Raw genomic sequence first — 55,479 nt, 5'->3', positions numbered from 1 at the left:
GCGGCGCGCGCGCCGCGCTTGCGCTCGCGGCCGATCCGGGGCGGTTCCTGTCCACCGTGCAGATCGGCATCACGCTGATCGGTATCCTTGCCGGCGCCTATTCGGGCGCCAGCCTCGGCGGGCCGGTGGGCGAGCGGCTGGCGTTGCTCGGCGTGCCGGCGCGGCTGGCCGGGGAAGCCGGGTTCGTCGTCGTGATCGCGCTCACCACATACATCTCGCTCATCATCGGCGAACTGGTGCCCAAGCAGTTCGCGCTGCGCCGGCCGGAGGCGATCGCCTCGATCGTCGCCCTGCCGATGCGCTGGATCGCGCTGGCGACGGCGCCGGTCGGCTGGCTGCTCGACCAGTCCAGCGCGCTGATCTTCCGCCTGCTGCGGCTGGACCGCGAATCGGAACAGCATGTGACGGCCGAGGAGCTGCACCTGATCGTGGCCGAGGCCTCCAGCGCGGGCGTGATCGAGGAGAGCGAACGCGCGATCATCTCTGGCGTGGTGCGGCTGGCGGACCGGCCGGTGCGCGAGGTGATGACGCCGCGCACCGACATCGAGTGGATCGACTGCGGCGCCAGCCCCGAGGCGATCACCGCGCAACTGGCCGAGATGCCGCACAGCCGGATGCCGGTGGCGGACGGCTCGGTCGACGAGATCGTCGGCATCGTGCAGGCGCGCGACGTGGTGGCCGCGCTGATTGCCGGCCAGCCGCTGGACCTGCGCGCGCTGATGCGCGGCGCGCCGGTGGTGCCGGACCAGATGGACGCGATGGACGCATTGCAGACGCTGCGCGACGCCGAGGTGCCGGTGGCGCTGGTGCACGACGAATACGGCCACTTCGAGGGCATCGTGACCCCGGCCGACCTGCTCGCCGCAATCGCGGGCGCCTTCGCCTCCGATCAGGACGAGGGCACCGATCCGCCGCTGGTGCAGCGGGCTGACGGCAGCTGGCTCGTCTCCGGCTCGCTGCCCGCCGACGTGCTGGCCGAGCGGCTTGGCGTGGCGCTGTCCGAAGACCGCGACTTCGCCACCACCGCCGGCTTCGCGCTTTCGGTACTGCGCCACCTGCCGACCGTCGGCGAGCATTTCGACAGCGGCGACTGGCGCTTCGAGATCGTCGACATGGACGGCCGCAAGATCGACAAGCTGCTGGCGACGCGGCGGGCCTGAACGGCACCGCCTGCTCCGGTGCCACCCGTGGCCGAGGCATCGCTTCCCGAACCGTTCGTCGCTCACCGTTCGTCGCCCACCGTCCGTTGCGCGGGATGCTGCCGCTGCTGGCGATCGGCTTGGGGTTCATCGCGCCGGGGCTGTCGCTGGCGGGGGTGATCGACCAGACAGATTTCGATACGGATCCCGGCCGCAGGCTGGACGTGCTGGCCACGGTGACCGGCATGGCGCCGTCCACCGTGGCCGCCGCGATCGGTCGGGTCTGCGTGCTGCTGTCCGGTGGTTCAGGCGCAATGGGCCGGCGTTGTCTGTTCGAGCGTGGGCCGGTGATGCGGATCGACGCGGCGGGCATCCGGTGGAAACTGCGGTCGGACGAAATGCCTCCATGGGATCAGGCGCGCAATCCGCGCGTGCGGTCCGTGCAGCGGCAGTGGTTCGTCGGCTTCGACCCCACGGACCGGCCAGCTTCCACCCGACCACGCTGGGCGGGCGGCTGGCCGGGCCGTGCTGGGTGCCGGGTCAGACGACGTGAGCCTGAGCGTCATCATCGCCGCCGACCGCGGCTTCGATGAGATAGCGGCAGCGGTCTTCGCGTTTCACGAGGCGTCCCGAACGGCAGGCGCAGGCGGGCGTAACCGGCGGATGCAGACCTCTCTTTTTGGGGATGGGCCCGCGACGGGATGTTTCGATATCGCCGATCCTGCTTCCGCCGCCGCTATGAATCAATCCAGCCGCGCCCCCTGTATCGAGCGAAGTTAAGGCATGGCGTATCACGCGTGCGGCCTGCCCTCGACTTCGCTCGGGGTATGAAAAAGAACCCCGGATCCCCGGTCGAACGCCGAGGAGGGTCCGGCGAAACATCGACCGGGCTGACCTAGGTGGCGTGCAAGGCTCCCCTCTCGAAGAGAACTGTCGACGCCTTCGATCCACCACTACGACAGGTTCGCTGGCTTCCCGGGGAAGTCGTCGAGAGCCGCCCGTATGCCGCCTGGCCCTACGTGCCGAGCCGATCGCCGGCGTCGATCGGACGGGACAGTTCCTCGCGCGCCGCCTCCAGCGCGAGCACGCGGGTGCGGGCGTGATGGATGTGGTCCACGTCGGCCGGCTCGCGCGTGGCGCCACCATCCTTGTCCGCTTCCTGTCCGGCGAGCAGGATCACCGCCCGGCGATATTCCGCCCGTGCCGTGGCCAGCGCCGCCTCGAGGCCGTCGGCCAGTCGTCGTGTGTCCGTCATTTCCCGATATTCCCTGTGATCGAACGATACGGTCGATGCCGCAGGGTGTCGCAAACGAGCTATCGCGCCGCGCGATCCCTCACCGGGATGCGATATGATGATCGGGCGGCGCGGGCCGTCCGCGCCGCCCGCGCCCCAAAGGTTCAGCCGCCCAGCTTGCCGAACTTCGCCTCGAACCCGGCGGTGTCACCCTTGGCGAGGTGCCTGGCCTGATCGACCCACTGATCCTTGAGGATGCGGCCCCTGAAGGTGCCCATGCCCGCGTCCACCGTCGCCACCTGAGCCTCGTCCAGCGCGGCGAGCTGATCGTAGCGGTGGATGCCCAGCGTGTTGAGCTGCGCCTGCGCCTTCGGCCCCAGCCCCTTGATCTGGGTGAGCGGATCGGCCGGGCCGGTCGCCTCCGGCAGTGCCGGGTGCGAATCGACGCCGAGGAACTGATCGACCACATCCTCGATCGCCGCCGCCGCGCCATCGACCGCGCCATGCCCCTCCGCATCGCTGCCCAGCGGCGTCGTGTCGGTGGTGCTGCCCGTGTCGCGCCGGCGGAACAGGAACAGGAAGGCGGCCGCCACCACGAGCGTGATGAAGACGATGAGCAGGATCTGGGTCTGGGTCACGAGGTGTCTCTTTGTTGGCCGCGGGGCGGCGGTGTATCAGGGGGCGAACGCCGTTCGGGCACGTGTCGTTCCGGGGGCGGCCTAACCCTCGCGCGCCACTTCGCGCCAGCCGATGTCGCGGCGGCAGAAGCCGGTGGGAAAATCGATCGCATCGACCGCGCGATAGGCCGCGGCCTGCGCCTCGGCGACGCTGCCGCCTTGCGCGGTCACGTTCAGCACGCGGCCGCCGCCGGCCACCAGCGCGCCCTCGCGCAGCGTGGTGCCGGCGTGGAACACCTTGGCGCCCGTCGCCTCGGCCGGCGCGATGCCAGCGATCGCGCCGCCCTTCTCGGGCGTGCCGGGGTAGCCGCGCGCCGCCATCACCACTGTCAGCGCGGTGCGGTCGGCCAGCACCGGCGCGGGCACCTCGGCCAGCCGCCGTTCGGCGACGGCCAGCAGCAGCGCCACCAGATCGCCCTCGTAGCGCAGCATCAGCACCTGCGTTTCGGGGTCGCCGAAGCGCGCGTTATACTCGATCAGCTGGGGGCCGTCCGCCGTCAGCATCAGCCCGGCGTAGAGCACGCCGGCATAGGGCGTGCCCGCCGCCGCCATCGCCCGCACGGTGGGCTCCACGATCTCGGCCATCGCCCGCGCGGTGAGTTCGGGCGTCAGGATGGTGGCCGGGCTGTAGGCGCCCATGCCGCCGGTGTTCGGCCCGCTATCGCCCTCGCCCACGCGTTTGTGATCCTGCGCGGAGCCGAACGGCACCACCGTCTCGCCGTCGCTGAGCGCGAAGAAGCTCGCCTCCTCGCCCTCCAGGAATTCCTCGATCACCACTTCCGCGCCCGCCCCGCCGAAGCCGCCGTCGAACATGTCGGCCAGCGCCGCCGTCGCCTCGATGTCGGTCGTGGCGATCACCACGCCCTTGCCGGCCGCCAGCCCGTCCGCCTTGATGACCACGGGCAGTCCGAAGCGGCCCAGCGCCGCCTCGGCGCTCGCGCGATCGGTGAAGCGGGCGTAGGCGGCGGTGGGGATATTCTCGCGCGCGCACAGATCCTTGGTGAAGCCCTTCGATCCTTCGAGCTGTGCGGCGGCGGCGGTGGGGCCGAACACCGGGATGCCGGCCTGCGCCAGCCGGTCCGCCACGCCGTCCACCAGCGGCTGTTCCGGCCCGACGACGACCAGCCCCACGGCCTTGTCGCGCGCGAAGGCCACGATCGCGTCGATGTCGGCCAGGTTCAGCGCGACGCATTCGGCGCATTCGGCGATACCCGGATTGCCCGGCGCGGCGTAGAGCCGGCCCAGCGTGGGCGATTGCGCGAGCCGCCACGCCAGCGCATGTTCGCGCCCGCCAGACCCCAGCAGCAGGACATTCATGAGTTCACCAGCCTCCCTCGACGCCCGCCTGTTAGCCGAGGCCGCCCCCGGCGACAACGCGCCCGCGCTTTCCGTGTCGGAGCTTTCGGGGGCGCTGAAACGCAGCGTCGAGGATGCGTTCGGCCATGTCCGCGTGCGCGGCGAGATTTCCGGGTTCAAGCGCGTCGCTTCCGGGCACTGCTACCTGACGCTGAAAGACGACCGCGCCGTCATCGACGGGGTGATCTGGAAGGGAAACGCCGGCACGCTCGCCTTCCGCCCGGAGGACGGCGTGGAGGTGATCGCCACCGGCAAGCTGACCACCTATCCCGGCCGGTCGAAGTATCAGATCGTGATCGACCGGATGGAGATCGCCGGGGCGGGCGCGCTGATGGCGCTGCTCGACCAGCGGCGCCGCGCGCTTGCGGCCGAGGGGTTGTTCGATGCGGACGCCAAGCGCGCGCTGCCGTTCCTGCCGCGCGTGATCGGGGTCGTCACCTCGCCCACCGGGGCGGTGATCCGCGACATTCTCCACCGCCTTGCCGATCGCTGCCCGACGCACGTGCTGCTGTGGCCGGTGATCGTGCAGGGCGAGGGCGCGGCGGCGCAGATCGCGGCAGCCGTGCGCGGGTTCGATGCGCTGCCGGCCGATGGTCCGATCCCGCGCCCCGATCTGGTGATCGTGGCGCGCGGCGGCGGCTCGATCGAGGATCTGTGGGCGTTCAACGAGGAGGCGGTGGTGCGCGCCGTCGCCGCCTGCACGATCCCGACGATCTCGGCGGTGGGCCACGAGACGGACACCACCCTGTGCGATTTCGCCGCCGACCGGCGCGCGCCCACCCCCACCGCCGCCGCCGAGATGGCGGTGCCAGTGCGCGCCGAACTGCGCGCCACCCTGCGCGAGCTGGGCGCACGCACCGCCCGCTGCGCCAACCGCTACCGCGACCATGCCGCCGAGCGCCTGGCCGCCACCGCGCGCCGCCTGCCCGCGCCGGACCGGCTGCTGGGCACGCAACGCCAGCGTCTCGACGATCTGGGCGAGCGGCTGCCGCGCGCGCTCTCCCGCCGGCTGGCGCTGGCGCGCGGCGAGCTGGCGCACGCCGCCGGGGCGCTGCGCCCGCGCCTGCTGGGCGACCGGATCGGGCAGGCCGGGCAGCGGCTGGCGGCGGCGCGCTTCCGCCCCGTGCTGATCGAACGATCGCTGGCGGACCGGCGCGCCTTGCTGGCCGATCAGCGCGAGCGGTTGCCGCGCGCCTTCTCGCAGGGGCTGGTGCAGGCGCGCGGCGAGCTGGCGCAGGCCGCCGCCGCGTTGCGCCCGCGCCTGCTGGCCGATCGCCTCGCGCGGGATCGCGCGGCGCTGGCACGCGACGCCGGCCGGCTACCCGAAGCCTTTGGCCGGCGGCTGACGCTGGCGCGGGGGGAACTGGCCCACGTCTCCGCCACGCTGCGCCCCCGCCTGCTGGCGGATCGCGCCGCCCGCAGCGCCACGGCGCTCGGCGCGGTGCGGCTGCGCCCCGCGCTGGTGGAGCGGCCGCTGGCCGAGGCGCGCACCGCGCTCGACCGGCTGTGGCGGCTGGCCGAGAGCCTCGCCCCGGACAAGCCGCTCCAGCGCGGCTATGCCTGGGTGGAGCGGCGGCAGGGCGGGGTGGTCGCCACGGCGGCGGCGGCGAAGGCGGCCGGCGCGCTGGTGCTGCACTTCGCCGACGGCAAGGTGGCCGCGCGCGTTGAGCGGGGCGGCACGACCGCCTATGTTGCCCCCAAGCCCGAGCAGCCGACGCTGCTCTGAAACCGGAAAGGACCAAGGCGATGCTGATGTCGCAGGCCGGCCGCCCCGCGCGGCTGCATTACATGGCGAACAACTTCCGCGTGCTGACGCCGGGCGACCATGTCGTCTGCGCGGTGAGCGGGGAGAAGGTGCCGCTCGACCATCTGCGCTACTGGAGCGTGGCGCGGCAGGAGGGCTATGCCTCGGCCGAGATCGCGGTGAAGGCGGAACTGAAGGGTTGAGCATCGCGGCGTGGGCGGGCCGGCACGGGGCGGCGGTACCTGCCGGCCGGACCATCGCTGGCGTGCCCATCGGCGCGGCGGCGGATGTGCCCCGCCGCCCGCCCGCAACGGCGGCAACCGCTCCGTCCCGGCGAAACAGCCGGACACGGCCTGTCTGCCGGTCGTTCGGGGCGGGCCGCTTCTCCCTCCTGACGATGCCGCTCCTGCTGCTGGCGCTGCCGGGATGCGTCGCCGCGGCGCCGCCGCCGGCTGCCGTACCGCCGCCGATCGGGTTTCAGAGGCCCTCGGTGCCACCCCCGGCGATCGGCTTCGTTCGTAAAGGCCTGGCGCAACAGGGCGGACTGTTGCGCTGGCGCCTCGCCCCGGGCGACCCCGCCACGATCCGGCTGACGCTGGATGGCCGGCCGGTGCCCGTCGCGCCGGACGGCGCGTTCCTGCTCGCCTTCGGCCGTGATGCCGCGCCGCTGGCGACGCTGGAGGCGAGCGCGCCCGGCCGGCCGCCCGTGCAGGAAACGATCGCGGTCCAGCCGCGCGCATGGAAGATCCAGTCTCTGCCCACCCTCTCGCGCGGCACCACGCCGAATGCCGCCTTCCTCGCCCGCCGCGAACCCGAACTGGCGCGGATCGCCGCCGCACGTGCCGCAGGCTCGGCCAGCGAGGGGTGGCGGCAGCGGTTCGTGTGGCCGGCCACGGGGCGGATCAGCGGCGTGTTCGGCTCGCAGCGCATCTATGCCGGGGAGCCGGGGGCGTTCCACGGCGGGGTGGATGTCGCCCGCCCCACCGGCGCGCCGGTGGTGGCCCCTGCCGACGGCGTGGTGGTGCTGGCGGCCGAGGCGCCGTTCACGCTGGAGGGCAACCTGTTGATGATCGATCATGGAATGGGGCTGGTGAGCGCCTTCCTCCATCTCTCCCGCATCGACGTGAAGCCGGGCGATCGTGTGGCGCAGGGCCAGCCGATCGGCGCGGTGGGCGCCACTGGCCGCGCCACTGGCCCGCACCTGCACTGGGGCATGACATGGGGCGACGTGCGGATCGACCCTGCGCTGCTGGCGGGGGCTATGCCGGGATAGAGGCGGGCGCCCCCCGGGACATGAAGTGTTATGCCCGCCGGGCACATCGGTCGTCGCCATGCCATCGAGACCATCACGGCAATACCTCGTTGATCGCCAACGGGATCGGATCAGCGGGGACATCGAAGATGGGGTGAGGTGTCGATTGCGCGAGATCACCCTTCCGGCGATCAACAGTTCCTCAACGAAGTGAGAGAAACTGGAGCGGGCGAAGGGATTCGAACCCTCGACCCCAACCTTGGCAAGGTTGTGCTCTACCCCTGAGCTACGCCCGCTCTGGCGCTACCGGGTAGCGATGCTTCCCGGTGAGGCGCGGCTAATAGCGTGGGGGTCGGGGGGCTGCAAGCGGTAAAATCGGAGGGTGACGAATTCATCCTGCGGGGCTTCGCCTCCAGGCTGTCGGGCGCTATTTTCCCGGCGCGGCGGCGGGTGTCGGCCCGGTCGCGCGGCAACGGTCGGAGCAGTATTTCACCTGATCCCAGTCGCGCGCCCACTTCTTGCGCCACGCGAACGGGCGGTGGCAGCTGACGCAGATCTTTTCCGGCAGGTGGGGCTTGCGATGGGCCACGGCGCCCGGCCTAGACGGCCTCGGCCTGATCGCGCGCCGACCCGGCCACGCGCAGGCGGAAGCCGGTGACGAACGGTTCGCTCACCAGCCGCAGGATCGCCGCCGCCACGTCTTCCGGCTGTTGCAGCGTCGCGGCATCCTCGCCGGGGTAGGCGCGCGCGCGCATCGCCGTGGCGGTGGCGCCGGGATCGACGATGGCGACACGCACCTTGCTGATCGCCTTCATCTCGTCAGCATAGCTCAGCAGCAGCGATTCGAGCGCCGCCTTGGAGGCGCCATAGGCCCCCCAATAGGCGCGCGGGCGCTGGCCGACCGAGGAGGTAAGGCCCACCACCCGCGCATCGTCGCTGGCGCGCAGCATCGGGTCGAACGCGGCGAGCATCGCCTGCTGCGCCGTGACGTTCAGGGTGAACAGCTTGGCGAATTCCTTGCCGTCGATCGCGGGAACGGGCGTGAGCGTGCCGAGCATCGCGGCGTTCAGCACCAGCAGGTCCAGCGCCTTCCAGCGGCCGGCGATGGCGGTGGCCAGGCGGGCGATGCTGTCGTTCTCGGCCAGATCGAGCGGGGCGATGGTGGCGGTGCCGCCGGCGGCGTGGATGCGATCCTCCACCTCCTCCAGCCCGCCCGCCGTGCGCGCGGTGAGCACGACATGCGCGCCAGCCTGCCCCAGCGCCAGCGCGGTGGCCGCGCCGATGCCGCGCGATGCGCCCGTCACGAGGGCGAGGCGGCCTTCCAGCGGTCGATTCGCCATCAGACGACCACGCGCTCGTCGAGCATGGAAAGCTGGTCGGCGGGCGCCACCTCCTCCTGATCGGTCAGGTGGGTGGGATAGTCGCCGGTGAAGCAGGCATCGCAATGCTGCGGCTGCATCTCGTTGCGGCCCTCCCTGGCGCCCAGCGCGCGGTACAGGCCGTCCACCGAGATGAAGGCGAGACTGTCGGCACCGATGTAGGTCGCCATCTCGGCCACCGTCATCTGCGCGGCGAGCAGCTTGGCGCGCTCCGGCGTATCGACGCCGTAGTAGCAGCTGTGCCGCGTCGGCGGGCTGGCGATGCGCAGGTGGACCTCGGCCGCGCCGGCATCGCGCAACATCTGCAGGATCTTCACGCTGGTGGTGCCGCGCACGATCGAATCGTCGATCAGCACCACGCGCTGCCCGTCGATCAATGCGCGGTTGGCATTGTGCTTCAGCTTCACGCCCAGATGGCGCACCTGATCGCCCGGCTGGATGAAGGTGCGGCCGACATAGTGGGAGCGGATGATCCCCAGCTCGAACGGGATGCCGCTGGCCTGCGCATAGCCGATCGCGGCCGGCGTGCCCGAATCGGGCACCGGCACGACGAGATCGGCCTCGACCGGATTCTCAAGCGCCAGCTCCGCGCCGATCGCCTTGCGGACCGAATAGACCGAGGTGCCGCCCGCGATCGAATCGGGCCGCGAGAAATAGACGTGCTCGAAGATGCACGGGCGCGGCCGCACCGGCGCGAACGGCCGGATCGAGCGGATGCCCTTCTCCGACAGAATCACCAGCTCGCCCGGCTCGATCTCGCGCAGGAAGGTGGCGCCCACCACGTCGAGCGCGACCGTCTCCGAGGCGAAGATATAGGCGTCGCCTACCCGGCCCATCACAAGCGGGCGGATGCCGAGCGGATCGCGGCAGGCGATCATCCCCTCGGGGGTGAGGCACACCAGCGAATAGGCGCCCTCCACCCGCTTCAGCGCATCGATGAAGCGGTCGAGCAAAGTGCGATAGCTGCTGGTCGCGACGAGGTGGATGATCGTCTCGGTATCCGAGGTGGACTGGAAGATCGAGCCGCGCCGTACCAGCTCGTGCCGCAGCTTCATCGCGTTCGAGATGTTGCCGTTGTGCGCGACGGCGAACCCGCCCGACGACAGCTCGGCGAACAGGGGCTGCACGTTGCGCAACGCCGTCTCGCCGCTGGTGGAATAGCGCACGTGGCCGCAGGCGACGCGGCCGGGCAGCGCGCGGATGATCTCATCGCGGTCGAAATTGCCGGCGACGTGGCCCATCGCCCGGTGGGTGTGGAACTGGCGGCCGTCCCAGCTGGTGATCCCGGCCGCTTCCTGTCCGCGATGCTGGAGCGCGTGGAGGCCGAGCGCGACCATCGCGGCGGCGGTATCGGCGCCCCAGATGCCGAACACGCCGCACTCCTCGCGCAGCTTGTCATCGTCGAATGGGTGTGTCGTGAGCATCGCGAAATCCCGCCGCGGTGTCTGAATGGAGGGGCATATAGGGGGGTGCCCCGGGTTTGTCGCCCCTTTGTAACGTCCGTCGGGAGCCGGCGGGCGGGCCATGCGTTTGCGTGCCGGAACGAGACCCCGAGAGGAGGCAGGCGATGGCGAAGGATCACGGCCCGCAGATCAAGGACGACGCGCTCTACGAGGAACTGCGCAAGCAGGGCGAGCCCAAGGAGAAAGCGGCGCGCATCGCCAATGCCAGGGCGGCCGGCACGCTCGACCACAAGGGCACCACGCTGGAGGACCGCAGCAAGGCCGAGCTTTACGACGAGGCCAGGGAGATCGGCATCGAGGGCCGGTCGACGATGGACAAGGCGGAGCTCGCCAAGGCGATTCGCAAGCATTGAGCGACCACCACGGCAGATGCCGGTGAAACGACGAAACAGGAGACGATCATGGCGAAACCTCCCCCCAGCGGCCCCCATTCCGATATCAGCGGCGTCAATCGCGACGCCCGGGTAAACAGCCCGACGCGGGACCCGCAGGGCAATGATGCGAGCGATCTCGACGAGGCGGACGAGCAGTCCAAGGGGCAGCCCGACGAGGACAGCGTGCCTTCCAGGGGGAGCTGATCGCATACCCGGTTGATCGGGCGGGCATCGCGGCCTAACCCCGGCGCATGGATCAGGATCGCGAGAACGGCACCGCCCTCCAGCCGAAATTCGATGCCGCCGGGCTGATAACCGGCGTCGTCACCGATGCCGCAACCGGCGAGTTGCTGATGGTGGCGCATCTGGATGCCGAAGCGCTGGAACGAACGATCGCGACGGGCGAGGCGCACTTCTGGTCCCGCTCGCGCGGGTCGCTGTGGAAGAAGGGCGAAACCTCCGGCAACATCCTGCGCGTGGTGGAGCTGCGGATCGACTGCGACCAGGATGCGCTGTGGATCCGCGCCACGCCCGCCGGCCCGGCGTGCCATACCGGCGCGCGCAGCTGCTTCTATCGGCGGGTCGAGGACGGAAAGCTCGTCGACGAAAGGTAAGGCCGGCGTTGACGTTGACGTGAACGTCAACTAGCATCGTCACCATGCCCAAATCGCTCGGTCACGCCGCGATCCACACGCCCGACGCGCAGGATCGCGATCGTTTCTCCATTTCCGATCTGTCCGCCGAGTTCGGCGTCAGTGCCCGCGCGCTGCGCTTCTACGAGGACGAGGGGCTGATCGCGCCGGAACGCGTCGGCCTTTGCCGCATCTATTCCCGGCGGGATCGGGCGCGGCTGGCGTGGATCCTGCGCGGCAAGCGGGTGGGCTTCAGCCTTGCCGACATCCGTGAGATGATCGACCTCTACGACGTGGGCGACCAGCGCCGTACCCAGCGCCATGTGACCATCGAGCGATGCCGCGCGCGAATGGACTTCCTCGCCCGCCAGCGGGTCGACATCGATGCCGCTCTGGCGGAACTGGGCGGCTTCGTCGGCCTGCTCGAACAGGCCGAGCGACAGGCTGCGCCGGTCCCGGCGGGAGACGCCTGATGCCCGTCTATCACGCGCCCGTTCGCGACACGCGCTACATTCTCGACGAGGTGCTGGGGCTGGCGGGCCATGCGAACCTCGCCGGTTTCGCCAACGCCACGCCCGACGTGATCGAGGCGGTGCTGACCGAGGGCGCGCGTTTCTGCGAGGAGCAGTTGTTCCCGCTCAACCAGCCGGGCGACCGCGAGGGCTGCACCCGCCACGCCGATGGATCGGTGACGACGCCGGCCGGCTTCAAAGCGGCCTACGATGCCTTCGTCACAGGCGGCTGGCCGACGCTGGCTGCGGGCGAGGCGCATGGCGGGCAGGGGATGCCGGCCGTCGTCTCCACCGCGTTCGAGGAGTATCTCATCAGCGCCAACATGGGCTTCGCCATGTATCCGGGGCTGACCCACGGGGCGATCGCGGCGATCGTCGCCAAGGGGTCGGCCGAACAGCAGGCGCTGTACCTGCCGAAGATGGTGTCGGGCGAATGGTCCGGCACGATGAACCTCACCGAGCCGCACTGCGGCACCGACCTGGGCCTGATCCGCACCCGCGCCGAACCGAACGGCGACGGCACCCATGCGATCACCGGCACCAAGATCTTCATCTCGTCGGGCGAGCATGACCTCACCGCCAACATCGTCCACCTCGTATTGGCCAAGATCGCGGGCGCGCCGGACAATGTGAAGGGCATCTCGCTGTTCATCGTGCCCAAGTTCCTGCCCGATGCCGATGGCGCGCCGGGGGAGCGCAACGCCGTCTCCTGTGGGTCGATCGAGGAGAAGATGGGCATCCACGCCAATTCCACCTGCGTGATGAACTACGACGGCGCCACCGGCTTCCTCGTGGGGGAGGAGAACAAGGGGCTGGCGGCGATGTTCATCATGATGAACACGGCCCGGCTGGGCGTGGGCCTGCAGGGGCTGGGCGTGGGCGAGGTCGCGTACCAGAACGCCGTCGCCTATGCGAAGGACCGGCGGCAGGGCCGCGCGCTGACCGGCCCGGCCGACCCGGACGAGAAAGCCGACACGCTGTTCGTCCACCCCGATGTGCGACGGATGCTGATGGAGGGCAAGGCGCAGCTTGAGGGCGCGCGTGCGCTCTGCCTGTGGGCGGCGCTGCAATCCGATCTATCGGTCCATGCCGAAACCCCGGAGGAACGACAGGCGGCGGACGATCTCGTCTCCCTGCTGACGCCGGTGGTGAAAGGCCACGTCACCGACATCGGCTATCGCGTGGCGACCGATGCGCAGCAGGTGTACGGCGGCCACGGTTACATCCGCGAATGGGGGATGGAGCAATATGTCCGCGATGCGCGGATCGCCCAGATCTACGAGGGCACCAACGGCGTGCAGGCGATGGATCTGGTCGGCCGCAAGCTGGGGTTGCACGGCGGGCGCGCGGCGATGGCGCTGTTCGGCCTGATCGCGGGGGAGATCGCGGCGGGTAAGGACGATCCGGCGGTGGCGGCGGCGACGGGCGATCTGCCCGCCCGGCTGGAAAAGGCATTGGGCGAGTTGCAGGCGGCGGCGATGTGGTTGATGAAGCGCGGCATGGCCAACCCCGACGATGCCGGCGCCGCCGCCTACCCCATGATGACGCTCACCGGTGTCGTCGCGCTCGGCTGGATGTGGCTGAAGATGGCGCGCGCCAGCACGGCGGCGATCGCGGCGGGGGCGGGGGATCGCGCGTTCCACGAGGCCAAGCAGGTCACCGCCCGCTTCTATGGCGAGCGCATCCTGCCCGATGCCGGCGCGCTGCGACGCAAGATCGAGGGCGGCTCTGACAGCCTGATGGCGCTGCCGGTGGAGGCATTCTGAAACAGTTGGCAATGATGATGGCTGGCCTGATGGCGGCGCCGGCCCTGGCCGCGCCGCCCGTCGAGGCCGTGCGCGCGGTGCAGGCGGCGGCCGGCCTCGCCCCGCTCGACGCCGGGGCGATCCGCTTCACCGCGATCCAGCCCGCCGGGCGCGGCGCGACGGTGTACGAGGCGACGCGGAACGGCGGCGGTGCGCGCAGGACGATCATCGACCTTACCAGCGAGGCGCCGGGCCGGTGGGCCGTGATCGCGCGCGAGACGAAGCCGGTGGCGGGCGAGACGCTCGATTATCTCGCCGGGCGGATCGACGCGGCGCTGGCCGCCCCGCCGGAAGCCGCGCCGTGCGACGACGGCACCGATTATTATGCAGAACATGGCGGCAGCGGCATCGAGGGATGCGCCACCGACCACCCCAACGCCGCGATCGCCCGTGCGCTGGGGCTGGCCGAGCCGGTGGCGCCCTGACGGAACCGGCCCGCGTGCCCGGCCCACGTGAATGGACGGTCGGCGATTTCACCCTGCGCGACGGGCGCATAGTCCTGCGCAAGACGGGCAATTCCGCCGCGATCGACCGGCGGCTGATCGCCGAAGTCGCGACATGGCTCGCCTGCCATCTCGCCGTGCGGCTGTTCGGCACGCTGCGCCATGCCGGGCGACGGCGTGCGGCAATCCGTTTCCTGCCCGATCGCCCGCATCCGCGCTATATGGTGCGCGCCGCCGCCATCTGGGCGGGATTGAGGTTGGTGGAGGACGACGCGACGGCCGATGCCGCCTTCTTCTTCGAGGATGCCACCGTCTCGCCCCCGGCGCACAGCGATTGCCCGCGCCGGCTGAACTTCGCCTGCACCGATATCTCCAAGAGCCATGTCGCCGCCGTGTTCGAGGCCACCTTCGGTTATCCGCTGGCGGTGGACCCGGCGACGTGGCGCGGCCCGGCGGTGGAGAAGGCCGAGGCCAACGGCACGCACGACGGCCGCATCGTGGAATGTCCGCGTCCGCCGCAGCCCGGGCGGGCCTATCAGCGCCTGATCGACACGATCGACACAGATGGCCATGCGATCGACCTGCGGACGCACTGCATCGGGGGCATGCCGGTGATCGTTTGGATCAAGCGCCGCGCGGCCGACGCGCGCTTCCTGCCACCCAATCTGTCGGCGGAAAGCCGCTCGCCGGAGGAGGTCTTCTCCCCCGACGAACGCGCCGCCATCGCCCGGTTCTGCGCGGCGATGGGGGCGGACTGGTGCGGGCTGGATATTTTGCGGGACCGCGACGGGCGGATCTACGTGGTGGACGTGAACAAGACCGACGCAGGCCCGATCACCGCTTTGCCGTTCGCCCAGAAGCTGCGCGCCGTCGCGCTGCTCGCCCGCCACCTGACCGCGCTGGTGGCGGGCGATGCCCCTTATTCCGGCAGGAAATCCGGGACCGACAGGTAACGCTCGCCGGTATCGTAGTTGAAGCCCAGCACGCGCGGGGTGCCGCCCGTCTCCGCCAGTTTCTGCGCGATCGCCGACAGCGTGGCGCCGGACGAGATGCCGACCAGCATCCCCTCCTCGCGCGCGGCGCGGCGGGCGTAGTCCTTGGCGTCGGCCGGATCGACCTGGATCGTGCCGTCGAGCAGTTGCGTGTGCAGGTTGGCCGGGATGAAACCCGCGCCGATTCCCTGGATGGCGTGCGGCCCCGGCTGCCCGCCCGAGATGACGGGCGAGAGCGTCGGCTCCACCGCGAACACCTTCAGCCCCGGCCATTCGGCCTTCAGCACCTGCGCCACGCCGGTGATGTGCCCGCCCGTGCCGACGCCGGTGATGAGCAGGTCGATCGGCGCATCGGCGAAGTCGGCGAGGATCTCGCGCGCGGTGGTGCGGACGTGGATGTCGATGTTGGCCGGGTTCTCGAACTGCTGGGGAATCCATGCATCCGGGGTCCGCCCGGCCAGTTCGATCGCGCGCTCGATCGCGCCCTTCATGCCCTTTTCGCGGGGCGTAAGATCGAAGCTGGCGCCATAGGCCAGCATCAGCCGCCGCCGCTCGAGCGACATCGATTCGGGCATCACGAGGATGAGTTTGTAGCCCTTCACCGCCGCCACCAGCGCCAGCCCGATGCCCGTGTTGCCGCTGGTCGGCTCGATGATGGTGCCGCCGGGCTTCAGCTTGCCCGAGGCCTCCGCCTCCTCGATCATGGCCAGCGCGATGCGGTCCTTGATCGAGCCGCCGGGGTTCGAGCGTTCGGACTTGATCCACACCTCGGTCTGCGGAAACAGGCGGGCCGCGCGGATGTGCGGGGTGTCGCCGATCGTTTCGAGGATGCTCTGCGCCTTCATGTCGCTTTCTCCTGTCCGGGTGCGTCTTCGAGGGTTTTCGGGGGTGCGAAGGTGCGCGCGTTCTTCAGTTCGGGGAACCAGCGCGACCAGAGGATGGTGACGATGATCGCGCCGATGCCGCCGGCGACCACCGCCGGCACCGGGCCGATCGCGGCGGCGAGGAAGCCCGACTCGGCCTCGCCCAGCTCGTTCGACCCCGATACGAACAGCGTGGAGACGGCGCCGACCCGGCCGCGCATCTCGTTGGGGGTGTAAAGCTGGATCAGCGACTGGCGGACATAGACCGACAGCATGTCCGCCGCGCCCAGCACGACGAGACAGCCCAGCGACAGCGGCAGCCAGCGCGAGAAACCGAAGGCGATCGTGGCAAGGCCGAACACCGCCACCGCCCACAGCATCTTGATCCCCACGTCGCGCTGCAACGGCCGGCGGCTGAACCAGATGGCCATCACGATCGCGCCCACCGCCGGCGCCAGCCGCAGCAGGCCCAGCCCCGCCGGGCCGACGAACAAGATGTCGCGTGCGAAGATCGGCAGCATGGCGGTCGCCCCGCCCAGCAGCACCGCGAACAGATCGAGCGAGATCGCACCCAGCACCAGCCGGTTCTCGCGCACGTAGCGCAGCCCGTCGATCATCTGGCGGAACGGGTTGGCCGCGCGATCGAGGATGGTGCGCGGGATCGGCCCGATCATCATCAGCGACAGGAACGCGCAGAGGAACAGCCCGGTGCTGACCGCATAGGGCATGAAATGGCCGGTGGCGTAGAGGAAACCGCCCAGCGGCGGGCCGACGACCGATCCGCCCTGCCACGCGATCGAACTCATCGCGATGGCGGTGGGCAGCACCTCCTTGGGCACCAGGTTGGGCGCCAGCGCCTGCAACGCCGGCCCGGCGAAGGCGCGCGCCACGCCCAGCAGCGCGGCGACGCCGAACAGCGCGGGCAGCGTGGTGGTATCGTGCCACGCCATCCACGAGAGTGCGGCGGCGCACCCGCATTCCAGCAGCACGGCGGTGCGCGCGATCCAGCGCCGGTCGATCCGGTCCGCCGTCCAGCCGACCACCAGCGTGAGCAGGAGGAGCGGCAGGAATTGGGCGATGCCGATAAGCCCGAGCTGGAATGCCGCCTCTCGCGGGGGCATCGTGCGGCGGGCGATATCGTATACCTGCCAGCCGATGACGACGACCATCGCCATCTGCGCCACCGTGCTGGCGGCGCGCGCGATCCAGTAGGCGCGGAAATCGGGGAAGGAGAAGGGGGAGGGATTGTGCGCCATGACGCTCCGTCTAGGCCGGGTCGACATGGCGCGGCAATGCAGGCTTTTCTATCAGGCGCGTAGGAAATCCAGCAGGTCCTGCGACACGCGATCCTTGTCGGTGGCGAGCAGGCCGTGCGGGCTGCCGTCATACTCGATCAGCGTGGCCTGCGCGATTCCCCGCGCGGCGGCCCTGCCCGTCGCGTCGATCGGCACCGTCTTGTCGGCGGTGCCGTGCAGGATCAGCGTCGGCACGGTGAAGGCGGGCAGGTCGGGGCGGAAATCGGTACGGCCGAACGCATCGACACAGGCGATCGTCGGGCGAAGGCCGCCCTGCATCGCCATCATCAGGCTCCAGTCCAGTACCTCCTGGCTCACCGGGCTGCTGATCCAGCCGACGCCGTAGAAATCCTGCGCAAAGCCGGCGAGGAAGTGCGGGCGATCCTTGCGCAGGCCGTCCTTGATCTGTTCCAGCTGCGCACCCGGCACGCCGTTCGGGTTGCTGTCGTCCTGCAACACATAGGGCACGACCGAGGCGACCAGCCCGGCCTGCACCACGCCCTTGCCGCCGTGGCGGGACATGTAGCGCGCCACCTCGCCGCCGCCCATCGAGAAGCCGACCAGCGCGGCATCGGTGGCGCCGGTGGCGGCGATCACGGCGGCGAGGTCGTCGGCCAGCGTATCGTAGTCATAGCCGTCCCACGGCTGGCTCGACCGGCCGAAGCCGCGCCGGTCGTAAGCGATCACGCGATGCCCCGCTTCCACCAGCGCCAGCGCCTGATCGTCCCACGAGTCGGCGTTCAGCGGCCAGCCGTGCAGCAGGATCACCGGGCGGCCCGCGCCCCAATCCTTCACGTAGAGATCGGTGCCGTCGTCCGTCTTGATATAGGGCATGTGCCGCGCTCCATGGAATCTCCGTGGCTGAACGCCCGGGCGGCGCCGGGTTTCCCTGCCGCATTCGTGCGCGTCGCCATCTCCCACCGCAGGATGTCGTCGACGATCAGGCTCAGGACGGCGAGGCGACGTTCGCAAAGGTCGCCCGAGGCATGCATGCGGGCGAGCTGGGCCTTGCACAGCCGGTCGATCAGGTCGCGGGCTGCATCGTTGCACACCTCGCCCAGCACCGCCGCGCACACGCCGTTCACATAGTCGATGAACTCGGTTTCCGTCATCGTCCGTTCTTCCCCGCCGTGGCCCGTTGCTCGCGGGGCTTCGGCGCGGCCCCGTCTGCCGGGCGATCTCGCGGCGTTCAAGGCCCGGACCGTCGCTGCGGGAGAGAATCCGTTCCGTTCCGGTGATTTACCTTGCGCCTGAACGGCCGCACGACGATGCCGTGGGTGCAACGATCGCGAACGAGACATGAGGAGGATCGGCGGTGACGAGAGAAAGCAGCCTTGTCGCCCGGCTTTCGGGATACATGGACCTGACCGCAGCCGAGCGCGACGCGCTCGACTGGGCGGAACGACGCGAGGTGACGCTCAAGGCGTCCGAGGTGCTGCTGCGTGAGGGCAGCGAGAACGACATGCTGTTCATCGTCCAGAGCGGCTGGCTGTTCTCCTCGACGATGCTGCCCAACGGCAGCCGGCAGATCCTGCGTTTCCATTTTCCCGGCGACGTGATGGGCACGTCCGGCATCGCCTGGCTGCCGGCCGTCCACAGCCTCACGGCGGTATCGGACTGCGTGGTCGCGGAACTGACGCGCGCCAATTTCGCCCGGCTGTTCCGCGAGAAGCCCCGGCTGGCCGGGCTGTTCTACGCGGTGGCCGCCGCCGAGGGCGTGGCGCTGTGCGACCGGCTCACGTCGGTGGCGCGGCTCGATGCGATGCAGCGCGTGGGCACCTTGCTGCTCGATATCCTCGCCCGGCTGCGCGTCACCTCGATCGGGGTGGTGCGATCGTTCGACCTGCCGCTGACCCAGACCGACATCGGCGACGCCGTCGGCCTCACCAAGGTGCACGTCAATCGCGTGCTCGGCCGGCTGGAGGAGCAGGGGTATATCGAGCGGAACGGGCGCCGTGTCACGATCGCCAACGAGGACCGTCTTGTCGAACTCACCGGATTCGTCGATCGTTATGCCGTCGTCGAAACCAACTGGATCATCGAGGCGGACGATAGATCGGCAGCAACGATCCAGCCTTCCTCTGGTAACCTCGATCACAATAGCATCGCTTTTTCATGAGATATTAAGATGGAGCATGGACGCACCGCTCGCTTTTAAGCCACCGCCTGCCGATCGGAACGGTTGGAGGGGATGAATATGGCTGATCGTGTGGGCGTTGCCGTCGTCGGTCTTGGTGGTGCCGTGGCGACCACCGCCGCTGCGGGGATCGAGATGATCCGTGCCGGCTCGAACGACCTTCAGGGGCTGCCGCTGGCCGACCGCGCGGTGCGCGGAATGGTCGACTATCGCGATCTCCACTTCGGCGGCTGGGATCTGGGCGGCGACGATCTCGCCACCGCCGCGCGCCGCCACGGCGTGATCGGCGACCGCGAGCTGGACGACGGCGCGGCCGGCCTCTCGCAGATGATGCCCTGGCCGGCGGTCGGCTCGACCGATTTCTGCGTCAACATCGACGGCGCGAACAAGATCGTCGCCGGCAGCCATCGCGGTGCGGTGGAGCGCATCCAGGCCGACATGCGCCGCTTCCGCGAGGAGAAGTCGCTCGACCGGCTCGTCGTCGTCAACCTCGCCTCCACCGAGCGGCTGCCCGATGCGACGGCCCCCTCGCTCGCCACGCTGGAGGCGTTCGAGCGCGGGCTGGACGCGAACGATCCGGCGATCAGCCCGGCGATGCTCTATGCCTATGCCGCGATCGACGCGGACACGCCCTATGCCAACTTCACCCCCTCGGTCGCCGCCGACGTGGCGCCGCTCGCCGATTTCGCCGCGCGCCGCAACGTGGCCGTCGCGGGCAAGGACGGGAAGACCGGCCAGACCTTCATCAAGACGGTGATCGCGCCCGCCCTGCGCGATCGTGCGCTGCATGTGGACGGCTGGTTCTCCACCAACATCCTCGGCAATTCGGACGGGCTGGCGCTGGACGATCCGCAGTCGCTCGCCTCCAAGCTGGGCACCAAGACGAGCGTGCTGGACCAGATCCTCGGCTATCCGGTCGAGAACCACATCGTGATGATCCATTATTACAAGCCGCGCGGCGACAACAAGGAGGCGTGGGACAACATCGATCTCACCGGCTTCCTCGGCCAGAAGATGCAGCTGAAGCTGAACTTCCTGTGCAAGGATTCGGTGCTGGCGGCCCCGCTGGCGATCGAGATCGCCCGGTGCCTCGATCTGGCGCACCAGCGCGGCGACGGCGGCGTGCAGGAGCAGATGGGCGTGTTCTTCAAGCTGCCGCAGACCAGGGGCGGCGTGCCGGTGCACGGCTTCGGCGAGCAGCAGCTGATCCTCGACCGCTGGCTCGACGGCGACAAGTGACCCTGTCCGCCCCGGTGGGTGCGATGGCGGATGCGGGCGTGGCGGACCTGCCGGTTTCGCCCGAGTGGCTGCCGCTGCTGACCGAACTCGGTGACCTGAAGCGGACCTATTCGGCGAACGCCGCCGGTTCGATCGCCGAGCGGCTGTTCGCGCGTGGCTGGGGGGCGCTGGCCGCCGGGCAGGATGCGGGCGCGGTGATGCGCGCGATCGTGTCGACGGCGCTGGCGGCCGCCCGACTCGGCGACCTGGATCGGGAACGGCTGATGCTGCTAGGCCTGTCGGCGGACGCGGCGGCCACAGTGCTGGCGCGCGCGCTGGACGAGGTGGCCGGTCCGCTCGACCCGGCGCTGTGTGAAATGTTGCGCGCGGCGGTGGGCGAGGGCGCGCCCGATCCCGCACCGCTGCCCGGCTTCGTGGCGAAGCTGGCGCGACAGCCGAGGGCCGGGGTCACCTGTCCGGGTCGGCCGCGGCTGATGCTGCAGCCGGCGGAGAACCACGCCGAGCACAGCGTGGCGGTGGCGATCTATGCCGCGCTGCTCGCCCCCGGTTTCGCCGCCGATCCGGTTGCCGCCTTCCTCGCCGGCATAGCGCACCACCTCTACAGCGCCGACATGCCCGACTCCGGCTTCAGCGGCGAGATGCTGCTGGGCGACGAACTCGACGGCGTGATCGCCCGCTCGCGCGAGATGGCGCTGGCCGATCTTTCCCCGCCCGTCGCCGCGATGGCGCGCGCTGCGGTCGCCCTGATCGTGGACGACGCCACCCCCGAGGCGCGCGCGTTCCACGCCGCCGACGTGCTCGATCGCGTGCTGGAGACGGCGCAGCATCTGCGTGCCCGCGAGGCGACGATGGACGTGGTATTGCACGAGTATGAGCTGGTCCACGCCGGCCCGGTCAAGCCGTTCCACGACGCGGTGTTGCGCCGGGTGGGCCTGCTGTGAACGTGTGGCGCTCGCCCGTCAGCGGGGCCGCATTGGCCGCCGACACGCCATGGTCGCTCGATGACGGCCGGGGCGAGCGGTGGCCGGTGGTGGACGGCATCCCCTATCTCCGCATCGGCCGCGAGGCGTTGGTGGCCGATACCCTACGGCTGCTTGACGCCGGCGAAGCGGACGCCGCCACCGCGCTGCTGCTCGCCGATCAGGACGACTGGTGGACCGGCCCCGCCGCCGACCCCGCCGACCTCGCCCGGCTGGTGCGCGAGCGCGACACGCTGACCCTGCGCGAGGCGATGGCGCTGCTGCGGCTCGGCCCGGTGGCGGATTATTTCGCGCACCGCTGGGTGGATCCCACCTATCTGGCCGGGCTGGCGCTGATCGAGGCGCACTGGCAGGCGCCCGCCCGCGCGTTCGAGCTGGCGTGTGGCATCGGCCATTATCTGCGTGCGCTCACGGGCCGGGGCGTCGCCTGCATGGGCGGCGACGTGGTGTTCGCCAAATGCTGGCTCGCGCGGCACTGGGTCGCCCCGGCGGCCGATTACGTGGTGTTCGACGCCGGGGGCCACTGGCCGCTGGCGGACGACCGCTTCGATCTGGCGATGTGCCACGACGCCTTCTATTTCCTGCCCGAACAAGCGCATGTCGCCGCCTGCCTGCGCGTCACGCTGGCCGAGGGCGGCGTGCTGGCGATCAGCCACCTGCACAACGCGGATTATCGCGATGGCGCGAAGGGACCGGCGCGGTCGGCGACGGCGTGGCGCGCATTGTTCCCCGACGCGGTGGTCTATGACGAGCGCGCGCTGCTCGCCGCGATCCTGCATCCGCGCGCGCCGGCCGCGATCGGCTGGCGCGACGATCCGGCGATCGAGGCGTGGTCCCTGGTGGAGGGTGGCGGCGCGGCGCGGGTGCCCGAGAACGGCGTGGCGATGCCCCCGGCCGATGCGATGCTGCGGCCCAATCCGCTGCTCGATGCACCTGGCGGGGTCCGCTGGCCGTCCGACCGCTGGCGCGACGAATATGGCGCGGGCTGCCGCTGGGCGCTCGCCGACGAGGCGCTGCCATATCCGCCCGATCCGGTGCGCCTGCGCCGCCTCGTCGACCTGCCGGCGCGCTGGTGACGGCGGGCATGAAGGGGCGCTGGGGCATCGCGGGCTATGGCTGGGTGGCGCGCGACCATATGGCGCCGGGCATCCGCGCGGCGGGCGGCACCGTGTCCGCCGTCGCCGATCCCTCGCCCCACGCCCGCGCGCGGGCGGAGGCGGAAGGGATCGCCGCATTCGAGACGGTAGAGGCGATGCTGACGGCAGGCGCTTGCGACCTGCTCTACGTCGCCACCCCCAACGATGCGCATCTCGGCCCTGTCCGCGCCGCCGCCGCCGCCGGGGTGCCGGTGCTGTGCGAGAAGCCGCTGGCCGCGTCGCTCGCCGATGCCGAGGCGATCGGCGCGGCCGCCGCCGGGCTGCTGGCCGGCACCGCGTTCGACCAGCGCCACCACCCCGCCCACCGTGCGATGGCCGACGCGATCGGGAATGGCGCGATCGGCCGGCCGGTGGCGATCCGTATCGTCTATGCCTGCTGGGTCGGGCCGGACTGGTCGCCCGGCGAGGAAGCCCATGACAACTGGCGGGCGGACCCGGCGCGGGCCGGCGGCGGCGCGGTGATCGATCTGGCGCCCCACGGCCTCGATCTCGCGCAGATGCTGCTGGGCGAGCCGCTCGTGTCGCTGCACGTCGATCTGCAACGCCGCGTCCACGCCTATCCGGTGGAGGACGGCGGGATGCTCTCCGCGCGCACCACCTCGGGCGTGCTGCTGAACGCCCACGTCGCCTATAACTGCGCCGAAGCCCTGCCGCGCCGCCGGCTGGAGGTGCTGGGCGACACCGGGCTGCTCGTCGCCACCGACACGATGGGGCAGAGCGCGGGCGGCACGCTGGAGCGTCGCTGCGGGCGCACCGGCGCGCACGCGCCGATCGCCTTCGCCGCCGATGCCTCGCCGTTCGCTGCCCAGGCCGCCGCCTTCATGGCCGCCGCGCGCGGGCACGCGCATGACTTCGACCTTGCCCGCGACGTGGCGCTGATGCGGCTGCTCGACGGTGCCTATCGGGAGGCCCTGCGGTGGCTCTGAACTGGTTCGCCTGCGCCAACTGCGGTTTCTGGCAGCGCCACTTCGCGCCGCCCGACTGCCCGGTCTGCACCGACGTGCGCAACGACCTGCCCGAAGACGGCTGGCGCTTCCTGCCCGAAGCCGACGTGCGCGCAGGCCACGAGGGCGCGGCGCGCGAGGTGGCGCCCGGCCTGTGGGCGTTCACCACCACGCCTGCGCTGGGGCTGGCCGGCACCGGCTGGCTGATCGTGCGCGAGGGCGGCAACATCGCGTTCGAGGTGGCGCCTTACTACTCGGACGACATGCTGGCGACGATCGAGCGGCTGGGCGGCATCGCCTTCCTCTCGGCCAGCCACGCGCACGGCTATGGCGCGATGTTCCAGTTGCAGCGCGCGTTCGATCCGCCGGTCGTGGCGATCCAGCGCGGCGACCTGCAGCTGACCAAGGCGTTCCGCGTCACAGCGCCGTTCGACGACCGGCTCGACCTCGCGCCCGGTTACACGCTGCATCACGTCGGCGGGCATTACGAGGGGCAGGCCTGCCTGCACGATGCGCCCGGCCGCCGGCTGTTCTGCGGCGACATGTTCAAGATCGATCAGGACGCCGCCGGCCGCTCCACCACCATTTCCAGCCACAAGGCGTTTCACAAGGATATCCCGCTGACCCACGCCGAACTGCGCGGCTACCGCGACGCGATCGCCCCGCTCGATTTCACCGCCGTGCTGACCCCGTTCGAATATGCGCCGGAGGTGAGCCGGGACGTGGCGCTCGCCGCGCTGGACGAGGGGCTGTCGCGCGCGCCCGGCGTGCGGCGACTGGCGCTGCCGGGAACGTGGCCGGAGATGGGGGCATGAGCGGCGCGCGGATCGGCCTGCCCGATGGGCTGGGGGCGGCGGCGCACCGCTATCTCGATGCGTTCCCGGCCGGCGACGTGGTGGCGTTCCCGATCGACGGGCTGGACCGCGTCGGCCTGCCGGTGTGGGTGGTGGCGCTGTTCCCGGAAGATCCGGCGCTGGATGGCATCATGCCCTACGGCGTCGGCTACGGCGCAGATGCCGAGCAGGCGGTGCTGGGTGGCCTGGGCGAGATCGCCGAGATGGTGTGGCCCACGCTCACTTTGTCCGCGCGCGCCAAGACGAGGGGCAGCTACGACGATCTGGTGCGCGCGCTGGGAGCGGCGGCGGTCGCCGATCCGCTGACCCTGTGCCTGCCCGCTGGATCGCCGGTCGATCGCGCCACCGTGCTGGAATGGGTGGAGGCGCGGCGCTGGCGCGACGGCGCCGCCGTCCTCGTGCCGATCGACCTCGCGGCCTATTCCGCGCGGGAGCTGTCGCCCGGCTACCGGCCGTTCACGACGATCATTTCGAACGGGATGGGCGCGGGGCCGGACCTCGACTGGGCGATCGGCCACGGATTGTGCGAGATCTTGCAGCGCGACGGCAACGGCCTGCTGTTCCGCGCGCTCGATCGCGGCGTGGCGCTGGACGTGGCGGCGGTGCCGGCGCGGGCGCAGGCGATCCTCGATCGTTATGCGGCGGCCGGCATCCGCGTGCTGCCCAAGTTCGCCACCGACCAGTTCGGCCTGCCCAACCTCTATTGCGTCGGCGCGGACACGGGGCAGGAGCCGGCCGCGCCGATCATGGCGACCGCCTGCGGCGAGGCGTGCCACCCGGATGCGGGCGCGGCGCTGGAAAAGGCGCTGACCGAATATGCCGCCAGCCGCGCGCGCAAGGCCTTCGCCCACGGGCCGGCCGCGCTGGCCGCGAGCGTGGCGCCGGAGGGCTATGTCGCGCGCTTCATGGCGCAGGCCGGTGGCGCGGCGAAATCCAGCGATCCGCGTGCCTTCAAGACCATGCAGGACTGGACTCGCCGTTCCGCTGCCGAACTGCGCGGCTGGCTGGGCGACACGATGCTTTCCGAACGCTCGACCCGCGCCTTTGCCGACCTGCCGTCCGCCCCGGCCCCCGACGGCCACGCCCGCGCCGCTGCGGCGCGGGCCGCTGTGGAGGCGGCGGGGTTCGATATCCTCTATGTCGACATGTCTCCGCCCGACCGCGCCGTCACCGTGGTGAAGGTGATCGTGCCCGGTATGGAGGTGGAGACGATGAGCTACTACCGCATCGGCGCACGCGGCACGGAGAAGCTGCTCGCGCTCGATTCACCGCTGATCCGCTTCGGCGCGGCGACCGAGACGCTGCGCCCGGTGCGGCTCGATCCGGCCACGGCCGAGCGGCTGGGCCATCCGCTGTTCGACACGGCCGAGGCGGACCGCATCGTCGGCCCGCTCTACCCGCTGTACCGCGAGCCGGAGGCGCATCACGTCGCCTTCGCGGAAGGCCGCGCATGAGCCTGCGCTTCGCCTACAACACCAACGGCGCGGCCAACCACCGGCTGGACGACGCGCTGCGGCTGATCGCCGACAACGGTTACGATGGCGTGGCGCTGACGTTGGACCATCACCACCTCGATCCGTTCGCGGACGGGTGGGAGCGCGAGACGGCGCGGGTCCACGCGCTGCTCGACCGGCTGGGTCTGGGCAGCGTGATCGAAACCGGCGCGCGCTATCTGCTCGATCCCGCCGCCAAGCATGAGCCGACGCTGGTGCACCCGGCGGTGGAAGGGCGGGCGCGGCGGGTGGATTTCCTCTGCCGCGCGATCGACATCGCCGCATCGCTCGGGTCGGAAACGGTGTCGTTCTGGGCCGGCGTGCCGCAGCCCGCCGTCGATCGCGCGGTCGCGCTGCGCTGGCTGGACGACGGTCTCGCCCGCGTGCTCGACCATGCCGCGCGATGCGGGGTGGATGCCAGTTTCGAGCCGGAACCGGGGATGCTGATCGAGACGGTGGCCGATTACGACTGGCTCGTCGCGCGCCACCCCGGCCTGCGCCTCGCGCTCGATACCGGCCACTGCCTCGTCACGCAGGATATCGACCCGGCCGAGGCGGTGCGCCGCTACGCCGCCCGGCTGGGCACGGTGGCGATCGAGGACATGCGCCGGGGCGACCACACGCATCTGCCGTTCGGGCAGGGCGACATGGACATCCCCGCCGTGCTGGCCGCGCTGGAGGGGATCGGCTTTACCCGCCTCGTCTGCGTGGAGCTGAGCCGGGAAAGCCCGCGCGCGCATCAGGCCATCCCGGAATCGATCGCGTGGTTGAAGGGGCTGGCGGCATGAGGATCTGCTTCGTCTCGCGGCGCTTCTTCCCGGCGATCTCGGGCATGTCGATCTACGCGATCAACCTGCTGCGCCAGCTCGTCGCGGCCGGGCACGACGTGACGATGGTAAGCCAATATTATGGCGATCCCGCAAAACGCCGCGTCTATGGCGGCGGCCCGCCCCCGGCGGTGGACGGCGTGCGCGTGATCGGGCTGGAGGCATTGGGCGAGCAGGCCGGCGGCGATTTCGAGGCGGATGTGGGCGCCATGATCGCCACCATCGCCGCCGAACATGCCGCCAGGCCCTTCGATGTGCTCCACGCGCAATATGGCTACCCCACCGGCTGGGCCGCGCTGATCGCCGCGCGCCGGCTGGGTGTCCCTTGCGTCGTCTCGATCCAGGGCGGCGACGGGCACTGGGTCGGCTCCTGCTGCGAGACCCACCGTATCGCGATGATGCGCGTGCTGGACGGGGCGGACGCGCTGCTGATCGGCGGGCGCAGCTTTGCGGAGGAAGTGCGCGACCGGCTCGGCACGCCGCTCGATCGCTTCACCATCGTGCCGGGGGCGGTGGATACCGAACGCTTCACGCCCGGGCCAAAAGCGGAGACATGGCGGGGGCAAGGCGATCCGGTGCGCTTGTTCTACCACGGCCGCGTCGATCGCCGGAAGGGCGTGCTCGACATGCTGGCGGCGCTGCCTGCCGTATCGGGGAACTGGCGCTGCACCATCTCCGGCATCGGGCCTGACGTGGTGCCGGCGCAGGCGCTGGCGGCGGAACTGGGGCTGGGCGACCGCGTCACCTTCACCGGCTATGCCGATTACGACGCCGTCCCCGCGCTCTATCGCGATCACGACGTGTTCGTCTCGCCCACCTATGCCGAGGGATTCTCGAACACGATCCTCGAGGCGATGGCGAGCGGGCAGGCGGTGCTGTCGTGCCGGTCGGTCGGCGTGGTCGATTGCCTGCGCGACGACGACAACGGCCTGATGACCGAACCGGGCGACGTCCCCGCGCTCACCGCCGCGCTCGCCCGGCTGGTGAACGATGCGCCTCTCCGGGAACGCCTCGCGGCGACGGCGTTGGCGGAATGCCGGCGGGGGTACAGCTGGCATGCGGTGGGCGCGCAGATCATGGGCGTGTACGAGGCGGTCCGCGCGATGCCGCCGGGCGCGGCGGTGGACGAGGCGATCCCGATCGCCCCCTGCCGCTTCCGCAACGAGCCGCACCTGCTGTGAGCCATCTGCTCGCCATCTCGCCCCATCTGGACGACGCCGCCTTCTCGATCGGCGGCACGCTGGCGGCACACGTGCGGGCGGGTGGGCGCGTCACCGTGCTGACCTGCTTTACCGGCAACGTCGCACGGCCGACCGGGTTCGCGCTCGCCTGCCAGCGCGATAAGGGGCTGGCGGACGATGTGGACTATATGGCGCTGCGTCGCGCGGAGGACGAGGCCGCCTGCGCGGTGATCGGGGCCGAGGCCATCCACCTCCCGTTCCTCGAAGCGCCGCACCGTGGCTATGCCTGCGCGGTGGCCTTGTTCGGCGCGCGGCGGGGTGACGATGCGATCGTCGCGCCGCTGGCGGAGGCGCTGGCCGATGCCATCGCCCGCCTCGCGCCCGATCGCATCGCGGGGCCGCTGGCGATCGGCGGGCATGTCGATCACGTCGTCGTCCGCGAGGCGCTGGCGCGGGCGACCGACACGGCGCTGCTGTGGGAGGACTGGCCCTATGCCGATCGCCATGCCCTTTCCCCATCGGCCGAGCCGGCGCAGCGCACGGTGCTGGACGATGGCCTGCGTGCCGCCCGCCACGCCATGTGCGCGGCCTATGCCACGCAGATCGGTTTCCAGTTCGGCGATGCCGGCCGGCTGGCCGCGCGGCTGGCGGGGATCGGCGAGGAACGACTCTACGGGCAGGGCGTAATGTCGGTTCGCCCGGCCCGATGATGCGGACGGGGCGTTCATCGCATTTGCACGCACCGTGCGACCACCCCACCGGGTTTCCTTCGACGGAGCATGCAGCCTCATGACCCAGGTTTCCGTCGTCACGCTGGCGAAGGGCCGCAGCGACCATCTCGTCAATCTGGTGCGCGGGCTGATGCGGCAGACGCTGCCGCCCGCCGAGCTGATCGTCGCGGTGATGCAGGAGGCGCCCTATGATCTGCCGGACGCGCCGTTCCCGATCCGCCAGATGACGATTCCGGCCGAGGCGCTGCCGCTGGCCGCCGCGCGCAATGCCGCCGCGCGCGTGGCGACGGGCGAGGTGATCGTGTTCCTCGACATCGATTGCATCCCCGCGCCCGCCCTGCTGGCGGACTATGCCGGCTTCGCGACCGGGTTCGACGGGTTGCTGATGGGCGAGGTGCTGTACCTGCCCGGCGGCGCGACCGGGGGCGACTGGGATTACGACCGCTTCGCCGCCGTGGCCGTGAAACATTCGGACCGGCGCGGCCCGCCGCCGCATGGGCTGGAGGTCTGCACCGACTATCGCTGCTTCTGGTCGCTCAATTTCGCGATGCGCCGTGCCACCTTCCTCGCCGTGGGTGGGTTCGACGAGCGGTATGACGGCTATGGTGGCGAGGATACCGACTTCGGCAAGACGCTGGATCATGCCGGCGTGCCGATCGCGTGGATCAGGGGCGGGCTGGCCTATCACCAGTATCATCCGCATCACATGCCGCCGGTGCATCACCTCGACAGCGTGATCCGCAATGCCGAGCTGTTCGAGGCGAAGTGGGGCTATCGCACCATGGGCCACTGGCTCCACGCCTTTGCGCTGATGGGGCTGATCGACAATGCGCCCCACCGCCCGATCCGCATCCTGCGCCGCCCCGACGACGCCGATCTGGCGCTGACCGGGCAACAGAGCCACCAGCCCTATTCAAACACCACCAGCGTGATCCGGCTCCTCGAAGAGCGTGCGGCATCGGCGGCCGGCGAGGCGGCATGAGGATCGCGGTTCTCGCCCATGTCCGTCAGCCGATCGCGCCGCCCTTCGCCGGCGGCATGGAATCGCACTGCTGGCATCTGGTGACGGGGCTGCGCGCGCGCGAACATGATGTGGTGCTGTTCGCGTCCGGTGACAGCGACCCTGCCCTGCCGCTCGATCCGGTGCTGCCCGAGCATTACGAACGCACCTTCCCCGGCGCCGAGCATCGCGGCGACGCGGCGCTGATCGCGCATGTCGACGCCGGCTATGCCGCCGCGTGCGACCGGATCTTGGGCGGCGGGTTCGATGTGGTGCACAACAACAGCCTGCACCGTTTCCCGATCGAGCCGCGCCGTACCGCCGTGGTGCCCACCGTCACCTCGTTGCATGTACCGCCTTACGAGGCACTGCACTGGTTCGTTCGTGCCAGCGTCGTACCGGGGCACCGCCTCACCGTCACCTCCGCGCGGCAACTGGCCGCGTGGTGGCCTGAGGGCGCGCCGCGCGAGGCATCGGTACTGCACAACGGCATCGATCCCGCCGCCTGGCCGTTCGTGGCGGCGGGCGACGGTGGTGCCGTGTGGTGCGGGCGGATCACGCCGGGCAAGGGGCCGCATCTGGCGGCGCTGGCGGCGGCGCTGGCGGGCGTGCCGCTCACGCTGTTCGGCGCGATCGAGGATGCCGGTTACTGGGCGGCCGAGGTGGAACCGCTGCTGGGCGGGACGATCCGCTATGGCGGGCATCTGGACGGTGCGGCGCTGGCGGCGGCGATGGGCCGCGCCTCCGTCTTCCTGTTCACCCCTTGCTGGGACGAGCCGTTCGGGCTGGCGGCGGCAGAGGCGATGGCGTGCGGCCTGCCGGTCGCCGCGTTCGACAATGGCGCTGCGTGCGAGGTGATCGGCGAGGCGGGCTGCTATGCCCCGCCCGGCGACGTGGCGGCGCTGGCCCGCGCGATCCGCGCCGCGATGGCGATACCGCGCACCGTGCCGCGCGATCGCGTGCACCGTGCGTTCACCCACGATCGCTGGCTGGACGGCTGCGAGGCGCTGTACCATGAGGCCATCGCCGCCCGCGCGCCGCTGGCGGCATGACGGGGGCGGGGCGATGACGGCGCGGGCATTGCTGGAGGCGCTGTGCCGCGCGCATGTCGGGCAGGGGACGCCCTATGCGCTGGTCGACTTCCCCGATCACGCCAACGTGGGCGACAGCGCGATCTGGCTCGGCGAGCTGGCGATGCTGCGCGGCGTGACGGGGCGCGACCCGTGCTATGTCTCGACATGGCATGATTTCGACCCCGACGCGTTTCGGCGGGCCTGCCCGGACGGCGTGCTGTTCCTCCACGGCGGTGGCAACCTCGGCGACATCTGGCCGCACCACCAGCATTTCCGCGAGCATCTGCTGGAGACGGTGCGGGATCGGCCGCTGGTGCAGTTGCCGCAATCGATCCACTTCCGCGATCCCGCCAAAGCGCAGCGTTTCGCCACGCTGGCCGCCGGGCACCCCGACTTCACGCTCTACGTGCGGGACGGGCGAAGCCTCGCGTTCGCGCGGGCGCGGTTCGCCTGCCCGTCGCACCTCGCGCCGGATTCCGCGCTCGCGCTGGGGCCGCAGGTGCGGGACGCACCCGACTGCCGGTTGCTAATGCTGTTGCGCAGCGACGACGAACGCCGCGACCACGCAGGCCCGCCGCCGCCCGGCGCGACCGTGGCGGACTGGCTGGAGGACGACGCCATGCCCGCCGACACCGCCACCGACACCACCGTGGCCGCGCGCGAGGCGCAGGCGCGGGCGCGTGTCGGCCGTGGCCTGCGGCTGCTGTCGCGCGGGGAGGTGATCGTCACCGATCGGCTGCACGGCCACATCCTCACCGGGCTGCTCGGCATCCCCCACGTCGTGCTGGACAATGATTACGGCAAGATCGCCGGCTACATGGCGAACTGGCCTTCCCCGCTCGCCTTGCCCGCGACCACGATGGCGCAGGCCGTGGTGCTGGCGGATCGCCTCTCCCCGATCGCATGACGCCGGATGTCAGCCTGCTGATCTGCACGCGGGATCGCAGCGTCTCGCTGGCGGCGACCCTCGCCTCGGTCGCCCGCGCGGCGGCGGGGGCGGGCATCGCCATCGAGGTCGTCGTGGTCGACAACGGATCGGGCGACGACACCGCCAACGTGGCGACGGCGTGGTGCGCCGCCCAACCGTTTTCCGCCAGACTGTTGACGGAGACACGGCCGGGGCTGGCGCGCGCGCGCAACGCCGGGCTGGCGGTCGTGCGCGGGCGGATCGTGGCGATGACCGACGACGACTGCCGCCTCCATCCGGGTTATTTCCCCGCGCTGGTGCGGGCGTTCGCCGGGTCGGGCGGCCCGGCGATCATCGGCGGGCGCATCCTGCCGGGCGATCCCGCCGACCTGCCGGTGACGCTGAAGCTGGAGGATCACCCGATGATCGCCGATCCCGGCCGCTTCCCCGGCGGTTTCGTGATGGGGGCGAACCTGGCCTTCACCGCCGACGTGCCCGCCCGCGTCGGCCCGTTCGACGAGCAGTTCGGTGCGGGGGCGCCGTTCGTGTCGGCCGAAGACACCGATTTCCTGTTCCGTGCGACGCGTCTCGGCATCGCACTGCTGTACGACCCCTGCTTCGTGGTGGATCATCACCACGGTCGCCGCCGGGTGGAGGAGGAAACCCGGCTGCTCGCCGGCTACGGCTTCGGCGACGGGGCGCTCTACGCCAAGCACCTGCTGCGCGACCGGCGCGTGCTTGCCGCGATCGGGCAGGATCTGGACGACCTGAAGCGCGATGCCACCGATCCCGTCACCACCCATGCGGGCATCCGCCGCTTCTACGCCTTCCGCCTGCGCCACAAGGCGAGGGGTTTCCTGTCCTATGCTTGGCGCTCGATCAGGGGACGGCGGGAAGCCTGACGACCCGCCCGTTGCGACAGAAGGTCGATCCCCGGCCGCCCATGCCCTTGTGTCGAGCGACGTCGAGACACGGAGCGTCGCGTGCGTGGCCCGCCCCTCGACGTCGCTCGGGGCATGGCGGAGGAAACCCGACTTTCCGGGCTGTCCCTCGGGATGAGCGGGCCAGTCTGCCCCGGCTGAACGCTCGTCCGCCGCCCCGCTACCGTTCAGCGCGCCCAGCCGTCGGCGGCCGGCTCGATCGTGTCGAGGAAGGCGGCGGCGCTCGCGCGGCAGGCGTCGCGTGCCTCGGGTTTCATCCGGTCCCATGTGCCGTACATGTTCGCCATCCGGCGGTTGCGGCGAAAGCGGCGTTCGTGCCGCGCGAGAAAATCCCAGTAGAGCGCGTTGAACGGGCAGGCATCCGGCCCGGTCTTCTGCTTCACGTCGTACCGGCACGGCCCGCAATGATCGGACATGCGGTTGATGTAGGCGCCGCCGCCCGCATAGGGCTTGGTCGCCAGCCGGCCGCCGTCGGCATGCTGGCTCATGCCGATCACGTTGGGCAGCTCCACCCACTCATAGGCATCGGCATAGACGACGAGGAACCAGTCGGCGACCTCCTGCGGGCGCACGCCGGCCAGCATCGCGAAGTTGCCGAGCACCATCAGCCGCTGGATGTGGTGGGCATAGCCGTGGTCGCGCGTGTTGCGCACCGCCTCGGCCATGCACAGCATTTCCGTTTCGCCGGTCCAGTAGAATTCGGGCAGCGGGCGCGTGGCCTCCAGCGCGTTGGCGCCGGCCACGTCGGGCATCTCCATCCAGTAATAGCCGCGCACATATTCGCGCCAGCCGATGATCTGGCGGATGAACCCCTCCGCCGCGTTCAGCGGTACGTCGCCCGCCGCATGGGCATCGGCCGCCGCCTGCGCCACCTCCAGCGGGGTGAGCAGGCCCAGGTTCAGCGCGGGGCTGAGCCAGCTGTGGTAGAGCCAGTCCTGCCCCGTCACCATCGCATCCTGATAGGTGCCGAAATCGGGCAAAGCGGTGCGGATGAAGTGCGTCAGCGCCGCCCGCGCCTGCGTGGCGGTCACGGGTAGCGCGAACTTCTCCAGCCGCCCGAAGTGGCCGGCGAAGCGATCCGCGACGAGCGCCATCACGTTCGCCGTGGTTTCGTCCGGCGCGAAGTGCATCGGTTCGGGATAGTTCAGCCCGCGCCTTGGCGGCGCGCGATTTTCGCTGTCGAGGTTCCACTTGCCGCCCTCGGGCTTGCCGTCGGCGGTCATCAGCAGGCCGGTCTTGCGGCGCATCTCGCGGTAGAAATACTCCATCACCAGATCGTTGCGCGCCTGCGCCCATGTCTGGAATTCGAGGATGCCGCACAGGAAGCGGTCGTCTTCGAGAATATCGACCGGGATGGCGAAGCGGGCGGCCCAGCCGTCCATCATCTCGCGCACCCGCCACTCGCCCGGCTCCACGACGCGCAGGCGGGAGGGCCGGTGTCGCGCCACCGCGCGCGCGACCTCTCCGGTGAAGCTGCCGCTGTTGTCCGGATCGTCCAGCCGGATGTAGTCGACCGTCCAGCCGTCGCCGCGCAATTCGTCGGCGAAGTGGCGCATGGCGGACAGGATCAGCGCGATCTTGCGCTTGTGATGGCGCACGTAGACGGTCTCCGCCGCCACCTCCATCAGCAGCACCACCGCATCGGCCCGATCGACGTCGCGCAGCGAGGCGAGGCCGTGGGAAAGCTGGTCGCCGAGGACGGGGATGAGAATCGTCATGCGGCAGGGCAACGTGCGAAGATGGCGGGAAGTGCCCGCGCCGCGAGGGTTCGGCCGTCACCATGCGTAGAAGACGGGACAGGGGCGGGCCATTCCCGCCGCACCAGCGACGAAAGGCGATCATGCCAGAGGTTAACCGGCGGGACATGCTGCGCGGCGCGGCGCTGGGCGCGGGCGGGCTGACGGCGGCGGGCGCGATGCCGGCGTGGGCGCAACCCGTCTCCACCGGCGTCGTGCGGCCGTTGCCGACCGTGAGCGGCACCGACATCACGCTGGCCATCGCCCACCAGATGATCGCGATCGACGGGAGGCAGACGCACGCGATCGGCATCAACGGCACCGTGCCCGGCCCGCTCGTGCGGCTGAAGGAAGGCCAGACGGTGCGGCTGACGGTGGACAACCGGCTGGACGAGGACAGCTCGATCCACTGGCACGGCCTGCTGGTGCCGCCGCAGATGGATGGCGTGCCGGGCATCAGCTTCCCCGGCATCAAGCCCCGCAGCCGCTTCACCTACGAATTCCCGCTCCTCCAGTCCGGCACCTACTGGTATCACAGCCACTCGGCCATGCAGGAGCCGATGGGCGTCTATGGCCCGCTGGTGATCGACCCGGCCGGCGTCGATCCGATCGAGTCGGATCGCGAGCATGTGATCCTGCTGTCCGATCACAGCCCGATGCACCCGCATGTCGCGTTCAAAAAGCTCAAGCAGCAGGGCGGCTACTTCAACTATCAGAAGCAGACGCTGGGCGGGCTACTGGCGGGGCGCGACCAGAAGGAGCCCGACCGGCTGGAGTGGGGCGCGATGCGGATGGACCCGACCGACGTGTCGGACGTGACCGGCTCCACCTACACCTATCTCGTCAACGGCTATGGCCCGAAGGACAACTGGACCGCGCTGTTCCGGCCGGGCGAGCGGGTGCGCCTGCGCGTCATCAATGCCTCGGCGATGACGACGTTCAACGTGCGGATCCCCGGCCTGAAGCTGACGATCGTGGCCGCCGATGGCCTGCCCGTGCGGCCGGTGCCGGTGGACGAGTTCCAGATCGGCGTGGCCGAGACCTACGACGCGATCGTCACCCCCGCCGACGACCGCGCCTATTCGCTGATCGGCGAGGCGGTGGATCGATCGGGCATGGCGCGCGCCACGCTCGCCCCGCGCGAGGGGATGGTGGCTGAGGTGCCGCCGCTGCGCGCCCGCCCGCTCGCCACCATGAAGGACATGGGAATGGACATGGCCGGCATGGAAGGCATGGAAATGGACATGTCGATGCGCAACCCGAAGAACGCGCCGACCATCAAACTCAACCCCGGCGTGCAGACGATCTCGCCGATGGCGATGGACCGGATGGGGGAGCCAGGGCAGGGGCTGGCCGACACCGGCCACACCGTGCTGACGTACAGGGATCTGGTGGCGACGACCCGCAATCCTGATCCACGAACGCCGGATCGCGCGCTGACCATCCACCTGACCGGCAACATGGAACGCTACATGTGGGCGTTCGACGGCGAGAAATACAGCGACGTGACCGCGCCCATCCCGTTCCTGAAGGACGAGCGGGTCCGCGTGACGCTGGTGAACGACACGATGATGGGCCACCCGATCCACCTGCACGGTCATTTCTTCGAGCTGGTGACGGGGCATGGTGACCATTCCCCGCGCAAGCATACCGTGATCGTCCAGCCCGGCGGCACCGCCACCTTCGATGTCACGACCGACGCGGTGGGGGACTGGGCGTTCCACTGCCACATGTTCTTCCACATGCACGCGGGGATGATGCGGATGGTGAGCGTGCGCGCGAAGGAGGGCGCGGCATGAAGGCGCTTTTCCTGCTCGCGGCCGCCCCGCTGGCGCTCGCCTCGCCCGCGCTGGCGCAGCACGCTGGCCATGTCGCGCCATCGAAGGCGGATGCCGGACACGACATGGCCGGCATGGACATGGTCGGCGCGCCCGCGCCCGAGGCCGGCCCCGCCATGCCCGGCACGAAACAGGAAGGCGACGGCCCGCCTACCCCTGCCGATCCGCACGCCGGACACGATATGAGCGGCATGACGACGGACGGAGCGGCCTCCGCTGCCGACCCCCACGCGGGGCACGACATGGCCGGCATGAAGATGGACGGCGCCGAGCCACCGGCCGGCGCCGCCACGTCCGACGGCATGGCCGGCATGGATCACGCCGCGATGGGCCATGGCGCTGCCCCCGCCGCCGGCGAGGTGGGCGATGCGTCCGCGCCGCCGCCGCCCGCCGATCGCTGGGCCGACCGCTATTACCCCAGGGCGGAGATGGACGCCGCCCGTGCCATCACCCGCGCCGAGCATGGCGGCGGCCAGTACAGCCAGATCATGTTCAACCTCGCCGAAGTGCAGGTCCGCGAGGGCCGCGAGGGCTATCGCTGGGACGGCGAGGGCTGGTTCGGCGGCGATATCGACCGGCTGACGATCAAGACCGAGGGCGAGGCCAGCTTCGGCCGCACGCCCGGCAGCAACGTGGAGGCGGCCGAGGCGCAGGCGCTGTGGAGCCATGCGATCGACCCCTATTGGAACCTGCAATCGGGCGTGCGGGTGGATGTGCAGCCCGGCCCGTCGCGTGCCTATGCCACGCTCGGCTTCGAGGGGCTGGCGCCCTACTGGTTCGAGGTGGAGGGTGCCGTATTCCTCTCGGACCGGGGCGACGTGCTGGCCCGGCTGGAGGCGTATTACGATCAGCGGCTGACCCAGCGGCTGGTGCTGCAACCGCGCGCGGAGCTGAACTTCGCCGCGCAGGACGTGCCGGAGAACGAGATGGGATCGGGCCTCGTCAACGCCGAACTCGGCCTGCGACTGCGCTACGAGATAACGCGCGAATTCGCGCCCTACGTGGGCGTCTCGTGGGACCGCAAGGCCGGCGACACCGCGCGCTACGCTCGCGCGAATGGCGAACGGGCGAGCGAGGCGAGCTTCGTGGCGGGCGTACGCTTCTGGTTCTGAGGAGCGCGGGCCGCTGGAATCGCCTTGCTCCGCGCGACCCCGTCTGCCCCGTCACCCCAGCGAACGCTTGGGTTCCCACGTACTTGCCGGAACGGTTGCGCCTGGAGCGACGGAAGAGCGATCCCGGCGTGCGCCGGGATGACGGGGCGGGGTGGGGCGGAGCATGATGCGGGCGCAAGCGCAGGCAACGCCGCCGTCGCTATCCCCGCCGCGTCTCCAGCCCGCTCTCCCACGCCAGCGCATCGCGCACGATCGTGTCGAGGTCGTCGAGCCGGGGCTGCCAGCCCAGCGTCTCGCGGATCGCGTGGTTGTCCGCCACCAGCGAATCGGGGTCGCCCGCGCGGCGCGGGCCGATGCGGCGCTCGATCGTGCGGTTGGTCAGGCGATCGACCGCATCGAGTACCTCGCGCACCGAAAAACCCCGGCCGTAGCCGCAGTTGAGCCGGTGGCTGCGCGCCGGGTCCGCCTCCAGCGCCGCCAGCGCCATCAGGTGCGCTTCGGCCAGATCGGTGACGTGGATGTAATCGCGCACGCCGGTGCCGTCGGGCGTGGCGTAATCGGTGCCGAAGATCGAGACATGGTCGCGCTTGCCGCACGCCGCTTCGGCCGCGATCTTGATGAGGTGGGTGGCCCCCGCCGTGGACTGGCCCGAGCGACCCTGCGGATCGGCGCCCGCCACGTTGAAGTACCGCAACGCGCAATAATTCATCGAGTGCGCGGCAGCGACGTCGGCCAGCATCGCCTCGGTCATCAGCTTGGACATGCCATAGGGATTGATCGGCCGCTGCGGTGAATCCTCGGCCACCGGCACGACCTCGGGGATGCCATAGGTGGCGGCGGTGGAGGAGAAGATGAAGTGCGGCACGCCCGCCGCCACCGCCGCCTCGATCAGTGCGCGGCTGGCGGCGGTGTTGTTGCGGTAATATTTGAGCGGATCGGCGACCGACTCGGGCACCACCACCGATCCGGCGAAGTGCAGGATCGCGCCCACCTCATGCTCGGCCAGTACCCGGCCGACCAGCGCCATGTCGGCCACGTCACCTTCCACGAACGGTACGTCGGCGGGCACCGCCCAGCGGAAGCCGGTGACGAGGTTGTCAATCACCACCACGCGACGCCCGGCGTCGCGCAACGCCAGCACCGCGTGGCTGCCGATATAGCCCGCGCCGCCCGTCACCAGAACCGTGGGTGCATCCTGCCTGTCGCTCATCGTCGCTCCGTCGTCCGCCGGCATGCGCCGTCTCTGGGCCCGGCCTATGCCAAGGCGCGGATTAACATCGGGTGCGCCTTCGGGACAATGCGGCGTGGCTCACGGCACCTCGCGATTGTCGGCTTCCACCGCGCGGCGCTCGGCGAACCACTGGCGCAGCATCGCCTGGGTGCAGCCGGTCTGGCCGCTGGCGCCCACCGTGGTGCAGCTGTTGGGGCGCTGCGGTCGGCTCGCCTCCTCCAGCACCGGCACGCGGTCGCTCCACGATCGGGCGCCGGTTTCGTCCGGCTTCGTCTTGCGCAGTTTCTTGGGGATGCGGTAGCGTTCACTCTCCGGCTCGCGCGCGCAGACGACGATCTCGTCGCCCTCGCCCTTGGGGCATGGGTCGTTGCCATAGACGATCAGCGCGCTCTGCCGCGCCGGGGTAGCGGCGGCGGTATCGGCGTGCGCCGCCGATGCCGCCGTCAGCAGCAGCAGGGCGGACAACCCCGAAAAGGCGAGTCGTGTCATGGTGCGCTAAATCCCGTTCTGGCGTCGTGAATATCGCCGCGCCGCATTGCCACCGGATGTCACCGGTGCGTCACCGATGTAGCGCATCGCGGCCCCGTTTGGTTGCAGTGGATTTCAGGCGGTGCGGCGGGCAAGCTGGCGGCGATGCCGTCCCGTCTTGCCCGCCACCTGCTCGTCGCGTTTGCCCTGCTGGGGCTTGGCGGGCTGGCGTGGCTGTGGATCGCCACGCGGCCGCCGGCGGTGCCCGGGTTCGCCGCCGCGCGCGCCGCCTGGCGCCCCAGCGAGGCGTGGCTGTACGATCGCGACGGCCGGCTGCTCGATAGCGAGCGCGTGGATTTCTCCGTACGCCGGCTGGGCTGGACCCCGCTCGCCGCCACCGCACCGACGCTGCGCAAGGCGGTAGTCCTGGCCGAAGATCACCGCTTCTACGCCCACGACGGGGTGGACTGGCTGGCGACGGCCTCGGCGTTGCGGACACGGGTAGCGGGCGGGCGATCGCGCGGTGCCTCCACCATCACGATGCAGCTTGCCGGCTTCCTCGGCGGCGATCTCGCCCGCCCGGGCGCGCGAGGCTGGCGCGACAAGCTGCGGCAGATGCGCGCGGCCTGGGCGATCGAGGCGGGGTGGACCAAGCCGCAGATCCTGGAGGCGTATCTCAACCTCGCCGGTTTTCGCGGCGAGGCGCAGGGGGTGGCGGCAGCGGCGCAGACCGCGTTCGCCAAGCCGCCCGCCGCGCTTTCCCGAAACGAGGCGCTGCTGCTGGTGGCGCTGCTGCCCGATCCGCGCGCCGATGCCGCCACGGTTGCCCGCCGCGCGTGCCGGTTGCGCGGGGCCGGCGCGTGCGACGATCTGGTCGCCGGGGCGGAGGGGATGCTGGCATCGGGCCGGCGGCTGGCGCTCGATCCCGGCCTCGCGTCGCATCTGGCCGGCCGGCTGCTGCGCCGACCGGGGATGCGGGTGCGGACGATGATCGACCGCACCGTCCAGCAGGCGGCCACCACGGCGTTGCGCCGGCAGCTGTTGGGGCTGGGGGCGACACGCGCGCGGGATGGCGCGGTGGTGGTGGTGGAGAATGCCACGGGCGCGGTGCTCGCCTATGTCGGCGGGGTGGGCGGTGCCGCCACCGCCGCCGCCGTGGATGGCGCGAACGCCTACCGCCAGGCCGGATCGACGCTGAAGCCGTTTCTCTACGGGCTGGCGATGGAGCACGGCTGGCTCCCCCCCGCCTCGATCCTCGACGATGCGCCGGTGCAGCTCGATACCGCCTCCGGCCTGTACGTGCCGCAGAACTACGATCGCACGTTCCGGGGGGCGGTATCGGCGCGCAGCGCGCTGGCCGGGTCGCTCAACGTGCCGGCGGTCCGCACGCTGATCCTGACCGGGGTGGAGCCGTTCCGCGACCGGCTGTGGGATGCCGGCTATCGCGGGCTGACCGAGGACGGCGCCTATTACGGTTTCAGCCTCGCGCTCGGCTCGGCCGAGGTGACGCTGCTGGAGCAGGCCAACGCCTATCGCACGCTGGCCAACGGCGGCCGCTTCACCCCGCTGCGGCTGACGGCGGGGGCGCCGGTACAGCCCGCGCGGCCGGTGTTCACCCCACAGGCGGCGTGGCTGGCGGCGGACATGATGGCCGATCCGGGCGCGCGCGCCGCCACCTTCGGGCTGGAGAGCGCGCTGCGCCTGCCGTTCTGGGCGGCGGTGAAGACCGGCACCTCAAAGGCGATGCGGGACAACTGGTGCATCGGCTTCACCGATCGCTTCACCGTGGCGGTATGGGTCGGCAACCTGGAGGGCGATTCGATGCGCGCCGTCTCGGGCACCAGCGGTGCCGCCCCGGTATGGCGCGAGGTGATGCTGGCGCTGCACCGCCACCGGCCGGGGCTGCCGCCGCCGCGCCCGCCGGGGATCGAGGCGCGGAGGGTGGCGTTCGCCGGCGAGATCGAGCCGACCCGCCGCGAATGGTTCCTTGCCGGCACCGGGCAGGCGGCGCTGGCGGCGGCCCCGCCCGGCGCGCGCCGCCCCCGCATCACCGCGCCCGTTTCCGGCAGCGTCTATGCGCTGGACCCGGACATTCCACTGCCCCGCCAGCGGCTGCGGATCGCGGTGGCGGGCGGTGCGGCGGGGCATCGGCTGCTGCTGGACGGGCGCGATCTGGGGGCGGCATCGGCCAGCCCGCTGATCCTCGCCGGCCCCGGCCCGCATTGGCTGGTGCTGACCGACACCGGCGGGCGCGCGGTGGACCGGGTGCTGTTCACGATGCGGTAGGGGGCGAGGGCGCACTGTCGGAGTCAAATTGTTGACCAACTCATCCCTAGAGGCTGACCGGGATTTCAGCTTCATCCCCATACCCCGAGCGAAGTCGAGGGGCGGGCCGCGCGCGTGACGCTTCGTGTCTCGACTTCGCTCGACACAAGGGCGTGCGCGGCTGGAGTCCGAATCCCGACAGGATAACCGTCGACATCGAGATCCCGCTCATCCTGAGGAGGGACTGAGTCTGGCGAAAGCCTGTCTCGACGGACTCGACTGCCACCCTCCTTCGAGACGCCATTCCGGCAGGCTCGAAGGCTCCTCGGGATGGGCGGTCGAGGATCGGCCTTATGTCATCCTGCGCCGGCTACAGCGTCTTTTCGTAGATCCGGTACACGCGGTTGATCTTGCCATTCAGCATCTCGGCGATCGAGACCATGCCCTGATTGTCTTCCAGCACCCAGCCGATCTCGCCGCGCGTCGCACCATAGGTGACGATCGCCTCGCGGCGGATGTACTCGATCATCATGAAGGCCAGCTGGCTCGCCAGCCGCGTCGCCTGCAGCCGCTTGACCACGCCCATCAGCGGTACGCGCATGGTGCGGACCTTGGGCTTGCGCAGCCACCACAGCAGCCGCGCCCAGTTGAACGGCAGCAGCGATCCGCCGAATTCGCGGATCTTCTCGTTCAGGTCCGGCAAAGTAACCATGAAGGCGACCGGCTCGCCGTCCACCTCGGCCACCATGATGAGATCCTCGAACACGATCGGCTTCAGCTTCTTGCCGGCATAGTCGATCTCGGCGTCGGTCAGCGGCACGAAGCCCCAGTTGTCCGACCAGGCATCGTTGAGGATACGCAGGATCAGCCCGGCTTCCTCGGCGAATTTCGACTTGTCGACGCGGCGCACGTTGATCCGCGCATTGCGCTCGCCGGAGGTAACGATGCGCTGCACCAGCGGCGGGAACGGCGGCTGGATCGGCAGGTCGTAGGTGTTGAGATCCTTGACGCCGGTATAGCCCGTCGCCTCCACCCATGCCTGGTACTGCGGCTGGTGGTGGCCCATCATCACGGTGGGCGAATGATCGTGGCCGTACACCAGCAGGCCCGGCTCGTCCCAGATCGAGATGCTGATCGGGCCGACCGAGCGGGTCATGCCCTGATCGCGCAGCCAGCCCTCGGCGGCGGCGATCAGCGCGGCGGCGGTCTCCTCGCTGTCCGCCTCCAGCATGCCCCAATGGCCGGTGCCGGGGCCGCCGCCCTGTTCCACCGGCATGGCGAGCGACAGGTCGTCGATCTGGGCGGAGACGCGGCCCGCGCCCTTGCCGTCCCGCTCGGCGATGAAGAAAACGGCGCGACCGTGGCCGAACCACGGGTTGCGGCGCGGGTCGATCAGCCCGTGGACCTCGTCCTTCAGCGGTGGCACCCAGTTCGGATCGGACCCGTTCAGCGCGAACTGGACGTCGACGAACCTGTTACGATCGGTCTTGTCCTTGCCGATCTGCCGAATCACTGTCGCCACGCGTCGCTCCACCTTGGTCGGGCCGCTTTGATCGCGTCGCGCGGCCTCGGCGTCCAGCCGGTTATTTCGGCGTGTTGCCAGCGGCGCGGTGGCGATGGCTCGGCGGGCGCATCTCCACGCCACCCGAAAGGCGGGCGACGTGGGGAAAGCGTTCGGCCACCTCGGGGGTGTAGCCCAGATTGAACACGGTGGCGCTCTTCGCCCGATCGCTCACCTTGTTGTACATCGTGCCGAACAGGCGATCCCAGCCGAAGTTGGTGATGCCGAAATTGCCCGTCTCGTCATGGAAATGGTGGGCCATGTGGCGCTGCTTGATCGCCGCCAGCCAGCGGTTCTTCGGCCGGTACGACAGGTGCTGGATGCAGTGGAAGAACTCGTTCACGCAGGTCGTTATCATGCCGGTGGCGAACGCCGCCGCCGCCCCGCCCATGCCGCCGATCATCCAGCCGACCGGGATCGTCGCCGCCGCCACGGTGGGCACCACGTTGGCGGGCGAGCCGAACAGCACCTCCAGATGATTCGGATCCTGATGGTGATCGTAGTGGATCCGCTTCCACGTCGCGGCCAGCAGGCTGTGCTTCCACATCCACTGCGAGTGCAGCACCCAGCGGTGGAGCAGATACCAGACGAGCGGGAACAGCACGATCGCCGCGCCGATCGCCGCCAGCGAGTTGGGGATCGGGGCAGGGCGCCATGCCCACAGCCCGATGCCCACGGCGGCGAGGCCGAGATAGATCACGATCGCCGGATATTGCAGATAGGCGAACACCAGCTCGCGCAGAGTCATCCGGTCGAGATGATGCGATTTCTTCCAGAAGCCGGGCTTGGCCGTGGTCGCGGGCATCGGTTTCATTCCTGCTTCGTCTCGAACTGCGGGGGCATGCGCCGGATATGGCCCGCCGTCATGGATCCGCAATGAGGCGCTTTTGCGACGCCGTCCGGCTCGCGGCCGCTGCCGGCTATTCCTCGCTGCGGATCAGCACGACCTCGCCGATCAGGAGGAACAGCAGCGGCGGCGCCCAGGCGGCCAGCAGCGGCGGGTAGGCGCCGAGATTGCCCATCGCCAGCGCGAAATTGTCGACCACGAAATAGGTGAAGCCCAGCGCCATGCCGATCACCGCGCGGATGAACAGGTGGCCCGATCGCGCCAGCCCGAACGCGGCCACGCCGGCCAGCAGCGGCATCAGCATGGCGGAGAGCGGGCCGGAGATCTTGTGCCACAGCCCGGCCTCCAGCTCGCCGGTGGGGCGGCCGGCGGCGTGCAGGTCGGCGATGGCGATGCGCAGGGCACCGAAGCTGCGCTCGTCCGCGTCGACGTTGGCCAGCGTGAAGCGATCGGGCGTGATGCCGCGGCCGATCACCAGACCCGGCGCGGGCGCGCGCACGCCGCGCGCCACGTCGAACCGGGTGGCGTTCTCCACCAGCCAGCCGCCGTTCGCCTGCTTGGCGTGGGTGCCGGACACGATCGTCTGCAACGCGCCGCCGCGCCGGTCGTAGAGCGTGACGCCGGTCAGCGTGGTGGCAGCGCCGCGCCCGCCGGCGCTGTCGGCGTGGATCAGGTCGTCGCCGTCGCGCACCCACACGTTGCTGGAGATGCCGCGATCGATCGGCACCGGGCCGTAATTGGCGTTGTCCCACGCGGTCAGCGTGGCGGTGGCGCGGGCGACGATGCGGTCGTTGAACCAGAAGGAGCCGGCCGCGACCAGGATGCTCGCCACGATCAGCGGCGCGAGGATCTGGTGCGCCGAGACGCCTGCCGCCTTCATCGAGATGATCTCGCTGTTCTGGTTCATCGTGGCCAGCGTGATGAGCGAGCCGAGCAGCACCGCGAACGGCAGGAACCGCGCGACGATCTGCGGCGCGCGCAGCGACACGTAGGTCCATAGCTGCGCATCGCCGTTGCCGGGATAGGCCAGGATGTTGCCCGATTCGCCAAGCAGGTCGAGCGTCTGGAGGATCAGCACCAGCCCTGCCAGCACCGCGAAGGAGCGGACGAGGAACAGCCGCGCCATGTACCAGGTGATGGTGGGCGAGGCGAAGAAGCGCACGTTCAGGCTCATGCCGGCTTCTCCTTGCGCAGCAGGCGCAGCCAGCGGCGGAAGACGGCGCCGCTCTGCGCGGCCACCCGTTCCAGCGCGCCGATCGGCTGGCCGCCCGGCACATGCGCCAGCGTGCGGTACATCCACCACGAAAGCCCGGCGAACAGCAGGAACGGCACCCACAGCGCGATGATCGGGTCCACGCTACCACGCCCGCCCAGCGCCTCGGCATATTCGTTGATCTTGTGCTGCGTCACGATCATCACGATCGAGAGGAACACGCCCAGCGCCGAGGTGGATCGCTTGGGCGGCACCGCCAGCGCCAGCGCCAGCAGCGGCAGCAGGAACATCGTCGCCACCTCCACCAGGCGGAAGTGGAAGTTGGCGCGCAGCTCCGCCCGGGTCTGCGCATCGGTGCCGCTCTCGTGCGCGGTGCGCGCCAGTTCGGGCATCGTCATTTCCAGATCGCGCCCGCCGCGCGTGCGGAACGCCTCCATCCGCGGCAGGTCGATCGGCAGGTCGTGGCCGACGAAGGCCAGCACGCGCGGGGTGACGAAGCCCGGCGCATCGTGCACCAGCGTGCCGTTGCTCAGGCGCAGGATGATGGTGTTCGGATCGTCCGTCGCCATGAACCGGCCATGCTCGGCGGTGACGGCGAGCGTCTTGCCGTCCTTGCCGGCGGCCATGACGAAGATCCCGGTCAGCGCCTTGCCGCCGTCGCGGCTCTGCTCCACCCGCAGCGTCATCTTCTTGCCGAGTTTCGTGAACTCGCCGACCTTGATCGAGGCACCCAGCGCGCCCGATCGCAGCTCGAACCGCAGCCCCTCGTAGGCGTAGCGCGCATAGGGCTGGACGAAGCCGACGATCGCCAGGTTCAGCAGCGCCAGCGCGGCGGCATACATGAACGGTACGCGCAGCAGCCGGCCATAGCTCATCCCCACGGCGCGCAGCACGTCCAGCTCGGAGGAGAGCGCCAGCTTGCGGAAGGCGAGCAGGATGCCGAGCATCAGCCCGATCGGGATGCCGAGCGAGAGATATTCCGGCAGCATGTTGGCCAGCATCTTCCACACGACGCTGACCGGCCCGCCCTGCTGCGCCACGAAATCGAACAGCCGGAGCATCTTGTCCAGCACCAGCAGCATCGCCGAGACCACCAGCGTGCCCAGCAGGGGCACGGCGATGAGACGGGCGAGGTAACGGTCGGTGAGGCTGCCGATGTTCAAATTTGGACGCCCCATGACCATGTTTTGGCCGCAAAGGCAGCCGAGTTTGCGTGGCTCGGGGGTAGCCGTACCCGCCGTCCGTTCGCGCACGGCTATAGCTTCCGGGAGTCGAGAGGTCATGTTGAAACTGTCGCATACGATCGCTGTTCTGGTCGCGCTGTCGGCGCCGCTGGCAGGCGCGTCGGCGGCTGCCATCAAGGCCGGCGGCATCACCGGCGTCGCCACCGCCGATCCCGCCGCCTGCCGCCCCGGCAGCCAGCGCCCGGCGGTGCTGGTGAAGGTGGACGGATTCAAGCGGATCGGCGGCAATCTGCGGGTGCAGGTCTATGGCGGCGATCCCGCGCAGTTCGTGAAGGGCGGCGAGCGGCTGGCGCGAATCGACATGCCCGTGCGTACCGCGCCGAGCGAGGTGTGCGTCGCGCTGCCCGGCCCCGGCCGCTACGCCATCGCCGTGCGGCACGACGTGGAGGGCGACGGCAAGAGCGGCCTGAACGACGGCGGCGGCTTCTCGCGCAATCCCGGCATCTCGCTGTCCGACGTACTTGCCCGGCGGATGCCGCGCTACGAGGACGTCGCGATCGCGGTGGGGGCAGGGCCGCGCCCGGTCGATATCGTGCTGAACTACCGCCAGGGCCTGTCGATCAAGCCGCTGGCGATGGCGCACACCCGCGTGGCGGCCTTCTGATCCGATGGCACTGATCGCCCTCCTCTCGAATCCACGTTCCACCGGCAACCGCGCCATGCTGCCGCGCGTCCGCAGCTTCTGCGCGCAACACAGCGAGATCTTCCACTACGAGGTGGAGGATGTCGCCCAGATCGGCGAGGCACTGCGCACCATCGCGCGGGTGAAGCCGCGCGTGCTGGTGGTGAACGGCGGCGACGGGACGGTGCAGACCACGCTGACCGAACTGTATCATGGCGGCCATTTCGAAGGCGCGCCGCCGCCGCTGGCGGTGCTGCCCAACGGCAAGACCAACCTGATCGCGCTCGATCTGGGCGCCACCGGCGATCCGATCGCCGCGCTGGAGCGGGTGCTGGAGATCGCCCGCGGTGGCGTGGAGGAGCATGTCGTCTCGCGCGAGCTGATCTCGCTGACCAACGGCGACAGCGACACGCGGCCGGTGCTGGGCATGTTCCTGGGCGGCGCGGGGCTGGCCGATTCGATCCTGTTCTGCCGCAACAAGGTGTATCCGCTGGGCCTGCCCAACGGCCTGAGCCACGCGCTCACCTTTTTGGCCGTGGTGCTGTCGCTGATGGTGGGCATCCGCGCCGCCTTCCTGCCGCCGCGCCCGCGTCCGCTCACCGTGTCGCTGATCCGGCAGGGCGTGATCCAGGGGAGCTTCGCGCTGCTGATCGTCACCACGCTGCAGAAGATGCTGCTCAACACGCAGACCTTTTCAGGCGACGTGCGGCCGGGCGGGCTGAAGCTGATGATGGTCAACCACAGCCCCGTCAGCCTCGTCCGCGCGATCGCCGCCGGCGTCTCGGGCAAGCTGGGCCACCGCGCGATGGCGGGCGTGCACGTGGAGCGCGGCGACGAGATCCGCATCGAGGGGGACCGCTCCAGCGTGATCCTCGACGGCGAGGTGTTCGAGGCGCGGGCCGGCGGTGCCATCGTGCTGACCCACACCACCCCCATGCCCTTCCTCCGCCTCGCCGCCTGAGGCGGGACCGGCCGGGGACAGTTCGATGGATGTGCTAGCCGGTCTGGTGGCCGAGGAACTCGGCGAGCCCGTCGATCCGCGCGTCGCGGCATTGGCCGCCGCGATCGCCGCGCAGCATGGCGCGGCGGCACGCGCGGTGCTGTTCTACGGATCGTGCCTGCGCGAAAGCCGGCTCGACGGGCTGATGCTCGATTTCTACCTGATCGTGGCGGATTATCGCAGCGCCTATCGCCAGCGCTGGCTCGCCACCGCCAACCGGCTGATACCGCCCAACGTGTTTCCCTTCGCGCATGACGGGCTGACCGCCAAATATGCCGTGCTGAGCGAGGCGGACTTCGCCCGGCTGGCCGGCAGCGCGACGCGTGGCGTGTCGGTGTGGGCGCGGTTCGCCCAGCCGGCGCGGCTGGCGTGGAGCGCCAACGCGGTCGCCCGCCGCCGCGCGATCGACGCGGTGGCCGGCGCCGCCCCCGCGCTGCTCGCCGCCGCGCGGCCGCTGCTGCCCGACCGGCTCGACCGCCTCGATCTGTGGCGCGCCGCCTTCGCGCTCACCTACTCGGCGGAACTACGTGCGGAGCGCACGCAACGCGCCGCCTCGGTGGTGGAGGCGGACCCGGCGCGCTATGCCGCCTTCACCGCGCCCGCGCTGGCGGCGGCCGGCCTCTCCGCGCGTATCGGCCATGACGCACAGGTGGATTTCGCCGAACCGGCCACGCCCGCGATCCGCGCGGCGGGCGAGCGGCTGTGGGCGCGGCGGCGGCGGGAGGGCAAGGCGCTCACTTTGCTGCGGCTCGCCAAGGCCAGCGCGACCTTTGCCGGCGGGATCGATTATCTCGCATGGAAGATCAACCGCCACGCCGGCACCGCCATCGCCATCCGCCCGTGGCAGCGCCGGTTCCCGCTGCTCGGCGCGCTGAGCCTGCTGCCCCGGCTGATCGGCGGCGGCGCGATCCGCTAGGCGGCGGGCGACGGCCTATTCGTTGGCCGCGCGCGACCGGGGCGGGTGCCGGCCGGACAGTGCACCCGCCACGGCGCGGTCGAGCGCGGCGACGGTGAACGGCTTGCGCAACACCTCGTAGCCGGCAAAGCCGGTGGCGTCCGCCGCTTCGCCGACATAGCCGGTCACGTACAGCACCGGCAGCGCGCCGTGGCGGTCCGCGACGGCGGCGATCAGTTCCGGCCCGGTCATGCCCGGCATCACCACGTCGGTGACGATCAGCGCGATTTCGTCGCGCGTGTCGAGCAGGGCGATCGCCTCGGCGCCGCTGGCGCAGGGCAGGGGGACGTAACCCAGCTCGCGCAGGCCGCCCACCGTGGCCTGCCGCACGCGCGGATCGTCCTCCACCACCAGGATCACGGCCCCCGCCGCCGCGCGCGCGAGCGGCACGATGGGGGTGACGACCCCGGACGTCTGCGCGCGCGCCTGCGGTACGAAGCGCGGCAGGTAGAGCGATACGGTGGTGCCCGCGCCCGGCGTGGAATCGATCGCCACCTCACCCTCGGACTGGCGGGCGAAGCCGAAGATCTGGCTGAGGCCCAGGCCGGTGCCCTTTCCTGGCGGCTTGGTGGTGAAGAACGGCTCGAACACGCGCGCCAGCACCTCGGGCGTCATGCCCGTGCCGCTGTCGACCACGGCGACGCGGACGTAGTCGCCGGCCCGCGCCTCGCCGATGTCGCCGTCTCCCAGCGTCACGTTGGTGGTGGCGATCGTCAGCCGGCCCTCTTCGTGCATCGCATCGCGCGCGTTGACCGCGAGGTTGAGGATGGCGTTTTCGAGCTGGTGGGGATCGCACCACACGTGCCAGCCACCGGGGGCGGCGCTGGTCTTCACCGCGATCCGCTCGCCCAGCGTGCGGTCGATCAGATCGGACATGCCGGCGATCAGCGCGCCCGGCTCCACCCCCTCGGGCAGCAGCGGCTCGGCGCGCGCGAAGGCGAGCAGGCGGCGAGTGAGGGCGGCGGCGCGGATGGCGCCCTCCATCGCATTGTCGAGGTGGCGGCCCACCTCGCCCGCCTCATGCTCCAGCCGCCGTCGCGCCAGATCGAGGCCGCCGATCACCACGGCCAGCATATTGTTGAAATCGTGCGCGATGCCGCCGGTGAGCTGGCCGACCGCCTCCATCTTCTGCACCTGCCGCAGCTGCGCCTCGGCCGCCTCGCGCGTTTCCGCCTCGCCGCGCAGCCGGTCGTTGGCCTCGCGCAGTTCCTGCGTGCGGGCGGCGACGGCCTGTTCCAGTGCGCGGGCACGCGCCGACTCGGTCCGCGCGTCGAGCCGCGCGCGGGCGCGCTGGGCGAGCGCCTGTACCGTCGTCCAGCCGAGCGCCGCCGCGCACAGCACCAGCAGCAGGCCGATGCCTGAGAGCAGCGCGGTGAGATAGTTGGCACGATCGACCGACAGCGCCGCGCGGTCCGCCCGCGCATCGAGCAGGTCGCGCTCGTTCGCCGCGATCCGCGCCATCAGCGTATCGATCCGGGCGATGCTCCCGGCCTTGCCCGCCTCGTAGTACATCGACAGCGCCGTCCACCCCTGGCGCGAGAAGGTGCGCGTGGCGGGCCGCGCCAGTTCGACGCCGCGCTCGCGGTAGAGGTGGCGGAGATCGCGCACCAGCGGTGCCTGCGCCGGGTTGTCCCGGGTGAGGTCCGCCAGCCGGTCGAGCTGGCGGCCGGCCTTCTTCCACTCGTCGAAGTAGAGCGCCCCGGTCTGCTTCTCGCCGCTGATGACGAACCGACCGAGTGCCGCCTCCGCGCGGGCGATCGAGGTATCGAGCTGGCGGGGGACGAGCATCACGTCGTAGCTGTGGCGCTCGCGCAGCAGCGCCTTGTCCCGCTCCATGTTGGAGATGGCGACGAGGACGACGAGCGCGATCAGCAGCACCGCCGCGATCAGCGCGGCGATGCTGGCAAGACGGCGCTGCCACGCGCCGGGGGAAGCACCATCGCTCAGGGTATCGGCGGAATCCTGCGACATCGTGGCGCAGCCTAGCCCACCATATGTCGGCGGCAAAGCCCGGGATGGTCTAAGGTCCCGCTCCCGCCGCCCCGAAGCGGGTCCGGGATAGCAGGATCGGGCCGTTCAGGCGATGCAGCCCACCGCGCGGCCCGCCGTGGCGAACATCTCGAGGATCTGCCCGACCTGCTCGTCGGTATGCGCCGCGCACAGCGAGCAGCGCAGCAGGAACATGCCCGCCGGCGTGGCGGGTGGCCGGGCCATGTTGACGTACAGGCCCAGTTCCAGCAGCGCCTGCCACACGCCCACGGCGGTTTCCTGATCGGGAAAGATCACCGCGATGATCGCCGACTGCGCGGTCGGCGTGCCCAGCGTATAGCCCAGATCGCGCAGGCCCTGATGCAGCCGCCGGCTGTTCTTCCACAGGTGCGCGCGCTTCTCGCCCGCGTGCATCAGCTTGCGGATCGAGGCGGCGGCGGTGGCGACGACCGAGGGCGGCAGCGACGCGGTGAACACGTAGGGCCGGCAGACGAGGCGCAACACCTCGAACTTGGGATGGTTCGACACGCAGAAGCCGCCGACCGTGCCGACCGACTTGGAGAAGGTGCCGACGACGAAGTCGATGTCGTCGGAAACGCCCGCTTCCTCGAACACGCCGCGGCCATGCTCGCCGAAGAAGCCCATGCCGTGGGCTTCGTCGCACAGGATCATGCAGCCGTGCTTCTTGGCGACGGCCACCATCTCCTTGAGCGGGGCGATGTCGCCGAGCATCGAATAGACGCCCTCGAGGATCACCAGCTTGCCGGCTTCCCTGGGCAGGCGACCGAGCCGCTTGTCGAGATCCTCGACCGAATTGTGGCGGAAGCGGACGACCTCCGCATTGCCCAGCCAGCAGCCGTCGTAGATCGAGGCGTGGCTGTCGGCATCGAGGATGATGTAGTCCCCCTTGCCGGCGAGCGTGGAGATCACGCCCAGATTGGCCTGATAGCCGGTCGAGAAGACGATCGCCGACGACGTGCCGTAGAATTCCTTGAGGGCATCCTCGCACTCGCGGTGGCCCTGATAGGTGCCGTTCAGCACGCGGCTGCCGGTAGTGCCCGCGCCGAACTCGTCCAGCGCCTGCTTGCCCGCCGCCACCACGTCCGGGTCGAACGTCATGCCCATGTAGTTGTAGGTGCCGAGAAGGATCGTCTCGCGGCCGGAGATGATCGCCGCGGTGGGCGACAGCACCTCCTCCATCACGATCGCATACGGATCGCGCACGCCGGTATCGAGCAGCGCCTGCCGTTCGGCGATCAGCGCGTCGAACTTGGAAAGCAGGTCGCCCGCGGGCGGCGTGCCCTCGTCGCCGAGGCGGACGGCATCGGGGGTGGTGGCGGCGTCGCTCATGCCTTCAGCTTCTCGACCGCGTCGACGAGCTGGCCGACCGTCTCGATCTCGGCCTGCATGTTCATCGTGATGATGATGTCGAACTCGTCCTCGATCGCCGCCACGAAATCCATGACGGTCAGGCTGTCCCATTCCAGATCGCGGGCGAAGCTGGTGTCATCGGTGAGGGCGGCCTGCTTCTTGTTGAAGGGCTCGATCGCCTGCGTCACCTTGGCGAAGGTCTGGTCACGGTCGCTCATCGGGAATCCTTAGTCGGTCGCCCGCGCGCTTGCCAAGCGATTGCGGCGGCATCGGGGCAGGCGGCCCGTCGTGGCCCGATTCGTCACCGGCTGGCAAGCGAGCCGCGACCGTGGCACTGTCTCGCCCACAAAGGGGAGGAACACTTGCCGGACGCGCATAACGATCCCGATCGCCACATCCCCAAGCCCTATACCGCCAATTCGATCGACATGCTGGTGGCGGTGCACCGCGCGCACGTGACGCTGAGCCAGATGGCGGACCAGAAGGCCAGCATCCTGATGGGCGCCACCTTCGTGATCTTCACCATCACCATCGGCCAGGCGCGGGGCGGCACGGGGGCGCCGTTGCCGCTGTTGATTCTCGGCGGCTTCGCCTTCTTCTCGGCGGTGCTGGCGGTGCTGGCGATCCTGCCGCATGTCCACACCATCCGCAGCCCGCGCCCCAACCTGCTGTTCTTCGGCTCGTTCACCCAGCTCGGCGAGGAGGAATATATCGACCGGCTGTGCGAGCAGATGCAGAGCGACGACACGATCTTCGCCACGATGGCGCGCGACATCTACCAGAACGGGCAGGTGCTGGAGCACAAGAAGTACCGGCTGCTCGGCTACGCCTATCGCGTGTTCCTCGTCGGGCTGACGGCCAGCTTTCTCGCCTTCGTGGGCCAGTATCTGCTGCACCGGGACATGCCGGGCGCACCGGGCGCGACGGGCCGGGCCGCCGTTCACGCCGACCACCGCTCACTCTGATCGAGACGTTGCGTTTGCGGATGCGGGTGGTCGTGCCCAGATACGGCGCTCCAGTCACCCACAGGAGCATCCGCATGTCGATCAACGTCATCTACAAGACCAGTGCCACCGCCACCGGCGGGCGTGACGGCGCCGCCCGTTCCGACGACGGTTCGGTCGACGTGAAGCTGGTCGTGCCCAAGGAGATGGGCGGCCCCGGCGGTGATGGCGCCAACCCGGAAAAGCTGTTCGCCGCCGGCTACTCGGCCTGCTTCCTCGGCGCGCTGAAGGCGGTGTCGGGCAAGGAAGGCGTGACGGTGCCCGCCGATGCGACGGTGAAGGCCGAGATCGGCTTCGGCCCGCGATCGGAGGGCGGCTTCGGCATCACCGCCGATCTGGTGGTGACGCTGCCCGGCGTGGAGCGCGAGGCCGGCGAGCGGCTGCTGAAGGCCGCGCACGAGGTATGCCCCTACTCCAACGCCACGCGCGGCAATGTGGACGTTGGCCTGACGCTGGCCTGAGCCGGCCGTGCGAGGGGTGGCGCTAGAGCCGCCCCGCCGCGCGATACCATGCGGCGGTGGCGCGCAGGCCGTCCGCCGTCGCCACCGCCGGTCGCCACAGACCGGCGGCGGGGCGGCGGGCGGCCACCCAGTCCGGATGGCAGAAATAGCGGACGCGATCGGGCGTGAGCTTGGCACGGTCGCGGCGGATCAGCCCGTCCCCCCATGCCACCAGCCGCAGCATCGCGGCCGGCACCGGCAGCGGCAGCACCCGCCGGTCGACCGCCGCGCCGATCGCGCGGGCCAGATCGCGGTGGTCCCAGCCGCCCGGCACGCCGTCGTCCGGCTCGATCGTCTCCCGCAGTGCGCCGTCGCCGGTGGCGAGCAGCAGTAGCAGCCGCGCCAGATCCTCGACGTGGATCAGCGACAGCCGCCCCCCCGGCGGCAGCGGCATGACGCCGCGCTTCGCCATGCGGAACAGTTCCAGCATCTCGCGGTCGCCCGGGCCGTAGACGGCGGGTGGGCGCACGATCGTCCAGTCGAGCGACGCGGCGGCGACCGGCGCCTCCGATTCCGCCTTGGACCAGCCATAGTCGGACAATGCCGGCTCGCGTGCGGCGAGCGAGGAGACGTGGACGAAGCGGCTGACCCCCGCCTGCGTCGTGGCGGTCAGCATCGCCTGCGTGCCGGCGATGTTGCCGGCGGCGAAACCCGCGCGATCGGGCGCGTTGATGACGCCTGCGACGTGGATCACCGCCTCCACGCCCGCCACCAGCGCGGCGAGGCTGTCGGGTCGGTTGAGCGCGCCGGCCACCCACGTCACGCCCGGCTGATCCGGCTGCCCGCGCCGGGCGAGCGCACGGACCTCGTGGCCGGCTTCGGTCGCCAGCCGGATCAGGTGGCGGCCGACGAAGCCGGTGCCGCCGGTGATCGCCAGTTTCATGGCCGGCTCACAGCATCACCAGATGATCGCGGTGGACCATCGCGGCGCGCGGGGCGTAGCCGAGCAGTTCCTCCAGCGCATCGCGCCGACGGCCGGTGATGCGCGCCGCATCGGCCGCGTCATATTCCGCCAGACCGCGCGCGAGCAGTGCCTCGCCCGGACCGATGATGTCGATCACGTCGCCGCGCACGAACCGCCCCTCCACGGTGATGGCGCCGGCGGCGAGCAGGCTGCGTCCTTGCGCCAGCGCCGTCGCGGCACCGGCGTCGACATGGATCCGGCCCTTGGAGGTCAGCCGCCCCGCCAGCCACGCCTTGCGCGCGGAGGCGGCCTTCGGCGCGACGAACACGGTGCCGCGCCCGTCGGCGTCGAACGCGGCGAGCGGATGGTCGCGCTTGCCGGAGACGATCGCCAGATGCGCGCCCGCCGCCATCGCGATGCGCGCGCCCTCCAGCTTCGAGATCATGCCGCCCGATCCCATGCCGGAGGCCGAGCCGCCGTCCGCCATCGCCCGGATGCGCGCGTCCAGCCGGGTCACCTCCGGCACGAAGCGCGCATCGGGGTCGCGCCCCGGGTTGGCGGTGTACAGCCCGTCGATGTCGGAGAGCAGGATCACGCCGTTGGCCAGCGCCGCCTGCCCGATCCGCGCGGCCAGCCGGTCGTTGTCGCCGAAGCGGATCTCCTCGGTGGCGACCGAGTCGTTCTCGTTGATGACCGGCACCACGCCGAGGCTCAACAGCCGGTCGAGCGTGGCGGCGGCGTTGAGGTAGCGGCGGCGGTCTTCCAGATCGTCGAGCGTGACGAGCATCTGCGCGGCGGTCAGCCCCTCGGCATGGAGCAGTTCGGCCCACACGTGGCTCAATGCGATCTGGCCGACGGCGGCGGCGGCCTGCGCGTCCTCCAGCGTGGCGCGGCCGCCTTTGGCCAGCCCCAGCCGGCGCGCGCCCAGTGCGATCGCGCCCGAGGAGACGACGACGATCCGCTGCCCGGCGCGGTGCCGCGCGGCGATATCGGCG

Annotated in this window: 56 protein-coding genes and 1 tRNA gene (1 of these 57 only partly in view); 34 read left to right on the top strand and 23 right to left on the bottom strand. The window is 70.6% G+C overall.

What is annotated here, in order from left to right; all coding sequences use genetic code 11:
• Window positions 1-1,160, top strand: partial view of a hemolysin family protein gene (locus tag FOY91_RS04735; protein WP_145148649.1) — the 3' portion only. Its footprint begins 154 nt before the window's first position; the window shows 1,160 of its 1,314 coding nt (coding positions 155-1,314); the start codon falls outside the window, past its left edge; it ends in the stop codon at window positions 1,158-1,160.
• A gap of 95 nt (window positions 1,161-1,255) precedes the next feature.
• The gene (locus FOY91_RS04730; RefSeq protein ID WP_145148647.1) at window positions 1,256-1,732 is read left to right on the top strand and encodes a hypothetical protein; all 477 of its coding nucleotides are present in this window, start codon (window positions 1,256-1,258) and stop codon (window positions 1,730-1,732) included.
• A 422-nt stretch (window positions 1,733-2,154) separates the two neighbouring features.
• On the opposite strand, the gene FOY91_RS04725 is transcribed toward FOY91_RS04730, so the two are convergent.
• The 3 genes from FOY91_RS04725 to purD form a co-directional block, all read right to left on the bottom strand.
• Complete coding sequence (locus tag FOY91_RS04725; protein WP_145148645.1) at window positions 2,155-2,394, bottom strand: hypothetical protein; 240 nt, start codon at window positions 2,392-2,394, stop codon at window positions 2,155-2,157.
• A gap of 143 nt (window positions 2,395-2,537) precedes the next feature.
• Window positions 2,538-3,011: a hypothetical protein gene (locus FOY91_RS04720; protein WP_238995255.1), complete on the bottom strand. Its 474-nt coding sequence runs from the start codon at window positions 3,009-3,011 to the stop codon at window positions 2,538-2,540.
• Window positions 3,012-3,092: 81 nt separating this feature from the next.
• Window positions 3,093-4,367, bottom strand: a complete 1,275-nt coding sequence (gene purD, locus FOY91_RS04715; protein WP_145148643.1) for a phosphoribosylamine--glycine ligase — start codon at window positions 4,365-4,367, stop codon at window positions 3,093-3,095.
• On the opposite strand from purD, the gene xseA reads away from it, so the two are divergent.
• The 3 genes from xseA to FOY91_RS04700 all read left to right on the top strand — a co-directional run bounded on the left by xseA (window position 4,366) and on the right by FOY91_RS04700 (window position 7,423).
• Window positions 4,366-6,132, top strand: a complete 1,767-nt coding sequence (gene xseA / locus FOY91_RS04710) for an exodeoxyribonuclease VII large subunit (RefSeq protein ID WP_145148641.1) — start codon at window positions 4,366-4,368, stop codon at window positions 6,130-6,132. The genes purD and xseA overlap by 2 nt on opposite strands.
• Window positions 6,133-6,152: 20 nt before the next feature.
• Window positions 6,153-6,353 (top strand): DUF2093 domain-containing protein, encoded by a 201-nt coding sequence (locus tag FOY91_RS04705; protein ID WP_145148639.1) that lies wholly within the window; start codon window positions 6,153-6,155, stop codon window positions 6,351-6,353.
• A 194-nt stretch (window positions 6,354-6,547) separates the two neighbouring features.
• Complete coding sequence (locus FOY91_RS04700) at window positions 6,548-7,423, top strand: M23 family metallopeptidase (protein ID WP_145148637.1); 876 nt, start codon at window positions 6,548-6,550, stop codon at window positions 7,421-7,423.
• Between the two features lie 200 nt (window positions 7,424-7,623).
• On the opposite strand, the gene FOY91_RS04695 is transcribed toward FOY91_RS04700, so the two are convergent.
• The 4 genes from FOY91_RS04695 to purF all read right to left on the bottom strand — a co-directional run bounded on the left by FOY91_RS04695 (window position 7,624) and on the right by purF (window position 10,205).
• Window positions 7,624-7,698, bottom strand: a tRNA-Gly gene (locus FOY91_RS04695).
• 131 nt (window positions 7,699-7,829) lie between these two features.
• A complete protein-coding gene (locus FOY91_RS04690) occupies window positions 7,830-7,991 on the bottom strand; it encodes a DUF2256 domain-containing protein (protein WP_145148635.1) in 162 nt (53 codons plus the stop codon).
• Between the two features lie 10 nt (window positions 7,992-8,001).
• Window positions 8,002-8,742: an SDR family NAD(P)-dependent oxidoreductase gene (locus tag FOY91_RS04685; RefSeq protein ID WP_145148633.1), complete on the bottom strand. Its 741-nt coding sequence runs from the start codon at window positions 8,740-8,742 to the stop codon at window positions 8,002-8,004.
• Window positions 8,742-10,205 (bottom strand): amidophosphoribosyltransferase, encoded by a 1,464-nt coding sequence (purF, locus tag FOY91_RS04680; protein WP_145148631.1) that lies wholly within the window; start codon window positions 10,203-10,205, stop codon window positions 8,742-8,744. The genes FOY91_RS04685 and purF overlap by 1 nt, the downstream gene beginning before the upstream one ends.
• Window positions 10,206-10,348: 143 nt before the next feature.
• On the opposite strand from purF, the gene FOY91_RS04675 reads away from it, so the two are divergent.
• Genes FOY91_RS04675 through FOY91_RS04650 form a run of 7 tightly spaced genes read left to right on the top strand, consistent with a single transcriptional unit; the run spans window position 10,349 to window position 14,963 of the window.
• The gene (locus FOY91_RS04675) at window positions 10,349-10,597 is read left to right on the top strand and encodes a DUF7218 family protein (protein ID WP_145148629.1); all 249 of its coding nucleotides are present in this window, start codon (window positions 10,349-10,351) and stop codon (window positions 10,595-10,597) included.
• A 48-nt stretch (window positions 10,598-10,645) separates the two neighbouring features.
• Complete coding sequence (locus tag FOY91_RS21545; protein WP_162527133.1) at window positions 10,646-10,822, top strand: hypothetical protein; 177 nt, start codon at window positions 10,646-10,648, stop codon at window positions 10,820-10,822.
• A gap of 47 nt (window positions 10,823-10,869) precedes the next feature.
• A complete protein-coding gene (gene hisI / locus FOY91_RS04670; protein WP_145148627.1) occupies window positions 10,870-11,232 on the top strand; it encodes a phosphoribosyl-AMP cyclohydrolase in 363 nt (120 codons plus the stop codon).
• 44 nt (window positions 11,233-11,276) lie between these two features.
• The gene (locus FOY91_RS04665; RefSeq protein ID WP_145148625.1) at window positions 11,277-11,723 is read left to right on the top strand and encodes a MerR family transcriptional regulator; all 447 of its coding nucleotides are present in this window, start codon (window positions 11,277-11,279) and stop codon (window positions 11,721-11,723) included.
• Window positions 11,723-13,528 (top strand): acyl-CoA dehydrogenase C-terminal domain-containing protein, encoded by a 1,806-nt coding sequence (locus tag FOY91_RS04660; RefSeq protein ID WP_145148623.1) that lies wholly within the window; start codon window positions 11,723-11,725, stop codon window positions 13,526-13,528. The genes FOY91_RS04665 and FOY91_RS04660 overlap by 1 nt, the downstream gene beginning before the upstream one ends.
• Window positions 13,529-13,557: 29 nt before the next feature.
• Window positions 13,558-13,992, top strand: coding sequence for a hypothetical protein (locus FOY91_RS04655; protein ID WP_145148622.1), 435 nt, complete (start codon window positions 13,558-13,560; stop codon window positions 13,990-13,992).
• 14 nt (window positions 13,993-14,006) lie between these two features.
• Entirely contained in the window at window positions 14,007-14,963 is a 957-nt protein-coding gene (locus FOY91_RS04650) for an ATP-grasp domain-containing protein (RefSeq protein WP_203234493.1), read from the top strand.
• Here the strand turns inward: FOY91_RS04650 and cysK are convergent.
• Genes cysK through FOY91_RS04630 form a run of 4 tightly spaced genes read right to left on the bottom strand, consistent with a single transcriptional unit; the run spans window position 14,930 to window position 18,272 of the window.
• Window positions 14,930-15,847: a cysteine synthase A gene (cysK, locus tag FOY91_RS04645; protein WP_145148620.1), complete on the bottom strand. Its 918-nt coding sequence runs from the start codon at window positions 15,845-15,847 to the stop codon at window positions 14,930-14,932. The genes FOY91_RS04650 and cysK overlap by 34 nt on opposite strands.
• On the bottom strand, window positions 15,844-17,121 hold the full coding sequence (locus FOY91_RS04640) for an MFS transporter (protein WP_145148618.1): 1,278 nt from the start codon (window positions 17,119-17,121) through the stop codon (window positions 15,844-15,846). Before FOY91_RS04640 ends, cysK begins: the two co-directional genes overlap by 4 nt.
• 51 nt (window positions 17,122-17,172) lie before the next feature.
• Window positions 17,173-17,994, bottom strand: coding sequence for an alpha/beta fold hydrolase (locus FOY91_RS04635; protein WP_145148616.1), 822 nt, complete (start codon window positions 17,992-17,994; stop codon window positions 17,173-17,175).
• The gene (locus FOY91_RS04630) at window positions 17,952-18,272 is read right to left on the bottom strand and encodes a hypothetical protein (protein ID WP_145148614.1); all 321 of its coding nucleotides are present in this window, start codon (window positions 18,270-18,272) and stop codon (window positions 17,952-17,954) included. Before FOY91_RS04630 ends, FOY91_RS04635 begins: the two co-directional genes overlap by 43 nt.
• A gap of 203 nt (window positions 18,273-18,475) precedes the next feature.
• On the opposite strand from FOY91_RS04630, the gene FOY91_RS04625 reads away from it, so the two are divergent.
• The 14 genes from FOY91_RS04625 to FOY91_RS04560 all read left to right on the top strand — a co-directional run bounded on the left by FOY91_RS04625 (window position 18,476) and on the right by FOY91_RS04560 (window position 32,585).
• Complete coding sequence (locus FOY91_RS04625; protein ID WP_145148612.1) at window positions 18,476-19,279, top strand: Crp/Fnr family transcriptional regulator; 804 nt, start codon at window positions 18,476-18,478, stop codon at window positions 19,277-19,279.
• Window positions 19,280-19,357: 78 nt separating this feature from the next.
• Window positions 19,358-20,536 (top strand): inositol-3-phosphate synthase, encoded by a 1,179-nt coding sequence (locus tag FOY91_RS04620; protein WP_238995253.1) that lies wholly within the window; start codon window positions 19,358-19,360, stop codon window positions 20,534-20,536.
• Window positions 20,533-21,477 (top strand): hypothetical protein, encoded by a 945-nt coding sequence (locus FOY91_RS04615; protein WP_238995252.1) that lies wholly within the window; start codon window positions 20,533-20,535, stop codon window positions 21,475-21,477. Before FOY91_RS04620 ends, FOY91_RS04615 begins: the two co-directional genes overlap by 4 nt.
• Window positions 21,474-22,592 (top strand): class I SAM-dependent methyltransferase, encoded by a 1,119-nt coding sequence (locus tag FOY91_RS04610; protein ID WP_145148608.1) that lies wholly within the window; start codon window positions 21,474-21,476, stop codon window positions 22,590-22,592. Before FOY91_RS04615 ends, FOY91_RS04610 begins: the two co-directional genes overlap by 4 nt.
• Complete coding sequence (locus FOY91_RS04605; RefSeq protein ID WP_238995251.1) at window positions 22,589-23,599, top strand: Gfo/Idh/MocA family protein; 1,011 nt, start codon at window positions 22,589-22,591, stop codon at window positions 23,597-23,599. Before FOY91_RS04610 ends, FOY91_RS04605 begins: the two co-directional genes overlap by 4 nt.
• Window positions 23,590-24,432: an MBL fold metallo-hydrolase gene (locus FOY91_RS04600; RefSeq protein WP_145148606.1), complete on the top strand. Its 843-nt coding sequence runs from the start codon at window positions 23,590-23,592 to the stop codon at window positions 24,430-24,432. The genes FOY91_RS04605 and FOY91_RS04600 overlap by 10 nt, the downstream gene beginning before the upstream one ends.
• Window positions 24,429-25,925 carry a YcaO-like family protein gene (locus tag FOY91_RS04595; RefSeq protein ID WP_145148604.1) on the top strand — a complete coding sequence of 499 codons (1,497 nt, stop codon included), beginning with the start codon at window positions 24,429-24,431 and terminating at the stop codon, window positions 25,923-25,925. The genes FOY91_RS04600 and FOY91_RS04595 overlap by 4 nt, the downstream gene beginning before the upstream one ends.
• On the top strand, window positions 25,922-26,752 hold the full coding sequence (locus FOY91_RS04590) for a sugar phosphate isomerase/epimerase family protein (protein WP_145148602.1): 831 nt from the start codon (window positions 25,922-25,924) through the stop codon (window positions 26,750-26,752). Before FOY91_RS04595 ends, FOY91_RS04590 begins: the two co-directional genes overlap by 4 nt.
• The gene (locus tag FOY91_RS04585; RefSeq protein WP_145148600.1) at window positions 26,749-27,972 is read left to right on the top strand and encodes a glycosyltransferase family 4 protein; all 1,224 of its coding nucleotides are present in this window, start codon (window positions 26,749-26,751) and stop codon (window positions 27,970-27,972) included. The genes FOY91_RS04590 and FOY91_RS04585 overlap by 4 nt, the downstream gene beginning before the upstream one ends.
• Window positions 27,969-28,682 (top strand): PIG-L deacetylase family protein, encoded by a 714-nt coding sequence (locus FOY91_RS04580; protein ID WP_162527132.1) that lies wholly within the window; start codon window positions 27,969-27,971, stop codon window positions 28,680-28,682. Before FOY91_RS04585 ends, FOY91_RS04580 begins: the two co-directional genes overlap by 4 nt.
• Window positions 28,683-28,761: 79 nt before the next feature.
• Window positions 28,762-29,685: a galactosyltransferase-related protein gene (locus FOY91_RS04575; RefSeq protein ID WP_145148596.1), complete on the top strand. Its 924-nt coding sequence runs from the start codon at window positions 28,762-28,764 to the stop codon at window positions 29,683-29,685.
• Window positions 29,682-30,755, top strand: a complete 1,074-nt coding sequence (locus FOY91_RS04570; RefSeq protein ID WP_145148594.1) for a glycosyltransferase — start codon at window positions 29,682-29,684, stop codon at window positions 30,753-30,755. Before FOY91_RS04575 ends, FOY91_RS04570 begins: the two co-directional genes overlap by 4 nt.
• Entirely contained in the window at window positions 30,718-31,683 is a 966-nt protein-coding gene (locus FOY91_RS04565) for a polysaccharide pyruvyl transferase family protein (protein WP_238995250.1), read from the top strand. Before FOY91_RS04570 ends, FOY91_RS04565 begins: the two co-directional genes overlap by 38 nt.
• Window positions 31,680-32,585 carry a glycosyltransferase family 2 protein gene (locus tag FOY91_RS04560; protein ID WP_145148592.1) on the top strand — a complete coding sequence of 302 codons (906 nt, stop codon included), beginning with the start codon at window positions 31,680-31,682 and terminating at the stop codon, window positions 32,583-32,585. The genes FOY91_RS04565 and FOY91_RS04560 overlap by 4 nt, the downstream gene beginning before the upstream one ends.
• Window positions 32,586-32,791: 206 nt before the next feature.
• Here FOY91_RS04560 and FOY91_RS04555 read toward each other — a convergent pair whose 3' ends face one another.
• Entirely contained in the window at window positions 32,792-34,342 is a 1,551-nt protein-coding gene (locus FOY91_RS04555; protein ID WP_145148590.1) for a cryptochrome/photolyase family protein, read from the bottom strand.
• Between the two features lie 122 nt (window positions 34,343-34,464).
• On the opposite strand from FOY91_RS04555, the gene FOY91_RS04550 reads away from it, so the two are divergent.
• Together FOY91_RS04550 and FOY91_RS04545 are read left to right on the top strand one after the other, a co-directional pair.
• Window positions 34,465-36,159 (top strand): copper resistance system multicopper oxidase, encoded by a 1,695-nt coding sequence (locus tag FOY91_RS04550; protein WP_145148588.1) that lies wholly within the window; start codon window positions 34,465-34,467, stop codon window positions 36,157-36,159.
• Window positions 36,156-37,310, top strand: a complete 1,155-nt coding sequence (locus FOY91_RS04545) for a copper resistance protein B (protein ID WP_145148586.1) — start codon at window positions 36,156-36,158, stop codon at window positions 37,308-37,310. The genes FOY91_RS04550 and FOY91_RS04545 overlap by 4 nt, the downstream gene beginning before the upstream one ends.
• A gap of 199 nt (window positions 37,311-37,509) precedes the next feature.
• On the opposite strand, the gene galE is transcribed toward FOY91_RS04545, so the two are convergent.
• Together galE and FOY91_RS04535 are read right to left on the bottom strand one after the other, a co-directional pair.
• Window positions 37,510-38,520, bottom strand: coding sequence for a UDP-glucose 4-epimerase GalE (gene galE, locus FOY91_RS04540; RefSeq protein WP_145148674.1), 1,011 nt, complete (start codon window positions 38,518-38,520; stop codon window positions 37,510-37,512).
• A 99-nt stretch (window positions 38,521-38,619) separates the two neighbouring features.
• Window positions 38,620-39,030: a hypothetical protein gene (locus tag FOY91_RS04535; RefSeq protein ID WP_145148584.1), complete on the bottom strand. Its 411-nt coding sequence runs from the start codon at window positions 39,028-39,030 to the stop codon at window positions 38,620-38,622.
• A gap of 144 nt (window positions 39,031-39,174) precedes the next feature.
• Between FOY91_RS04535 and pbpC the strand changes: the two genes are divergently transcribed.
• Complete coding sequence (gene pbpC / locus FOY91_RS04530; protein ID WP_145148672.1) at window positions 39,175-41,295, top strand: penicillin-binding protein 1C; 2,121 nt, start codon at window positions 39,175-39,177, stop codon at window positions 41,293-41,295.
• Window positions 41,296-41,644: 349 nt separating this feature from the next.
• Here the strand turns inward: pbpC and FOY91_RS04525 are convergent, their stop codons facing one another.
• The 4 genes from FOY91_RS04525 to lptF all read right to left on the bottom strand — a co-directional run bounded on the left by FOY91_RS04525 (window position 41,645) and on the right by lptF (window position 46,052).
• A complete protein-coding gene (locus FOY91_RS04525) occupies window positions 41,645-42,796 on the bottom strand; it encodes an N-acetyltransferase (RefSeq protein ID WP_145148582.1) in 1,152 nt (383 codons plus the stop codon).
• A gap of 61 nt (window positions 42,797-42,857) precedes the next feature.
• On the bottom strand, window positions 42,858-43,649 hold the full coding sequence (locus FOY91_RS04520) for a sterol desaturase family protein (RefSeq protein WP_145148581.1): 792 nt from the start codon (window positions 43,647-43,649) through the stop codon (window positions 42,858-42,860).
• Window positions 43,650-43,755: 106 nt separating this feature from the next.
• Entirely contained in the window at window positions 43,756-44,850 is a 1,095-nt protein-coding gene (gene lptG / locus FOY91_RS04515; RefSeq protein WP_420822855.1) for an LPS export ABC transporter permease LptG, read from the bottom strand.
• A 2-nt stretch (window positions 44,851-44,852) separates the two neighbouring features.
• Window positions 44,853-46,052 (bottom strand): LPS export ABC transporter permease LptF, encoded by a 1,200-nt coding sequence (gene lptF, locus FOY91_RS04510; protein WP_145148670.1) that lies wholly within the window; start codon window positions 46,050-46,052, stop codon window positions 44,853-44,855.
• A 124-nt stretch (window positions 46,053-46,176) separates the two neighbouring features.
• Here lptF and FOY91_RS04505 point away from each other — a divergent pair, with 124 nt between their 5' ends.
• Genes FOY91_RS04505 through FOY91_RS04495 form a run of 3 tightly spaced genes read left to right on the top strand, consistent with a single transcriptional unit; the run spans window position 46,177 to window position 48,677 of the window.
• Window positions 46,177-46,743, top strand: coding sequence for a DUF2141 domain-containing protein (locus tag FOY91_RS04505; RefSeq protein ID WP_145148577.1), 567 nt, complete (start codon window positions 46,177-46,179; stop codon window positions 46,741-46,743).
• A gap of 4 nt (window positions 46,744-46,747) precedes the next feature.
• Complete coding sequence (locus FOY91_RS04500; RefSeq protein ID WP_145148575.1) at window positions 46,748-47,722, top strand: diacylglycerol/lipid kinase family protein; 975 nt, start codon at window positions 46,748-46,750, stop codon at window positions 47,720-47,722.
• Window positions 47,723-47,747: 25 nt separating this feature from the next.
• Window positions 47,748-48,677 (top strand): hypothetical protein, encoded by a 930-nt coding sequence (locus FOY91_RS04495; RefSeq protein ID WP_145148573.1) that lies wholly within the window; start codon window positions 47,748-47,750, stop codon window positions 48,675-48,677.
• Between the two features lie 15 nt (window positions 48,678-48,692).
• Here FOY91_RS04495 and FOY91_RS04490 read toward each other — a convergent pair whose 3' ends face one another.
• From FOY91_RS04490 to FOY91_RS04480, 3 genes are all read right to left on the bottom strand, one after another.
• The gene (locus FOY91_RS04490; RefSeq protein ID WP_145148571.1) at window positions 48,693-50,687 is read right to left on the bottom strand and encodes an ATP-binding protein; all 1,995 of its coding nucleotides are present in this window, start codon (window positions 50,685-50,687) and stop codon (window positions 48,693-48,695) included.
• Window positions 50,688-50,792: 105 nt separating this feature from the next.
• Window positions 50,793-52,055 carry a serine palmitoyltransferase gene (gene spt, locus FOY91_RS04485; RefSeq protein WP_145148569.1) on the bottom strand — a complete coding sequence of 421 codons (1,263 nt, stop codon included), beginning with the start codon at window positions 52,053-52,055 and terminating at the stop codon, window positions 50,793-50,795.
• Window positions 52,052-52,294 (bottom strand): acyl carrier protein, encoded by a 243-nt coding sequence (locus FOY91_RS04480; protein ID WP_145148567.1) that lies wholly within the window; start codon window positions 52,292-52,294, stop codon window positions 52,052-52,054. Before FOY91_RS04480 ends, spt begins: the two co-directional genes overlap by 4 nt.
• A gap of 144 nt (window positions 52,295-52,438) precedes the next feature.
• Between FOY91_RS04480 and FOY91_RS04475 the strand changes: the two genes are divergently transcribed.
• Window positions 52,439-53,041, top strand: a complete 603-nt coding sequence (locus tag FOY91_RS04475) for a Pycsar system effector family protein (RefSeq protein WP_238995248.1) — start codon at window positions 52,439-52,441, stop codon at window positions 53,039-53,041.
• A 74-nt stretch (window positions 53,042-53,115) separates the two neighbouring features.
• Window positions 53,116-53,541 (top strand): organic hydroperoxide resistance protein, encoded by a 426-nt coding sequence (locus FOY91_RS04470; protein WP_145148565.1) that lies wholly within the window; start codon window positions 53,116-53,118, stop codon window positions 53,539-53,541.
• A gap of 22 nt (window positions 53,542-53,563) precedes the next feature.
• Here FOY91_RS04470 and FOY91_RS04465 read toward each other — a convergent pair whose 3' ends face one another.
• Window positions 53,564-54,463 carry an NAD-dependent epimerase/dehydratase family protein gene (locus FOY91_RS04465; protein WP_145148563.1) on the bottom strand — a complete coding sequence of 300 codons (900 nt, stop codon included), beginning with the start codon at window positions 54,461-54,463 and terminating at the stop codon, window positions 53,564-53,566.
• 7 nt (window positions 54,464-54,470) lie between these two features.
• Window positions 54,471-55,479 (bottom strand): glutamate 5-kinase (proB, locus tag FOY91_RS04460; RefSeq protein WP_145148560.1); only part of this gene is annotated, 1,009 nt, incomplete at its 5' end.

Origin of the sequence: Alterirhizorhabdus solaris, from assembly GCF_007785815.1 — a bacterium.
GTDB lineage: Bacteria > Pseudomonadota > Alphaproteobacteria > Sphingomonadales > Sphingomonadaceae > Alterirhizorhabdus > Alterirhizorhabdus solaris.
This window is presented reverse-complemented; position numbering and strand designations above follow the sequence as displayed.

Excerpts from the sequence above, each read along its gene's own strand:
- FOY91_RS04730 (WP_145148647.1), top strand. The coding sequence starts at position 1,256 with ATGCTGCCGCTGCTGGCGATCGGCTTGGGGTTCATCGCGCCGGGGCTG.
- FOY91_RS04725 (WP_145148645.1), bottom strand. The coding sequence starts at position 2,394 with ATGACGGACACACGACGACTGGCCGACGGCCTCGAGGCGGCGCTGGCC.
- xseA (WP_145148641.1), top strand. The coding sequence starts at position 4,366 with ATGAGTTCACCAGCCTCCCTCGACGCCCGCCTGTTAGCCGAGGCCGCC.
- purD (WP_145148643.1), bottom strand. The coding sequence starts at position 4,367 with ATGAATGTCCTGCTGCTGGGGTCTGGCGGGCGCGAACATGCGCTGGCG.
- FOY91_RS04705 (WP_145148639.1), top strand. The coding sequence starts at position 6,153 with ATGCTGATGTCGCAGGCCGGCCGCCCCGCGCGGCTGCATTACATGGCG.
- FOY91_RS04700 (WP_145148637.1), top strand. The coding sequence starts at position 6,548 with ATGCCGCTCCTGCTGCTGGCGCTGCCGGGATGCGTCGCCGCGGCGCCG.
- FOY91_RS04685 (WP_145148633.1), bottom strand. The coding sequence starts at position 8,742 with ATGGCGAATCGACCGCTGGAAGGCCGCCTCGCCCTCGTGACGGGCGCA.
- purF (WP_145148631.1), bottom strand. The coding sequence starts at position 10,205 with ATGCTCACGACACACCCATTCGACGATGACAAGCTGCGCGAGGAGTGC.
- FOY91_RS04675 (WP_145148629.1), top strand. The coding sequence starts at position 10,349 with ATGGCGAAGGATCACGGCCCGCAGATCAAGGACGACGCGCTCTACGAG.
- FOY91_RS21545 (WP_162527133.1), top strand. The coding sequence starts at position 10,646 with ATGGCGAAACCTCCCCCCAGCGGCCCCCATTCCGATATCAGCGGCGTC.
- hisI (WP_145148627.1), top strand. The coding sequence starts at position 10,870 with ATGGATCAGGATCGCGAGAACGGCACCGCCCTCCAGCCGAAATTCGAT.
- FOY91_RS04665 (WP_145148625.1), top strand. The coding sequence starts at position 11,277 with ATGCCCAAATCGCTCGGTCACGCCGCGATCCACACGCCCGACGCGCAG.
- FOY91_RS04660 (WP_145148623.1), top strand. The coding sequence starts at position 11,723 with ATGCCCGTCTATCACGCGCCCGTTCGCGACACGCGCTACATTCTCGAC.
- FOY91_RS04655 (WP_145148622.1), top strand. The coding sequence starts at position 13,558 with ATGGCGGCGCCGGCCCTGGCCGCGCCGCCCGTCGAGGCCGTGCGCGCG.
- cysK (WP_145148620.1), bottom strand. The coding sequence starts at position 15,847 with ATGAAGGCGCAGAGCATCCTCGAAACGATCGGCGACACCCCGCACATC.
- FOY91_RS04640 (WP_145148618.1), bottom strand. The coding sequence starts at position 17,121 with ATGGCGCACAATCCCTCCCCCTTCTCCTTCCCCGATTTCCGCGCCTAC.
- FOY91_RS04635 (WP_145148616.1), bottom strand. The coding sequence starts at position 17,994 with ATGCCCTATATCAAGACGGACGACGGCACCGATCTCTACGTGAAGGAT.
- FOY91_RS04630 (WP_145148614.1), bottom strand. The coding sequence starts at position 18,272 with ATGACGGAAACCGAGTTCATCGACTATGTGAACGGCGTGTGCGCGGCG.
- FOY91_RS04620 (WP_238995253.1), top strand. The coding sequence starts at position 19,358 with ATGGCTGATCGTGTGGGCGTTGCCGTCGTCGGTCTTGGTGGTGCCGTG.
- FOY91_RS04595 (WP_145148604.1), top strand. The coding sequence starts at position 24,429 with ATGAGCGGCGCGCGGATCGGCCTGCCCGATGGGCTGGGGGCGGCGGCG.
- FOY91_RS04590 (WP_145148602.1), top strand. The coding sequence starts at position 25,922 with ATGAGCCTGCGCTTCGCCTACAACACCAACGGCGCGGCCAACCACCGG.
- FOY91_RS04585 (WP_145148600.1), top strand. The coding sequence starts at position 26,749 with ATGAGGATCTGCTTCGTCTCGCGGCGCTTCTTCCCGGCGATCTCGGGC.
- FOY91_RS04575 (WP_145148596.1), top strand. The coding sequence starts at position 28,762 with ATGACCCAGGTTTCCGTCGTCACGCTGGCGAAGGGCCGCAGCGACCAT.
- FOY91_RS04570 (WP_145148594.1), top strand. The coding sequence starts at position 29,682 with ATGAGGATCGCGGTTCTCGCCCATGTCCGTCAGCCGATCGCGCCGCCC.
- FOY91_RS04565 (WP_238995250.1), top strand. The coding sequence starts at position 30,718 with ATGAGGCCATCGCCGCCCGCGCGCCGCTGGCGGCATGACGGGGGCGGG.
- FOY91_RS04560 (WP_145148592.1), top strand. The coding sequence starts at position 31,680 with ATGACGCCGGATGTCAGCCTGCTGATCTGCACGCGGGATCGCAGCGTC.
- FOY91_RS04555 (WP_145148590.1), bottom strand. The coding sequence starts at position 34,342 with ATGACGATTCTCATCCCCGTCCTCGGCGACCAGCTTTCCCACGGCCTC.
- FOY91_RS04550 (WP_145148588.1), top strand. The coding sequence starts at position 34,465 with ATGCCAGAGGTTAACCGGCGGGACATGCTGCGCGGCGCGGCGCTGGGC.
- FOY91_RS04545 (WP_145148586.1), top strand. The coding sequence starts at position 36,156 with ATGAAGGCGCTTTTCCTGCTCGCGGCCGCCCCGCTGGCGCTCGCCTCG.
- galE (WP_145148674.1), bottom strand. The coding sequence starts at position 38,520 with ATGAGCGACAGGCAGGATGCACCCACGGTTCTGGTGACGGGCGGCGCG.
- FOY91_RS04535 (WP_145148584.1), bottom strand. The coding sequence starts at position 39,030 with ATGACACGACTCGCCTTTTCGGGGTTGTCCGCCCTGCTGCTGCTGACG.
- pbpC (WP_145148672.1), top strand. The coding sequence starts at position 39,175 with ATGCCGTCCCGTCTTGCCCGCCACCTGCTCGTCGCGTTTGCCCTGCTG.
- FOY91_RS04520 (WP_145148581.1), bottom strand. The coding sequence starts at position 43,649 with ATGAAACCGATGCCCGCGACCACGGCCAAGCCCGGCTTCTGGAAGAAA.
- FOY91_RS04505 (WP_145148577.1), top strand. The coding sequence starts at position 46,177 with ATGTTGAAACTGTCGCATACGATCGCTGTTCTGGTCGCGCTGTCGGCG.
- FOY91_RS04500 (WP_145148575.1), top strand. The coding sequence starts at position 46,748 with ATGGCACTGATCGCCCTCCTCTCGAATCCACGTTCCACCGGCAACCGC.
- FOY91_RS04495 (WP_145148573.1), top strand. The coding sequence starts at position 47,748 with ATGGATGTGCTAGCCGGTCTGGTGGCCGAGGAACTCGGCGAGCCCGTC.
- FOY91_RS04490 (WP_145148571.1), bottom strand. The coding sequence starts at position 50,687 with ATGTCGCAGGATTCCGCCGATACCCTGAGCGATGGTGCTTCCCCCGGC.
- spt (WP_145148569.1), bottom strand. The coding sequence starts at position 52,055 with ATGAGCGACGCCGCCACCACCCCCGATGCCGTCCGCCTCGGCGACGAG.
- FOY91_RS04480 (WP_145148567.1), bottom strand. The coding sequence starts at position 52,294 with ATGAGCGACCGTGACCAGACCTTCGCCAAGGTGACGCAGGCGATCGAG.
- FOY91_RS04470 (WP_145148565.1), top strand. The coding sequence starts at position 53,116 with ATGTCGATCAACGTCATCTACAAGACCAGTGCCACCGCCACCGGCGGG.
- FOY91_RS04465 (WP_145148563.1), bottom strand. The coding sequence starts at position 54,463 with ATGAAACTGGCGATCACCGGCGGCACCGGCTTCGTCGGCCGCCACCTG.